The organism is Simplicispira sp., assembly GCF_028687295.1.
In the GTDB taxonomy this organism is placed as follows: domain Bacteria; phylum Pseudomonadota; class Gammaproteobacteria; order Burkholderiales; family Burkholderiaceae_C; genus Simplicispira; species Simplicispira metamorpha.
The window spans coordinates 1-54,052 of record NZ_JAQUAL010000002.1 but is presented as its reverse complement, the minus strand read 5'-3'; the positions used below and the strand labels follow the sequence as shown (position 1 = coordinate 54,052).

The window sequence follows — 54,052 nt, the reverse complement described above, 5'->3', positions numbered from 1 at the left end:
GCTGTCGGGCACGGTGCGGGCTTTTTCCATCAGCGTGGCCAGAACGCGCGCTGCGATGGGGCTCAGGGGGCGGGTGGTGGGGTCAAAGGGCATGGCAGGGATAATTCCGGTCAAATGAAAAATATCGTGATTCTGATTTCAGGCGGCGGCTCGAACATGGCGGCCATTGTGCGGGCAGCGCAGCAACAAGACTGGGCGCAGCGCCTGGGCGTGCGGGTGGCGGCCGTCATCAGCAACAAAGCCGATGCCAAAGGGCTGGAGCTGGCCCGCGCGCAGTGCATTGCCACCGAGGTGCTGGACCACAAGCAGTTTGCCAGCCGCGAGGCTTTTGACACCGCGCTGGCCGCGCTGATCGACCAGTACGACCCCGCGCTGGTGGTGTTGGCAGGCTTCATGCGCATCTTGTCGCCGGGGTTTGTGGCGCACTACGAAGGGCGGCTGACCAACATCCACCCCTCGCTGCTGCCCGCCTTTACCGGCCTGCACACGCACCAGCGCGCCATTGACGCGGGCTGCAAGTTTGCCGGTGCCACCGTGCATCTGGTCACTGCCGAGCTGGACGTGGGCCCCATCCTCGATCAGGCCGTGGTGCCCGTGCTGCCCCAGGACACCGCCGACACGCTGGCCGCGCGCGTGCTCTCGCAAGAGCACCTGATCTACCCGCGCGCCATTGCAAATTTGCTATCTAAATAATAGCTGCTGGCGCTTGCTGGAAGCGAGCTAGAGGCTGTTTTTATATGTAATTATAGGACCGTGGAAAGAGCGTCTGTTGCCACCCGAGTCTGATAGAAAAGCCAACGCACTACCCCAGCGCGTTGGTTTTGGCCATGGCGCAGCTTCAGGCCACCACGCCCACCGTTTTGATGGCTACGGCGTTTTTGAGATCAAAAGATATGCTGCTGAGGCCGTAATCGCTGTTGGGCAGGTCTTCAATAAAGCGGGTGCCCGCTGCGGTACCGTCGCTGTACCACAGCGATTGCGTGTTGGTGGCGGTGTTTGCGGTCTGGATAAACAAGGCGTTTTCTGCCACCACCTTGAACTGCTGGACCTGGCTGACCAGTGGCGCGGTGGGAACGGTGGTGCCCTTGCTGGCAAACAAGTCGCCATTACTCGTGAGAAAGAACGCCTGATCGGCATCGGTTTGCAGTGGGGCTGGGTCGGTGTAGGAGTTGTAGAAAGTGGTGATGCCCACGGTACTCAACTGCACTGCCTTGGGAATTGCCGCCCCAAGGTTGACTGCAAACACCCCTTCGGCGTTGTTGAATACCAAGGTGTCTCCCACCACTTTGAAATCACGGTTTGTCCCGCTATCCGTCGTGGCATTGGCGGTGCCCACATTGACAGTGCCGGCTGTGGTGCCATCACTGACAAACAAGCCCTGCTTGGTGGCGGATGTGTAGGCTTTGAAAATCAGTTTGCCGCCAGCCAGCTGCACGCTATTGGCATTGGTGGTGTCGCCGAAGCCCGCACCGCTGCCCGGCAGAAGGTCTTTGACCAGGCCAAAGGTGTTTTTGCCAAAATCTGCCGCCCACAATTCGGCGCCATGTTGGGCGTCGGATACCTTGAAGAAAGCCTTGGTGGCGTCCCAGCCCAACAAGCTGGCTTCGTTGTTGATGGTGGCCAATTTCGTGAAGGTGGTGCCGTTGGTGGAGTAAATGCCCTTTTGGGTAGCGCCGCTGCTTGGATTACTGATTTCTGCGGTGAAATACAGCCGTCCGTTGGCTTCGCCCAGAATGCTGGGGTAGGAACTGGCCGAACCAGGGTTGATGTCCAGCAGCGTGGTGCCGGCGCTGGTGCCATCGGTGAAGGCCAGTTCAGTACCAGCCTGGGGAATGTCACCGTTCGCTCCCCAGTTGTAAGCTATGGCGACAAATGCCACTTTATTGCCGTAGGGTCTAAAACCACCAACGTCGCCGGTATTCCCTTGGTAATAGTTTTTTAGCATGAAAGTACCCGCCTCGGTGCCGTTGCTGACCCAGGCCTCTTGCCCATTCGTGCCGTCGTCGGCGCTGAATATGAGTTTGCCGTTGGGCAGCACGACAGCCTCATTGATCGATTGCAAACCCCCGCTCGCTCCGGGGTAAATGTCTTTAACCAGGGTGGATGACATTTGGCTGGGGTTGCTGTAATCAAAGCGCGCCAATTCATAGCCATAGGGGGAGGAGTGGGCTCCAAACCACACCGCCTGATGGCTCACATCATGGGCGCCACCAAAAGGTGGGATGGCAAAGTCCATGTCGGTGCTGGTGGACTTTTTTTCCATGCCATTGATGACGTAAGCCTTGCCGGAGTTGCCGCCTTGCGCTGATCCGGCCAAGATCAGTTGGTCATTCACCAGCGTTGAAAAACTGGCGTAGAGAGGTTGATTGATAGCGATCGATTGCGTACCAACCAGGGTGCCATCGCTGTAACCGACCATATCGACCTCCGAGTTGAAACTGAAAAAATAGGCCCCGGTCTTATCTGAGTTGACCATCCATTTCGTGTAGCCGTAAAAGCCACTGTTCGCCTTTACGTCTGTGCCAGCGGCCGTCCCATCACTGATCAATATCTTGGCGCTCTGATCGAAGCCGCCTGTCACCAGCAGCGTCCAAGGTGCCTTCTGGGCGTTGCCTGCGCCGAGGATGGCATCCAGGTTGTCATCCGTCAGATCGGTTCGGACGATGGCGGTGTTGGTCAGCAGGCCATTGGCAATCAGCGGGGCAAATTTGTCGGGCTGCCGGGTGGCAACCCCCATGGTGTTCAGGTACGCGGGCAGCTGGTTGTTGGCCTCGGTCAGGGTGGCAGCATCGCCCGTGACCTGTTTCAGAAACGTGCGCGCAATGGCGGCGGCCGCGTCGCCACCGTAGTTCTGGTCATTGACTTGCGCGGTAAACGTGTTGGCCACCGCCAGGCGGTTGTTGACCAGTGCCGCATCGGTGCTGTTGGGTGGCACACCGTTCAGGATGCTCAGCGCGGCGTTGCCCAGGCTCAGGCGCCCGGCGGCCACTTCACCGGCCCAGTAGGCCAGGCCGTCGGCTTCCGGGGCGCGGCCCAGGATGTTCTGGTACAGCACCGTGATGCGCTCGTTCACGGTGGTGCCGCTGCCGTACAGGGCCTGGGCTTCGGGGGCCGTGGCAAAGGCGTCGATGATGCCGTTGAGCGAGCCGCCCGCGTTGTCCATTTCGGTGGCCCAATAATTTTGACCAGCCGCGTCGGCAGCGCGGCCGTAGTAGGCGATGTAGAGCTTCTGGATGGTGGTGAGGGCGTTGGCTGATGGCATGCTTTTCCTTGCAGGGTGGAACAAAATAAAATTAGGTTTACGTCATCTTACAAACCCTGCGCCTCAAAACCCACCACGCTGCGCTGCTGCTGGCTGAACTCCATGCCGATCAGGTAGATTTGTTTGTCACTTGCAAACGGGCTAAAATTGAATTCCTTACTTCATTACCTTGGAGATTTGCCATGCTGGCCAAACGCACAAGCAAAAACCAAGTCACCTTGCCCAAGGCCATCGTGCAGACGGTGGGCGAGGCCGATTACTACGACGTGACCATGCAAGACGGCAAGATTGTTCTGACACCGGTTCGCCTGCAGCAGGCCGATGCGGTGCGGGCCAAGCTGGAGGAACTGGGCATTACGCCGGACGACGTGGAAGACGCCATCGCCTGGGCCAGAAAGCGCCCATGAACGCCCCGCGCGTTGTTATCGATACCAACTGCCTGGTCTCGGCGCTGATCTTCTCGCGCCGCAGGTTTGCCTGGTTGCGGGAGGCTTGGCAGGCCCAACGGTTTGTCGCCTTGGCCAGTCGCGAGACGGTCAGCGAGCTGTTGCGTGTGCTGGCTTACCCCAAGTTCAAGCTGACCCGCGATGAGCAGGAAGCGCTGCTGGCCGAGTTTTTGCCTTACGTGGAGGCCGTACAGATTGACACCGCGCCCGATGGCCTGCCGGATATCCGCGATCCCGACGACACGATCTTTCTGGTGCTGGCGGCGGTGGGCGAGGCCGATGCACTGGTCAGCGGCGATGGGGATATTCAGGCAGTCAAGGCGCAGTTCCACATTCCCATCCTCACCGTTGCCGAGTTTGCCGACTGGCTACAGGCGCACTGAGACTTTGCCCCACCCCTGCCCACAGTGGGACAATCGCGCCCATGCATCCCAACGCCCTTATTGAAGCCTGCGCCGAACTCGTGCGGCTCACCCTGACTTTTGAACACCCTGCCGACGCTGTGGTGTCGCGTTTTTTTCGCGACCACCGTGGTCTGGGCCAGCGCGAGCGCGCTGCGCTGGCAGAAACCGTTTACACGGTGCTGCGCAAAAAACTGCTGTTTGACCACATGGCGCCTTCGGGCTCCGGCCCCAAGGAGCGGCGCTTGGCCATCCTGGGTTACGCCCACTGGCAAGACGAAGAAGCCCGGCGCAGCAACCCGCAAGCCGTGCACGGTCCGCGCGAGTTTTTGCGCGGCGCCTTGAACGACCGCGAAAAGCAGTGGCTCGACGCCTGCGACGCCGTGCGCCCCGATGAGCTGCTGGAGCGCCACCGCCACAACCTGCCCGAGTGGCTGGCCCAGCCGCTCAAAGCCCAGCTGGGCGACGGCTTCTGGCCGCTGGTGCAGGCGCTGTCGTCCAGCGCACCGCTGGACTTGCGCGTCAACGTTTTGAAAGAAAAACGGCCTGAAGTGCAGAAGGAGCTTGCGCAAGCAGCTATCAAATCAGTAGCGACGCCGTACTCGCCCTGGGGCCTGCGCGTCGAGGGCAAGCCCGCTCTGGCCAAGCTGCCCGCGTTTGTGCGCGGCGCCATCGAAGTGCAGGACGAAGGCTCGCAACTGCTGGCACTGCTGCTGGACGCCAAGCGTGGCGAGATGGTGGTGGACTTTTGCGCAGGCGCCGGTGGCAAGACGCTGGCCGTGGGCGCCACCATGCGCAGCACCGGGCGGCTGTACGCCTTTGACGTGTCGGGCCACCGGCTCGATGCGCTCAAGCCACGGCTGGCGCGCAGCGGGCTGTCCAACGTCCATCCGGCGGCCATCGCCCATGAGCGCGATGAGCGCGTCAAGCGCCTGAGCGGCAAGATCGATCGGGTGTTGGTCGATGCGCCGTGCTCGGGCCTGGGCACGCTGCGGCGCAACCCCGACCTGAAATGGCGCCAGTCGCCCAATGCAGTGCAGGAGCTGCAGGTCAAGCAGGCGGCCATCCTGGCCAGCGCCGCGCGCCTGGTCAAACCCGGCGGGCGCCTGGTGTATGCCACTTGCAGCGTGCTGCCCGAAGAAAACGAGCGCATCGCTGAAGCCTTTGCCGCTGCCCACCCCGACTTTGTGGCGCTGGATGCGGGCGAGACGCTGGCCCAGCTCAAGGTAGAGGGCGCCGCCAGCCTGTGCAGCGGCGGCGACACGGGCAGCCTGTACCTGCGCCTGTGGCCCCATGTCCACCACACGGACGGCTTCTTTGCCGCCGTCTGGACGCGCAAGCCATAAAACCGGCCCGCCACTAGAATCGCCGCTTTGCCCCCGTGCCGGGGGCGTTGTAGCGGCGATGCGCCGGGGGGCTGGTAGGGTATGTTGTTTTTTGAGGGGGCTGCCGCAAGCGCAGCCATCGATTGGTTGGCCCAGGGTGTGCTGCGCCTGTCCTGGTGGCAAACCGTGTTGTGGGCGCTGGGCCTGACGCACATCACCATCGCATCGGTGACGATTTTTCTGCACCGCTCCCAGGCGCACCGCTCGCTGGATTTGCACCCGGTGCCAGCGCACTTCTTCCGTTTCTGGCTGTGGCTCACCACCTCCATCGTCACCCGCGAGTGGGTGGCCATCCACCGCAAGCACCACGCCAAGTGCGAAACCCCCGATGACCCGCACAGCCCGCAAACGCGTGGCCTCCAGGCCGTGCTGTGGCGCGGTGCCGAGCTGTACCGCGCCGAGGCTGAAAGACCCGATACCCTGGCCAAGTTTGGCCGCGGCACACCCGACGATTGGCTGGAGCGCCATGTCTATACGCGCCGCGCCTCCTGGGGCATTGCGCTCATGCTGCTGATCGACGTGGCGTTGTTGGGCGTGGCCGGTCTGGCCGTGTGGGCGGTGCAGATGGCCTGGATTCCGTTCTGGGCGGCGGGCGTGGTCAATGGCCTGGGGCATTTCTGGGGTTACCGCAACTTCGAGGCGCCCGACGCCAGCACCAACCTCTCGCCCTGGGGCATCCTGATCGGTGGCGAAGAGCTGCACAACAACCACCACACCTACCCCACATCGGCCAAGCTCTCGGTCAAGCCGTACGAGTTTGATCTGGGCTGGACTTATATCTGCCTGCTGCAAAAGCTGGGCTGGGCCAGCGTGAAAAAGGTGGCGCCACGCCTGAAGTTGGGCGCCATCAAGCCCGTGGCCGATGAAAAAACCCTGGAGGCGTTGATAGCGCACCGCTACGAGGTCATGGCCGGTTATGCGCGCGGCGTTCGCCAGGCCTGCCAGGACGAGATGGCGGCGTTGCAGGCGCGCCAGGCCGATGTATCGGTGCTGCGGGCGGCAAGGCGCTGGTTGCACCGCGATACCGAGCAGGTGCCGCGTGCGGTACTGCCACACCTGGCCCAGGTGCGTGCGGCCCACCCGGTGCTCGACCAGATGGTCACTATGCGCGAGGAACTGCGCCAGCTGTGGCTCAACACCTCGCATTCGCGCGAGCAGCTCACCGCCGATTTGCAGGCCTGGTGCCAGCGTGCCGAGGCCAGCGGCATTACGGCGCTGCGCGAGTTCTCACTGCGCTTGCGCGCCGCCCAGCCGGTGTGAGGGAGCAGGGCAGGCCCCCTGCGTGCACAAAAAAACCGCCGGGCTTGCGCCGGGCGGTTTTTTTGCGGGCAATGCGCTGAATTACTTCAGCTTCATTTCCTTGTAGTCCACGTGCTTGCGAGCTTTGGGATCAAATTTCTTGATCAGCATCTTCTCGGGCATGGTCTTCTTGTTTTTGGTGGTGGTGTAGAAATGACCCGTGCCTGCAGTCGATTCCAACTTGATCTTGTCGCGTCCGCCTTTGGTTGCCATGGTGGTTCTCCTTAAGCCTGGCCGCGTGCACGCAGGTCTGCGAGCACCGATTCAATACCGTTCTTGTCGATCAAACGCAGGGCAGCGCTCGAAACACGCAGGCGCACCCAGCGGTTTTCGCTCTCAACCCAGAAACGGCGGTATTGCAGGTTCGGCAGGAACCGGCGCTTGGTTTTGTTGTTGGCGTGGGAAACATTGTTCCCGACCATGGGCTTCTTGCCCGTGACTTCACATACGCGTGCCATGAGGACACTCCGATATTTTGAACGGCCCCCAGCAGCGCTGGTGGCCTCACCTCGCCATTGAAGGGTGGCGGTAACCCGAATTTGCCTGTAGCCCCAAGCTGCCCCAGGGCCCTGATTCAAACGCCCCCAAAAGAGCGCAGCCAGTTTTGGCAAAGCCGCAGATTATAGCCTGCGCTCAGGCGCCAGCGCCTTGCTCCAGAAAACGCTGGGCGTCCAACGCGGCCATGCAGCCTGTGCCGGCGCTGGTGATGGCCTGGCGATAAACGTGGTCTTGCACGTCGCCAGCGGCAAAAATGCCGGGCACGCTGGTTTGCGTGGCAAAGCCCTTGAGCCCGCCCTGCGTGACGATGTAGCCGTTTTCCAGCGCCAGCTGGCCCTGGAAGATGTCGGTGTTGGGCGCATGGCCGATGGCGATAAAGCAGCCTTGCAGTGCAATGTCCTGCGTGTTGCCGTCTTGCGTGCTTTGGATGCGGATGCCGGTCACGCCGCTTTGGTCGCCCAGCACTTCTTGCAGTGTGAAGAAGGTTTTGAGCTCAATCTTGCCGGCTGCCACTTTTTCCATCATCTTGTCGATCAGGATGGGCTCGGCCTTGAACTTGTCGCGCCGGTGTACCAGCGTGACCTTGCGCGCGATGTTGGACAGGTACAGGGCTTCTTCTACCGCCGTGTTGCCGCCGCCGACCACGCACACGTCCTGGTCGCGGTAGAAGAAGCCGTCGCAGGTGGCGCAGCCCGAGACACCCCGGCCCATGAACGCCTCTTCAGAGGGCAGGCCCAGGTACTTGGCCGAGGCCCCCGTGGCGATGATGAGCGAATCGCAGGTGTAGGTGCCGCTGTCGCCGGTGAGCGTGAAGGGGCGCTGGCTGAAATCGACCTGGTTGATGTGGTCAAAAATGATTTGCGTCTTGAAGCGTTCGGCGTGCTGCAAAAAGCGCTCCATCAGCGCCGGGCCTTGCACGCCATGCACGTCGGCAGGCCAGTTGTCCACCTCGGTGGTGGTGGTGAGTTGCCCGCCCTGGGCCATGCCGGTGATGAGCACCGGGTTGAGGTTGGCGCGTGCGGCGTAGATGGCGGCGGTGTAGCCGGCAGGGCCGGAGCCGAGGATGAGGACTTTGGCGTGGGTGGTGGTGGACATGGTGCAGACTCGCTGAAAGTGCGCCGGGGCGCGTTCCAAAACCGCAAGTATTAACCAACTGCTGCTGCTGGCCGGTGCTGGCCCCAGGCATGGCCGCCGTGGAAAAGGGCCATGTGAGGCCAAGGCGGCCCCATTTTGCAAGCAGGTGTTGCAAGCGCTGCGCTGGCAGCGGCGGGCAGGGGGCCTGCCGGGTTTTGCAGGGAGTGCTTGGGGTAAGCTTCGCCCGCACGCCCATGACCTACTCTTTCAATACCCTGAACGCTTCTCCCCCTGGCAAGTCTGCACTGCGCATCGGCGTGGCCCGTTTTGGCCACGAGGTGGCCTTGGTGGTGGGCTTGCTGGCCCTGGTTTTCTGGCTGATGGCATTGTTCAGCTACTCTCCCCAAGACATGGCCTGGTCCACCTCCGGCACAGGCGACGCACTGGTGCGCAACCGCGTGGGGCGCCTGGGCGCATGGCTGGCCGATGCCAGCTACTTTGCCCTGGGCTTTTCCGTGTGGTGGTGTGTGGCCGTCAGTGTGTATGTCTGGCTGGGATCGCTGGCGCACTGGATGCGCGGTGGCGCAGCGGGCACTGCTGCGGCGCTGCCAGTGCCCGATGTGCTGGCGCGCCGGGCCTTGTTCTGGGCCGGGCTGGCGCTGCTGTTGTGCGCCAGCTGCGCACTGGAGTGGTCGCGCATGTACCGCTTTGAGACGCTTTTGCCCGGCCACGCGGGCGGTGTGCTGGGCTACACCCTGGGCCCGGCCACCATGAAGTGGCTGGGCTTTACCGGCTCGGGCATCGTCGGCATTGTGCTGGCCGTGGTGGGCGCGGCGCTGGTGTTCCGCTTCTCCTGGGGCCAGGTGGCCGAGGCCCTGGGCGCCCGCCTGGACGCGCTGGTGCAGTTTGGGCGCCTGCGCCGCGAAGTAGCCAAAGACCTGGCCGAAGGCAAGCGCGCAGCACGCCTGCGCGAAGAAGTGGTGCAGGAAGAGCGCACCGAGCTGCAAGAGCACCATCCCCAGCCGCTGCAAATCATTGAACCCCCGCAGGTCGAACCCGCGCGGCCCCAACCTGCACCGGCCCCTGCCAAGGCCGCCCCCGCCAAAGCAGCGCGTGCGGAAACCATCCGCACCGAGCCAGTGTTTACCGACCCCGTGCTGCACGATGCACCCCTGGCCGACCCGGCGCGCCCCGGCGCTGCGGCGCCCGCGCCCGCTCCCGCCAGAGCGCGCGCCGTACCAGAGTCCAGCCGCAGCCTGGGCGGCCTGCCCCAGGTGACGCTGCTGGACAGCCCGCCCCCGCGCCAGGAAAACGTGGCGCCCGAGACGCTGGAGATGACCAGCCGCCTGATCGAGAAAAAACTCAAGGACTTTGGCGTCGAAGTGCGCGTGGTGGCCGCCATGCCCGGCCCGGTGGTCACGCGCTACGAGATCGAGCCTGCCACGGGCGTGAAGGGTTCGCAGATTGTGGGCTTGGCCAAAGACCTGGCGCGCTCGCTCAGTCTGGTGTCCATCCGCGTGGTCGAGACCATTCCCGGCAAAAACTACATGGCGCTGGAGTTGCCCAACGCCAAGCGCCAGACCATCAAGCTCAGCGAGGTGCTGGGCTCGCAGGTGTACCACGATGCCCCCTCCCTGCTCACCATGGGCCTGGGCAAAGACATCGTGGGCAACCCGGTGGTGGCCGATCTGGCCAAGATGCCGCATGTGCTGGTGGCGGGCACCACGGGTTCGGGCAAATCGGTGGGTATCAACGCCATGATTTTGTCGTTGCTCTACAAGGCCGACCCCTGCGATGTGCGCCTTTTGATGATCGATCCCAAGATGCTGGAAATGTCGGTCTATGAGGGCATTCCACACCTGCTGGCGCCGGTGGTCACCGACATGAAACAGGCTGCCCACGGCCTGAACTGGTGCGTGGCCGAGATGGAGCGCCGCTACAAACTCATGAGCAAGCTGGGCGTGCGCAACCTGGCGGGCTACAACCAGAAAATCGACGAGGCCGCCGCGCGCGAGGAGTTCATCTACAACCCCCTGAGCCTCACACCCGAATCGCCCGAGCCGCTGGACAGGCTGCCGCACATCGTGGTCGTCATCGACGAGCTGGCCGACCTGATGATGGTAGTGGGCAAAAAAATCGAAGAACTCATCGCCCGCCTGGCACAAAAAGCGCGCGCTGCGGGCATCCACCTGATTTTGGCCACGCAGCGCCCCAGCGTGGACGTGATCACGGGCCTGATCAAGGCCAACATCCCCACGCGCATTGCCTTCTCGGTGGGCTCCAAAATCGACAGCCGCACCATCCTCGACCAGATGGGCGCCGAAGCGCTGCTGGGCATGGGCGACATGCTCTACATGGCCAGCGGCACCGGCCTGCCGGTGCGCGTCCACGGCGCTTTTGTGTCCGACGATGAAGTCCACCGTGTGGTCAGCTACCTCAAATCCCAGGGTGAGCCCGATTACATCGACGGCGTGCTCGACGGCGGCGTGGTCGATGGCGACAGCGACGCCGCAGGCGAGGGCGGTGGTGAGGGCGGCGAAAAAGACCCTCTGTACGACCAGGCCGTGGAGGTGGTGCTCAAAGACCGCAAGGCCAGCATCTCTTACGTGCAGCGCAAACTGCGCATTGGTTACAACCGCTCGGCGCGTTTGCTCGAAGATATGGAGAACGCGGGTTTGGTCAGCGCCCTGACCAGCAGCGGCCAGCGCGAGGTGCTGGTGCCCGCGCGCAGCGAATAGCCTGCCACCGCAGCGCCGGTTCTGCGGCCCCCTATGGAGCATTGCATGAAAAAGATATTGACTACTGTTTTGATAGCTGCAAGCGCCCAGCTGGCGTGGGCTGATGCCCTGAAAGACCTGGATTCTTTCTTGCAGGGCACACAAACGGGCCGCGCCGATTTCACCCAGGTGGTGACTGCGCCTGCCAAGGACGGTCAGGTCGCGCGCAGCAAAACCAGCAGTGGCACGTTTGAGTTCCAGCGGCCCGGGCGCTTCAAGTTTGTGTACCAAAAACCGTTCGAGCAAACCATCGTGGCCGATGGTCGCACCCTGTGGCTGTACGACGTGGACTTGAACCAGGTCACCCAGCGCCCCCAGGCCCAGGCGCTGGGCAGCACCCCCGCCGCCTTGCTGGCTGCCGCGCCCGACCTCAAAGCCCTGCGCGCCGAGTTCACGCTGGAGACGGCGCCCGAGCAGGACGGTGTGCAGTGGGTGCTGGCCCGCCCCAAGGCCAAAGACGGGCAACTGCACAGCGTGCGCGTGGGTTTTGCCTCCGGTCAACTGGCCGCACTGGATATTCTGGACAGCTTTGGTCAGCGCTCACTCATCCGCTTTGCCAACGTGCAGAACAACCCGGCGCTGCCCGCCACCGCCTTCCAGTTCAAACCGCCCGCCGGGGCCGACGTGCTCAAGCCATGAACGTGCGGGCAGGGTGTGGCGGCGCTGGGCCAGGGCAGGGCGTATGAGCACCGCCGCCCAGCCACCCCTGGCCGAGCGCCTGCGCCCGCGCAGCCTGGCTGAAGTGATCGGCCAGCAGCACATCCTTGGGCCGGGCATGCCGCTGCGCCTCGCGTTCGAGTCGGGCAGGCCGCACAGCTGCATCCTCTGGGGGCCGCCGGGCGTGGGCAAAACCACCATTGCACGGCTGATGGCCGGGGCGTTCGATGCGCAGTTCATCAGCATCAGCGCCGTGCTGGGCGGCGTCAAAGACATCCGCGAGGCCGTGCAACTGGCCGAAAACGCCCGCGATGGCCTCATGCAGCAGCGCACGCTGGTGTTTGTGGATGAAGTCCACCGCTTCAACAAAAGCCAGCAAGATGCGTTTTTGCCGCACGTCGAAAGCGGCCTGTTCACCTTCATTGGCGCCACCACCGAGAACCCGTCGTTCGAGGTCAACTCGGCCTTGCTGTCGCGCGCGGCGGTGTATGTGCTGCAACCGCTGTCGGGCGAAGATTTGAAGCAAATTGTGGCTCTGGCCCAATCGCAGCAAGCGCTACCAGCTATTGAAAGCATAGCAATAGACCGCCTCGTGGCCTACGCCGATGGCGACGCCCGGCGCCTGCTCAACACGCTGGAAACCCTGGGCATGGCAGCAGCGCAGCAGCAGCGCACCGACATCACCGACGCCTGGCTGGTGCAGGTGCTGGGCCAGCAAATGCGCCGCTACGACAAGGGCGGCGAGCAGTTCTACGACACCATCAGCGCCCTGCACAAATCGGTGCGCGGCTCTGACCCTGACGCCGCGCTGTACTGGCTGGTGCGCATGCTCGACGGCGGCGCCGAGCCGCGCTACCTGGCGCGCCGCTTGGTGCGCATGGCCAGCGAAGACATCGGCCTGGCCGACCCGCGCGCCTTGCGCATGGCGCTCGATTGCACCGAGGTTTATGAGCGCCTGGGCAGCCCCGAGGGCGAGCTGGCGCTGGCGCAGTGCGTGGTTTATCTGGCGGTGGCGCCCAAGTCCAATGCCGTTTACAAGGCGTACAACGCCGCGCGCGCTTGGGTGGAGCAAGATGGCACCCGCCCCGTGCCCATGCACCTGCGCAACGCGCCGACGCAGCTGATGAAAACGCTGGACTACGGCAAGGGCTACCGCTACGCCCACGACGAGGAGGGTGGTTTTGCCGCTGGCGAGCGCTACTTGCCCGACGGCATGGCCGACCCTGGCTTTTACCAGCCTGTGCGCCGCGGCCTGGAGATCAAGATCGCCGACAAACTGGAGCAACTGCGCCAGCGCAACGCGGCCGCAGACGCCGCCCCAGATACAGATTGAAGCGCACGGTTAAACTCCCGGCCTTCACGCATTTGACATATTTTTGTCATGGCTGCGTAACCATCTTGTTCTGATTCCTCCCTAGGAGCCCCCATGCTATTTGGCAAACTGTTGCCGCGCGAAGGTAATTTTTTCGAAATGTTCAACCAGCACGCCGACCGCATCGTCGAGGCAGCGCGTGCTTTTGAACAACTGGTGGCCCACTACGGCGATCTGAATTTGCGCGAAAAATACGGCCAGGAGGTGGACGCAGCAGAGGCCGCCGCCGACCGCGTGACCCACGAAGTCAACAAGGCCGTTCACAAAACCTTTATCACCCCGATTGACCGTGAGCAGATCCACTCGCTCATCAACGCCATGGACGATGTGGCCGACCTGATCCAGGACTCGGCGGAAACCATGGCGCTGTATGACATACACCACATGACCGAGGAGATCACGCGCCTGACCGACCTGAGCGTCAAATGCTGCGAGCGCCTGCGCGATGCGGTCAAGCTGCTGGACAAGCTGGCCGACCCCGCCACGGCAGAAGCCGCGCTCAAGACCTGTGAAGAAATCGATCGCCTGGAAAACGATGCCGACCGCGTGCTGCGCAGTGCCATGAGCAAACTGTTCCGTGAAGAACCCGATGTGCGCGAGCTGATCAAGCACAAGGCCATTTACGAGCTGCTGGAAACCATCACCGACAAGTGTGAAGACGTGGCCAACCTGATCGAGGGCATCGTCCTCGAAAACTCCTGATTTTGACGGGACGGTTCACTGATGGAAACCGTACAGACAGCCCTGTGGGTCGTGGTATTGCTGGTGGCGCTGGCAGTGCTGTTCGACTTCATGAACGGGTTTCACGACGCGGCCAATTCGATTGCCACGGTGGTCTCTACCGGGGTGCTCAAGCCGGGTCAGGCCGTGGTGTTTGCTGCCTTTTTCAACTTCATTGCGATTTTTGTGTTCCACCTCAGCGTGGCGGCCACCATCGGTAAAGGCATTGTCCAGCCTGGGGTGGTGGATACGCACGTGGTGTTTGGTGCGCTGGTGGGCGCCATCACCTGGAATGTGATTACCTGGTACTACGGTATCCCCAGCAGCTCATCGCACGCACTGATTGGCGGCATCGTGGGTGCCGTGATTGCCAAAACGGGCGCTGGTGCGCTGGTGGCGTCGGGCATTTTCAAAACCGTGGCCTTCATCTTTATCTCGCCGCTGCTGGGCTTCACGCTGGGCTCGTTGATGATGGTGGCGGTGGCCTGGATTTTTCGCCGGGCACGCCCCAGCGGGGTGGACAAATGGTTCCGGCGCCTGCAACTGCTTTCGGCTGGCGCCTACAGCCTGGGCCACGGCGGCAATGACGCACAAAAGACCATCGGCATCATCTGGCTGCTGTTGATTGCCACGGGCTACACCTCGGCCAGCGATACCTCGCCACCGACCTGGACGATTGTGATTTGCTATGCGGCCATCGGCCTGGGCACCATGTTTGGTGGCTGGCGCATCGTCAAGACCATGGGCCAGAAGATCACCAAGCTCAAGCCGGTAGGTGGTTTCTGCGCTGAAACGGGTGGTGCCATGACGCTGTTCCTGGCCACCATGCTGGGCATTCCGGTATCGACCACGCACACCATCACGGGCGCCATTGTGGGTGTGGGTTCTACGCAGCGCGCCAGCGCCGTGCGTTGGGGCGTGGCGGGCAATATCGTCTGGGCCTGGATTCTGACCATTCCAGCCAGCGCGTTTGTGGCCGCTATTGCTTACTGGGTCAGTTTGCAGTTGTTCTGATAGTAACCCTGGCGTGCTATTAAATAAATAGCTTCTGGCGCTTGCTGCACAAGCGCTGGAGGCTATTTTTATATGTAATCGGCTCGGTGGCGTTATTCGGGTGCCGTGCTGTCGCCAGCGCCCAGGGGTTTTTCCATCAGCACGATGTCGCGCCAGGCGCCGTGCTTCCAGCCCACCGAGCGCATCACGCCCACTTCGGTAAAGCCCAGCGCGCGGTGCAGCCCGATGGAGCCAGCGTTGGCGCTGTCGCCAATCACGGCCAGCAGCTTGCGTACACCGGCGGCCTCGGCCTGGCACGCCAGGGCGTGCAGCAGCTGGCGCCCCACACCCTGGCCGCGTGCGCTGTCGGCCACGTAGATCGAATCCTCGGCAGAAAAACGGTACGCCGGGCGCGGCTTGAACCAGTTGCAGTAAGCAAAACCGACCACTTGCCCTGCTTGTTCCGCCACCAGGTAGGGCAACCCTTTGCCGAGCACGTCGGCGCGGCGCATGGCCATGTCGGCGCTGCCGGGCGGGTCGATCTCGAAGGTGCCGGTGCCGTGCAGCACATGGTGGGCGTAAATGGCGGTGATGGCCGTGATATCGGCCTCCTGGCTTGCGCGGACGGTGGTGGTCATAACAGGGGAAGTGGCTATAATCGGCGGCTTTGCAGCGTGTCGCTGGCCGGGTGGTCATGTCGCGTGTCTCAACGCTGCGAACTCATGGGCACAGTGCGCGTCGCTGGCCTACCACCCGAAGGATAAATCATGGTCGTCATTCGACTCTCCCGCGGCGGCTCCAAAAGCCGTCCTTTCTTCAACATCGTCGTTGCTGACAAGCGCGTGCGCCGCGATGGCCGCTTCATCGAGCGTCTGGGCTTCTACAACCCCACCGCCAAGGGTGGCGAAGAAGGCCTGCGCATTGCGCAAGACCGTCTGACTTACTGGACTGGCGTGGGCGCACAAACCTCCCCCACCGTCGAGCGCCTGATCAAGCAAGCTGCCAAAAAGGCTGCCTGATTCTGGTTGTCTGACCAAGGCGGGTTTCGTCGGTGTCCACTGACGAAGCCCGCTTTTTCTTTTGCCTGACGTCTTTATTTTTTCCACCATGTCCACTGAACTGAAGCTGGAGCCTGCCCAGCTGCCCGCAGATGCGATTGAAGTCGGTCGCATTGCCGATGCCTGGGGTGTCAAAGGCTGGTTCAAGGTGCTGTCGCACAACGCCGCCCCCGAAGCTTTGTTTGCTGCCAAGCGCTGGTATGTGCAGCCGAGCGAAAAAGGTGCCCGTACCTTCAGCGGCACCGCGTTGCTGGAGATTCGCCAGGTGCGCCCGCACTCCGACACCATCGTTGCCTGGGCGCAGGGCATTGACGATCGCAATGCGGCCGAAGCGCTGCGCGGCGCGCGCATTTTTGTGCCGCGCGCTGACTTTCCGAAAGCCGAGGCCGATGAGTATTACTGGGTCGATCTGATCGGTCTGGAGGTGGTCAACCGCGAAGGTGTGGTGCTGGGCCAGGTGCGTGATCTGATGTCCACTGGCCCGCAAACTGTGCTGGTGCTGGCACACGAGCAAGACGGAAAACCCGTAGAGCGCATGATTCCCTTCGTTTCGGCTTTCGTGGACAAGGTGGAGCTGTCCGAGCGGCGCATCACCGTGGACTGGCAGCCCGACTACTGATCGTTGCTGTTCCTTTCCCCGCTGCACTATGCGCTTTGACGTCATTACCCTGTTTCCGGAGCTGTTTGCGCCGTTTCTGGCCAGCGGCGTGACCCGCCGTGCCTACGCGCAGGGGCTGGTGGATGTGCGCTTGTGGAACCCGCGCGACTACGCCGAGGGCAACTACCGCCGCGTGGACGATCGCCCCTTTGGCGGTGGCCCCGGCATGGTGATGATGGCGCCACCCCTGGAGCGTTGCCTGGCCGCCATTCGCGCCGACCGCGCAGAATCCCCTGATACGCAGGCACCACTGGTGCTTTTTTCGCCCATCGGCACTCCCATCCAGCACGGTGTGGTGGCGCACTGGGCTGCCAGTGCAGGCGCGGTGCTGCTGTGCGGGCGCTATGAGGGCATTGACCAGCGTTTCATCGATGCGCACGTGGACGTGCAGCTCAGTCTGGGCGATTTTGTGCTCTCCGGCGGCGAAATTGCCGCGCTGGCGCTGCTGGACGCGGTGGCTCGGCTACAGCCCGGCGTTCTGAATGACGAAGGCAGCCACCAGCTCGATAGCTTCAACCCAGCGCTCGATGGTCTGCTGGATTGTCCGCACTACACCCGCCCGGAAGAATGGAATGGCCGCACCGTGCCGCCCGAGCTGCTGTCGGGCCACCACGCCCACATTGAGCGCTGGCGGCGTGACCAGCGCCTGGCTACCACGGCCAAGCACCGCCCCGACCTGATTGCCGCCGCGCGCGCAGCCGGGCATCTGGCGCCCTTGGATGAGGCTGCGCTGGCCCGCCTTGCCTGAAAAGCTATAATCGCGGGCTTTTCGATCCTCTGGCCGGCCGCCTTGTTTTGCACAAGGCCCAAACGTCAATCCCGACAATGCCAATGATGGCGCGGACATGATCGGTGGATGCAAAAATGAACCTGATCCAGACCCTGGAAGCGGAAGAAATCGCCCGCCTCAACAAAACTGTTCCCGAATTTGGCCCTGGCGACACGGTCATCGTGAGCGTGAACGTGGTGGAAGGCACGCGCAAGCGCGTGCAGGCTTACGAAGGCGTGGTGATTGCCAAGCGCAACCGCGGCATCAACAGCGGCTTCACCGTGCGCAAGATTTCCAACGGCGAAGGCGTGGAGCGCACGTTCCAGACCTACAGCCCCCTGATCGCCAAGATCGAAGTCAAGCGCCGTGGTGATGTGCGCCGTGCCAAGCTGTACTACCTGCGTGACCGCAGCGGCAAGTCGGCACGTATCAAGGAAAAGCTGCCACAGCGCGTCAACAAGGCGGCCGCTGCCGCTGCCGTGGCCGCATAAAGCGCCACTGCCTTGAGCGCCCCAGCCGCTACAGCATTTGCCTGTAGCGGCTTTTTCTTTTTTTCAGAGCATCGCCGTGACTTCTGCGCCAGCCCCTTCTTCATTGGCATCGCTGTCCTCGTTGCCCGATTTTGACCCGCGCCATGTTCCCGTGGTGGGGGTGGACAGGCATTTGCCCCGCGTGGCACCGTCGCAGACCACGCCGCAGGCCCTGCGCCAGCGCTTTGCTGCGCCGCCCGCCTGGGAGCCCGAGGTGGTGCAGGAGAAGAGCTTTTCCAGCCGATCACCGGCACATGCTGCGGTGCTGGTGCCCATCGTGCTGCGCGAGCAGCCCACCGTACTGCTCACCGAACGCACTGCGCACTTGTCCACCCATTCCGGGCAAGTGGCCTTTCCGGGGGGGCGCGCTGACCCCGAAGATGCCAGCCCCGCCGACACCGCCTTGCGCGAGGCCTATGAAGAGGTCGGTCTGGAGCCGCATTTTGTCGAGGTACTGGGCTCGCTGCCTACCTACGTGACAGGCTCGTCGTTCATCATTTCGCCGGTGGTAGCGCTGGTACAGCCGCATTGCGTGCTGCGTCCCAATCCGCACGAAGTAGCCGATATTTTTGAGGTGCCACTGGCCTTTTTGCTTAACCCGGCACACCACCAGCGCCATGTTTTTGAATGGCAAGGGGTGCGGCGCGAGTGGTTTTCCATGCCCTACCAAAGCGGCCCCAAGAACCATTACATCTGGGGCGCCACTGCGGGCATGCTGCGCAACTTTTACCGCTTTTTGCGCGCCTGATCCCGTCCAGGGCGCACACGCAGCCAGCGCCCGGGCGGTGGGGTGTAGGGGGTCGGTATCATTCGTCTCCATGAGTTTCTTTGCCATCCTGTTTGCCTTGCTGATCGAGCAGGCGCGCCCGTTGGCACGCAGCAATCCGGTGCATGCGGGTTTGCGCGCGTGGTCGCTGTCGGTGAGCCGCAATTTCGATGCGGGCAAGCCGCACCACGCCTGGGTGGCCTGGGGCCTGGCCGTGGTGCTGCCAGCGCTGCTGGCGTTGGCAGTGCACTGGCTGCTGCTGTGGGGCCTGGGTTGGCCTTTTGCCGTGCTGTGGAACGTGGCCGTGCTGTACCTCACGCTGGGGTTTCGCCAGTTCAGCCACCATTTCACCGGCCTGCGCGATGCCTTGGAAGAGGGCGACGAAGACCGTGCCCGTGAGCTGCTGGCGCGCTGGCAGCAGGTGGATGTGGGTGATCTGCCGCGCAGCGAGATCGTGCGCCATGTGATCGAGTACTCGGTGCTTGCTGCACATCGCCATGTTTTTGGCGTACTGGCCTGGTTTTCAGTGCTGGCTGCGTTTGGCATGGGGCCCATGGGGGCGGTGCTCTACCGCATGGCCGAGTTCATGGCGCGCTACTGCAAGCGCCAGCGTGGCATTGCCACGCAAACGGCCAGTGTCGCTTTGCAGCGGGCTTCTGCGACGGCATGGACGGCGGTGGACTGGCTGCCTGCGCGCCTTACGGCCTTGTGCTTTGCCGTCGTGGGCAGCTTTGAAGAAGCGATTGAGGGCTGGCGTTTTCATGCCCAGCGTTTTCCCAACGACAACGATGGTGTGGTGCTGGCTGCTACAGCCGGGGCCATCAACGTGCGCCTGGGCGGCGAGGCGCTCAGGGCGCGGGTGGAGTGGCTGGCTTCCCAGGGCTTTGAGGATGATGCCGAGAGCGGCGATGGCGGCAGTACCCCGGGCCGTGAGCCCGAGGTGGGGCACCTGCGCAGCGTGGTCGGCCTGGTGTGGCGCTCGGTGGTGGTGTGGTTGCTGCTGCTGGCGCTGCTGACGCTGGCCCGCTTGCTGGGGTAGGGCGGTGGCGTTGGCTGCGTCAGTAGCGGGTGTGGCCCAGTTCGGCAAATAAATCGCTATATATTTTATAGCGGTTAGCGCTGATTCCGTGGGCCTCAGGGGCGTTTTTGACTGCATCCAGAACGCCGCAGCCCGGTTCATGCAGATGGGTGCAGTTATAGAACTTGCACTGCGTGGCGTGGGCTGCAATGTCGGGCATGCAGCCGGCCAGCTGCATGGGGGCGATATGTTGCAGACCAAACTCCTGAAACCCCGGCGAATCGATCAGTGCCGTGGTGCGTTCTGCATCCACCCAGTACAGCGCGGTGCTGGTGGTGGTGTGCTTGCCCGAGTTCAGCGCCTGCGATATTTCGCCCGTCAGCACGGTGGCGCCCGGCACCAGCAGGTTGATCAACGTGCTTTTGCCCGAGCCTGAAGGGCCCAGCACCAGGGTGGTTTTGCCCTGCAAATGCTCCAGCAGCAAGTGGCGATCGGCATCGCCCGAGGCGGTCAGCGACAGCGGCAACACGCCATAGTGGGGGCTACCGTCTGCATCCCGGATGTGCCGGTAGGGCAGCAGGCGCTCCCAGGCACGGGCAAACGGCTCCACCAGATCGGTTTTGTTCAGGGCGATCAGGGGCCGGATGTGGGCCGCTTCGGCAGCAATCAGCGCGCGCGCCAGCTGGCTTTCGGAAAACACCGGCTCTGCGGCAATCAGGATCAGCACCTGATCCAGGTTGGCCGCAAACGACTTGGTGCGGATCTCGTCCTGGCGGTAGAACAGATTGCGCCGCTCCAGCACTTTTTCGATCGTGCCCTCGTGGCCTTGGCCTGCGGGGGCCGCCTGCCACAGCACGCGGTCGCCCACGACCGCCTGGCTTTTTTTACCACGCGGGTGGCAGATGCGACGCTGGCCGTCGGGGGTTTCGACCACACAGTGGCGTCCGTGGCTGGCCACCACCAGGCCCTCTGTGGGCGTGCTGCGCTCTGTCATTTCAGGTCAGCAGTGCGTCAAAGCGGGCTGCGCAATCAAAGTCGGTGGCAGAGATGCCGCCCACGTCGTGCGTATTCAGGCGCACCACGCAGCGGTCGTAATGCACCGACAGGTCAGGGTGGTGGTCTTGTATGTGGGCCACCAAAGCCAGCGCATTCACGAAGGCGATGGTTTCGTAGTAATTGGCGAAGCGGTAGGTCTTTTCGAGGGTCGCTGGTGCGCTGTGGGTGTCCAGTGTCCAGCCTTTGAGCAGGGCCAGATTTGCTTCTATTTCTGTAGCTGTCAGCGCACGCCGGGTCTGGCTTGACCAGTCTTTTTGCTTAAAAATTGTCATGGTGTAGTGGCGGAAAAAGGGATGCGTTCCAGCCGTTCGCTGGCCGGTGGATGGGAATAGTAAAACTTCACATACACCGGGTCGGGGGTGAGTGTGGAGGCGTTGTCCTGGTAGAGCTTGAGCAAGGCCGTGGCCAGATCGGCGCTGTGCGTCTGGGCCATGGCGTAGGCGTCGGCCTGGAATTCGTCGCGGCGGGAGAGCTGCGTGAACAAAGGCGTCAAAAACACCGTGAACACCGGAACGGCCAGCAAGAACAACAGCAGCGCCAGCGCATCGTTGGGCCCGCCGGGGGCATCGGGCAGCAGCAGCGTCAGGCTGGGGCGCACACCCAGGCCGGTATAAAACCAGGCCTGCGTGGACAGCCAGCCCAGCAGGGCAAAGCCGGCCAGGCTCAGGGCGAACAGGCCGACCATGCGCTTGAGGATGTGGCGGTGGTGAAAATGCCCCAGCTCGTGGGCCAGCACGGCTTCCACCTCGCCGGGGGTGAGCTGGTTCAGCAGGGTGTCGTAAAAAACCACCCGTTTGGCGGCACCAAAGCCGGTGAAATAGGCATTGGCGTGGGCGCTGCGCCGACTGCCATCCATCACAAACAGGCCCTTGGCGGCAAAACCGCAGCGCTGCATCAGCGCCGTGACGCGCGCTTTGAGCGCGGCGTCTTCCAGTGGCTTGAACTGGTTGAACAGCGGTGCAATGAAGGTGGGGTAAATCACCATCAGCAGCACATTGAAGCCCATCCACAGGCCCCAGGCCCACAGCCACCACAGCGTGCCCGCACTGCCCATGAGCCACAAAATCAGCGCGACCAGTGGCAGGCCGATCAGGGCCGAGAGCAGGGTGGACTTGAGCAGATCAGCCAGCCACAGGCGCGGTGTGGTCTGGTTGAACCCAAAGCGCTGCTCCAGCACAAAGGTTTGGTACAGCGTGCTGGGCAGATCAATGAGGCCGCTGATCAGCGCAAAGCTGGCCAGCAGCGCCACTTGCTGGGGCATGCCGGGGCCGATGGCCTCCAGCAGCAGCTGGTTGAGCCAGTCCAGCCCGCCAAGAACCGTCCAGCCCAGCAAGACGGCAGCGCCCAGCGCCATCTCCAGCAGGCCAAAGCGGTTTTTGGCGATGGTGTAGTCGGCCGCTTTCTGGTGTGCAGTCAGTGCAATGTGGGGGGCAAAGCGGGCAGGCACCTGCTGGCGGTGCTGTGCCACATGCCGTATCTGGCGCGTGGCCAGCCAGAATTTGAGCACCAGACCGAGCACCAGCGTGGCGACAAAAACAAGGGTCAGGAGCAGCGAGGGCGAGAAAAAATCGGGCGTAGGAGCAGGCATGTCGGGCGAGTGTAGGGCATCAGCGACAATGCCGCCCATGCCAGAAATCCCCCCAATCCCCCCCGTATTGCTTGCCAAATCCGACCAGAACCTGGTCTGGCTGGATTGTGAAATGACCGGTTTGAACCCGGAGACAGAGCGCATCATTGAAATTGCCGTGGTGATCACGGGCCCGCAACTGGAGCCGCGCGTGGAGGGGCCCGTGTTGGTCATCCACCAGTCCGACGAGCTGCTGGGCAAGATGGATGCCTGGAACAAAGGCACGCACGGGCGCAGCGGCCTGATCGACAAAGTGAAGGCTTCCACCACCACAGAAGCGCAAGCCGAAGAAGAGCTGCTCCAGTTTTTGAAAAAGTATGTGCCCAAGGGCAAGGTGCCGCTGTGCGGCAACAGCATTGGCCAGGATCGCCGTTTCCTCGCCCGCTACATGCCCAGGCTGGAGGCGTTTTTGCATTACCGCAACGTGGATGTCAGCACCCTCAAGGAGCTGGCCAAGCGCTGGAAACCCGAGGCCTATTCCAGCTTCAAGAAAGCACAAAAGCACACGGCGCTGGCCGATGTGTACGAGTCGATTGACGAACTGGCGCATTACCGCGCACGGCTGCTTGCAGTGTAGGGTCTTGCGGGAAAACCCGCATTAGTGTCATAATCTCGTGCTGCATTGCATACGCCATGCAGTTTGCGCATCTCCCTTCACACACCGGGTCTGCAATATTTCAGGGCTTGCCACGGCAACCGCCCTGTTATTGCAACAAATACCCAGCCGCACCGGCCCCATGCCCGTGCAGGTTTCGTTTGATGGTTGATGTTTTTTAACCATTGACGAAGCCATCGCAGGCTGCGCCTGCGACCGTTTTCGTGTGAGAAAAATATGACCGACACTTTCCAAGTGCAGGGCGACTTCGCGCCTGCTGAATCTTTTGCTGCTGATATTTCCGTGATCGACACCGTCGAATCCACCGAGGCCGTCACCGTCGAGCCCAATGGCTTTATCGAACTGGGCCTGGCCCCTGAGCTGGTGCAAGCCGTGGCCGATCTGGGCTACACCCAACCTACCACCGTACAGCTGAAGGCCATTCCTTTGGCCATGGGTGCTGGTGGCGAAAACGGCCGCTACATCGACTTGATGGTTTCCAGCCAAACCGGCAGCGGCAAAACCGCCGCCTTCTTGCTGCCAGTGCTGCACACGCTGATTGGCCAAATGGCCGAAGCCGAAGCCGCATCCCGCGCCGAGTACGAGCAAGCCGCCGCCGAAGCACTTGCCCGTGGCGAAGCCCCGCCCAAGCGTGCCAAGCGCAAAGACCCCACCAACGCGCGCAACTTCAAGGCAGCCACCCCCGGTGCCCTGATTCTGTGCCCCACGCGTGAGTTGGCGCAGCAAGTGGCCCACGACGCCATTGATCTGGTCAAGCACACCCGTGGTTTGCGCGTGGCCAACGTGGTGGGCGGCATGCCTTACCAATTGCAAATTGCCAAGCTGCAAAACGCTGACCTGGTGGTAGCCACCCCGGGCCGTCTGCTGGACTTGCAGCGCTCCATGCAGATCAAGCTGGACAAGGTTCAGTTTCTGGTGGTGGACGAAGCCGACCGCATGTTGGATCTGGGCTTTTCCGATGATCTGGCCGAAGTCAACCAACTGACCAGCCAGCGCAAGCAAACCATGATGTTCAGTGCCACCTTTGCGCCGCGCATCCAGCAATTGGCCATGCGCGTCATGCACGACAACGGCTCGTCGGTCAAGAAGATCCAGAACGACGCTCCCCACGAGAAGCACGTCAACATCAAGCAAGTTTTGTATTGGGCCGACAACGCACAGCACAAGCGCAAGATGCTGGATCACTGGTTGCGCGATACCTCCATTAACCAAGCCATTGTTTTTGCCAGCACCCAGGTTGAGTGCGACGGATTGGCGGCTGATCTACAGCAAGAAGGTTTTAGCGCAGTGGCGCTGCACGGTGCCCTGAGCCAAGGCTTGCGCAACCGCCGCCTGATGGCACTGCGCCAGGGCCAAGTGCAAATTTTGGTGGCTACTGATGTGGCCGCGCGCGGCATTGATGTGCCCACCATCACCCACGTTTTCAACTATGGCCTGCCCATGAAGGCCGAAGACTACACCCACCGCATTGGCCGCACGGGCCGTGCTGGTCGTGACGGTCTGGCCATCACATTTGCCGAGTTCCGCGACCGTCGCAAGATTTTCGATATCGAAGGCCATACCCATCAGCAGTTCAAGTCCGAAGTGATTCCGGGCCTGGAGCCGGTGCAGCGTTTCCCGCAGCCTGGTAGCCGCCCACAAGGCGACTTTGGTGGTGGTGGCCGTGGTGGCCGCAAATTTGGTGGCGGTGGCTCTGGTGCCCGTGGCGGTTTTGGCGGTGGCTTTGGTGGCGACCGCGAGCGCAACTTTGGTGGCGCCAGTGGTTTCAACGACCGCCAGCGTGTGCAAGGCCGTCCCGGCGATGATCGTCCGAACGGCGGTGGTGGTTTCGGTGGTGCGCCGCGTGAAGACCGTGGTTTTGCGCCCCGCCGTGATGGTGAAGGCTATGGCCGCAAGCCTGGTTTTGGCGACAGTGCCCGCCCAGGGTTTGGTGCTCGCCACGAAGGTGGCGCCCGTGGTGACTTTGCCCACCGTGGTGAGGCGGCCCCCCGTGGCGACTTCGCACCCCGCAAGCCCGCTTTCTCCAAGCCAGGCGCTGGTGCAGGCAAGCCTTTCGTGCCGCACGATGCACGCAAACGTCCCGCACGTCCTGCGCGCTAATCGCGCTGTGGCGTAAGAAAAACCGGCCCAAGTGGCCGGTTTTTTTATGCTTGCTCCGGTTTGTTGGTTGCCCAACCCGCAGAGCGGTGTTCTGGATCTCAATGCAATGTGTTGGTCCGGCCAATCTCGGGCCAACGCTGGTGCAGATAAAACCAGGCGACAAGGCCGATGCCCAGCATGCACAGCGACGCTGTCGCCAGCAGCAGGGTGGAGTGCATGACCAGCGGTACGACAACACCAGCCACCAACCCGTTGGCAGTGGAGCCGATAAAGGCTTGCATGGAGGATGCCATCCCGCGCCGCTCTGGGTACAAGTCCAGTACCAGCAGTGTGACGACTGGCACCATCAAGGCCCAGCCAAAAGAAAAAATCGCAATCGGCAACAGAGCCCAGGCGACATGGGCTGGAAACAAGGCGTTGGCGATCAGGTTCAGCGCCGATGTTGTCAGCATGATCACGAAACCGTGGCGTATTTGGTGTTTGGGTGCGACTTTCCCGGCCAGACGGCCGCTCAGCCACGCGCCGCCCATGATCCCCGAGATCGTCATCACAAAAAACCAGAAAAACTGCCCCGGCTCCAGTCCCAGGTGGTCGCCTAAAAATGCCGGTGCCGCCAGCACGTACAGGAACATGCCGTTGAAAGGGATGCCGCTGGCCAGTGCCAGTAGCACAAAACGTGCGCTGGAGCCCAATTGCCAATAGCCCCGCATCAGGTGTCGGGTGTTGAAGGGCTGGCGTTGCTGTACATGCAGTGTCTCGGGCAGCAGCCGGTAGTTGGCCAGCCACAGCGCTGCGCCCACCAGCGTCAGAAACCAGAAAATGCTGTGCCAGCCGGTATGCACATACAGCCATCCGCCCACCATTGGAGCGATGGCCGGGGCAATGCCAAAATAAATCGTGACTTGGCTCATCACCCTCTGCGCCTGCGCTGGCGGAAACATGTCACGAATCACCGCGCGGGATACGACGATGCCTGCACCGGTGGACAGGCCTTGCAGTGCGCGAAACATGACCAGTTGGCCAATGCTCTGGGACAACGCACAGCCCGCTGATGCCAGGGTGAAAATGGCGATGCCCCAGAGCACCACCGGCCTGCGGCCAAAACTGTCGGCCAGCGCACCATGGAACAAGTTCATGAAAGCAAAGCCAAACAGGTATGCAGACAGCGTTTGCTGCATTTGCACTGGCGTGGCCCCCAGGGCCTGTGCCATGCCGGCAAATGCGGGCAGGTAGGTGTCGATGGAGAAGGGGCCCAGCATGCCCAGCAAGGCCAGCAAAAAGGCCAGTGCCCAACGGGGAGCCTTCCATAAGAGGTGGGCGTCAGGGTTCATAGTGTGTGCTTTGCCGTAGGGGGCAGACTTTTCAGGGGGGCAACGAAAAAAGGACTTGGCTGAAAGCCAAGTCCTTTGAAGTGGTGGTGGGTCCTGAGTGACTCGAACACTCGACCTACGGATTAAGAGTCCGAGGCACATTCAAGCATTATCGCGGCTTACAAGCCCATCCGTGGGAATTTCTGAGTTTTTTCAGCCACTCTCCTGCGCGGCTTTGCCGGGGCATCTTCCCACCAAAAAAAGGGGCTATCCAAGCCCTTTGCGCACAGAAATTCGGGAGCGGTCATACACCTTGGCTGTCGTCTTGGCGTCAGAATGCAGCTCTGGCAATGCCCCGTACTGGGCCTTGTGTTGGGTGGTGTAGTAGGCCCGCAGGTCGTGGAAGGTAAAGCGGCGATTGATCACTTTTTCTTCCAGCGCTTGGGCCATTGCTCGTCGCCAAGTCGAAGTAAATCCGCTGTCTGTGTAGGGGTTGCCGTCGCGGGTTGTGAAGACGTGAAGGCACTCATCGGGCCGGGGCAGGGCGCGCAGTCTGCGCACCAGATCTGCCATGGCCGGCGAGATCGTCACGTTCTCTGCTCGCTTGGTGCCACCGTGCTGCTTGGCGCGCATCAACCGGATCACGCTGCCTTCGCTGTCGATTTGCGGCAGGGTCAGGTGCAGGAACTCAACTCGACGCGAACCCGCCAGAGCGGCGAACTCGGCCATCAGGGCGATCACCAGGCGTTGCTGCCCCTGATTTCCAAGCCACGAGACGAATCGCATGAAATCGACTGGCTCTGGTGCTTCGGTGCGGGGGCGCTCCTGATTGCGTTTCACCTGTTTGCAGGGGTTCACGTCGATGTCGCCGCGCTCGACGGCTACGTTCATGAGGTTCGACAGCAGGGCGATTTCCCGATTGCCGCGCACCGGTGCATCGGCACGCTCCACCCGCAGGTAGCGTGCGATGTCGGTGGGCCGGATCAGCCGGGCAGAGACTTTGCCCATGACCTCCAGCAGTTTCACGCTGTAGGCGGCGTAGTCGCTCTTGGTACGCTCACTTAGGCGCGTCCACTGTGGCATCTCCTGGTAGGCCCGCCACAGCTCGTTCAGCGTACCGGTGTCACTGCTGGAGCTGTTCATGTCCAGCACCTTCTGGATGGCAGCACGTTTGTCTTGGCCCAGGTTTATGGGCTTGCCGCCCACCGGGTGGTAGCGGTAGGTCACTTTGTCGCCACCTGCGTGGGGGCGTGCCTCCATGCGCGGCAGTAGGCCGAAGCCCGAGGCCCGATCTCGCTTGCGTCCCATCACTTGCTCCAGTTGAAACCGGTCGGTGCGTGATAGTCACCGGTTTTGTTCAGGCGCTCTTCGATCAGCTTGCGGCCCACCAGTGGCAGGCCGTCAGGGCGACGAGGCAGAGACGCCACGCCTAGCAGGATGCAGAGGCTCCGGTTTTGGGCGTGGCGCTGTGTCAGTGGGGCACACAGCTCATCGACCTCGGCTGCCGTCAGAAACGGGGTTGCAATGGCATCGGTGGTCATCGTTGTTTGCCCCTGCGCAGCAGTTCTCCAAACTGATTGGCTCTGTGCAGCACGAGCTCTGCGCGCAGCTCAGCGTTCTCGGCCAGCAGCACCTGCACCTTGGCCTGGGCTTCCGTCAAGCGCTCATAGGGAATCGTTTGGACTCCGTCTTTGGCCACCAAGAGAGGGCGTGGTTTGTTCGTGATCAGGCGAGCATGATCTATCAACTGCCCCAGAACCTGATCAGCGGTAGCGCTGGTAACGTGGGTGTTCCCCTGTTGCCTTGTGCTCTTCACGGTGATGTGCATGAGCCGGTAGGCCAGGGCCTGGTGCTCATCAATCCAAAGGTCGAAGTCGATAAGGCGCGGTGCCGTGCCCAGCGCCGTGCGAGCGTCCTGGACTGCGGGCTGGCGGATCAAGCCCAGCGCATGGGCCACCAGGCTGCCGGGCTTTGGTATGGTGGGGAGGCGGTCAGGCATGGTGACCCGCCTTATCGTGGTGCCCTTGCTCCAAGCGCTTCGCCTTGGCAGCCTCACGCCCCTTGCGCAGACGCTCGATGAGCTCACGCTTTTCTTTCTCGCGTTGCTCAGTCAATTGAAGATGGGCTTGCTCGGCTGCCTGGATGCGATGCTCTACCCAATTCAAGTTGCTGACATGGCGGCTGGCAAACTTCACCAGTTCTGTGATGATTTCAAGAAATCCAATGGTGATATTGCTGGTGCTTGCATTGTCATAGTCACCAAAGATGGACGCTCCAGCCAGCGCATCACGCAGGATGAAATTTAGGCCGGGATTTTCAATTGCGTGGTTTTGGTAAAACTGAACCAGCTCAACGGCAGCTCGCATGCCTGCGGCCCGGCCCTCGTGGTAGTGCAGGGCTGGAACACCAAAATGGGTTTTCTCGAAAACCTTTTTTCCGCTGCCCGCCTTGCGTCTGGTCGTGTATACAAAGGACAGTTCTGTGGTGTCTCGCAATTCACCCCCGGGCATCTCGATCCGCTTGGCATCAAAGTCCATACTGAGCCGCCGCTGAATGGCGGCATTGATGTGCTCGGCAACCGCTGTACGAGCTTCGCTTGAAAGGCACTTTCCCATGCCATCACAGAGGCTTGCATTGATCAGGATGCAGTATTTTTCGAGCATCTCCATGAGCATGGAGCCAGCCCTGTACCAAACAGCGCATCCCTCTGGATCGACGTGGAGCTGCATTTCCTTGAGTTGGCCATGCATCTCGGCTTCTCTGTCGACTACAAAGCGCGCGATCTCTTGACCTGTGTCGGGGCAGGCGCAGCCCATGGGGTTGGACGGTTTTCCACTCAGGCGCTTGAAGCCTGCTTCTTCGGCGCGCTCAACACGGTTTCCGTTGAATTTCTCGCCGACGGGGCGCAGTGCCAAGACAATCAACGTAGCGCTGGTGCTCGTTGTGTCGCTCGGCTGAACTGCCACTGGTGCAGGGGAGGGCGTTGCCTTGGTGCGTGCTGGGGCCTTTGTTGCGCCAGCATGTGGGCGCGTGCTAACCTCGGTCATGTGAATTTCCTTTGCTTTGTGAAGATTGCGGGGGGTTCATAGAAGCCGGTTTGCGGGTCCAAGCGCATGCCGGCTTCGCCTTTTGTGGGGTCACTTTGCCTTTGTCAGGTGGTAGCGGCTCAATGGAGCGCTCCACTTTTTTCACGCCAGCGCTCCTTTGGTATCGGGTACACGAGCCTTTTCCTCTATCGGGGGCAATCCTGCGAACTGGATCAGGAGCTTGACTGCGCCGTAGATGTTGGCCGCCTGGGTCAGGGCGCCTTCGGTGGTGGCTGTCGCCATCAGTTCGGCAGTGAGATTCTTGGCGGCCTCATCGACCGTCTTCCCGTCGGATTGGCTCAGCCAGCTGTCCAGCGCGAGGTCGTGCCCTGCGATTACCTCGTCTTTGTCGAGGCAAAGGATGGCTGTCATGTTGATGGTTTCGATCACTGCTGCTGTCCTTTCTGCGCGATTGCGCGCTCTACGGCTCGAACGATGAAGCTGTTGAGGCTGATGTGCTCGGTTTGGGATTTCGCTTTGGCCTTGTCCTGAATTGGCTGCGGAATGCGCAAGGTAATTCGGGTGTGCTGTACTTTTGGTTGGTTCATCAGATCACTCATTTAGACACTGTTTTAGTGTCGTTTTTTGAATTATGGATTTGACACTGATTCTGTGTCAATAGTCAATGACACTGTTTTGGTGGAAAATTGACGCATGAACGAAGAAGACCGATACACCCGCATCACACTGCGAATTCCCAAAGATTTGCATCAGGTTTTGACTGCAGCTGCCGAGAGAACATCGAAGAGTCTGAACGCTGAAATCATTGGGCGTCTTCAGGCTTCTGTGCCCGATGACACGGAGTCGAAGGCGCTTGCTGTGCTGCCTGAACGCAGTTCGATTCGGGATGACCTTGTGAGCGCAATTGCTCATCTGAACGCTCTCCGCAATGAGAAGGCGATTCTTGAGTTGCGGGTTGACTTGGCTGTAACTGCACGCAGTCCAATGCCAGATATTCGGGTCATCTCTGCCCGGCTTGATATGCTGAATTTTGAAATTACTCGATGTGAGAAGCAGATCGAACAATTCAAGGCTGAAGCGCTGGAGGCCTACGCAACTCCTCCTGATCAAGTTCTTGTGTCGGAGAAACCAAAGCGCGCCCGAAAGTCTAAGCCCTGACCCCACGTCTATCGCACCATGTCCGAACTGTCGTCTCTTGGGCCAATAGCATTGGGCGTCATCGTGATCGGTATGGCGCTCCTGCTTGTGTTTGGTGTTTTTCAGGTAATCCTTGTCTTGCCTGCTCGATTCATCAATCACCTTGCTGATAAGAGCCCCATGGATGACTTCGGCGGAAAAGTTATTGCGCTTTCGTTCGCCCTTGGCCCGGTTTGTGCCGGTGTTGCGTTGATGTTTCTGGAAAAGCAAGATTTCCTGTTGGCGATGGTTATAGGCTGGGTGGCAGCAATTGCTATCTTGATGCGCTTGGTGGACGCAAAGCCCAAGCCCTGACTCCACCTGCTCACCCTTGTGGGGGATCAGGTCTGATCTGACCCCTTGCCGAAGCTCGTCCTGCAAGGCGAGCTTTCGCGCAGGATTGAGCCAAAGCCCTGACTCCGCCGCAATGGGGTGGTGAAACGCCGCCCGACTCATGCCCAACCCCCGCTGATCAGGTTGCGCAGGATGTCGTCGGTTTCGGTGCGATCCATCCTGCTGTCCTCTTCCATGAAAGCGAAGATGGCCAAAGCCTCTTCTTTTGACCGTGGAGCAATGCGAGCCATCGAGCGAAAACAGTAATCGTCGTGGGCCTGGAAGGCTGGCCAGTGGTCTCCGGCGTTGTCAGCGCAGGCGTGGCGAAGCCAGTACAAAGTGCTGCTGAATTCCATCGCGTGCATGCAATCGGCCAGGGTGTGTGGCATCAATTCAGCGTGCTTGGCGAAACGCGCATCAGCCTTTTCGGAGTCGTACTCACGCCAGCCATATTCGGTTTCCGGTCGCTTCAAACCGCGTAGCGCCTTCTTGCAGGCAGCCTCGGCAGGCGTGTCTTTGAACACGTTGTCGATGCTGCCAAAGCGGGCCACGGCATCGTTGCGCTTGGCAAGCTTCTCGCTGGAGCTTGAAGCCAGGCTCTCCAGATTGGCGAACCCCATGCCACCAAAGATCACCGCGAATGGGTTACCGCCGCTTGCGATGCGCAGGTGTTCGCAATAGCGATCCTCCAACTCCTTGGCCGGGGTCTTGATCTTCTTGAAAGCTTCCAAGGCCTGCGCGATCAAGGCAGCATGGCCAGTCTTGATGCAGTCGCGCAGCCACAGCACGGCGTCAAGTTCACGGTCTCCTGTGACCGTCTTTGGCGCTGGCGTTTCAGGCACCGTCAGCGCGGTGCTGGAGCTGGTCTGGATTGGTGGCAGAGAGAAGAGGGCGCGTAGCGCTAGGTTGTTTTGCATTGCTGCCTCACTGAATTGGGAAAACCGGGCCGCTGTAGAGGTCATCAAGATCAGCATGGGCAATAAAGCGCTCCACCTCCTCGACGCTGATGCCGTGCTTTTCGGCAATTTGCTGTGAGGTGAATACGACTTGACCGTCTTCACCCACATGGGTGGCTTTGGGCAGCAAGTCCATTTCCCTGGCTTTGGCAGCCATTTCCTGCTTGAACGACTCAGGTGCGAACTTGTGCAACTGCGCAAACAGGTGGGCGTGCTCTGGCTTGCGGATGGCGTTCTTGCCTTCTTTTTCCACGATGGCGCGCAGTGCCCGGCCTGCCTCCCAGAAACGCGGGTCAATGCCGTCTGGCCCAGGGCGCGTGAAATGAGGATTGGTCTCGGGTTCGTGTCGGCCTGGGTGCTTCGTGGCCGTAACGAGAGGGGCGCTTGGGTTGTCAGTGCGGGCCGTGTTCAGAACGTCCTGCATGATCTGGCCCTGCACGTCGTTCGGAATCATGCCCACAGCCTCTTGCACTAGGTTCTTGAGCCGAGGGTTGACGTCGTTGCGATGCATCAGGGCCCACACGGTGCTCGACTGCAAGAAGCCTTTCTTTTCTGCTTCATGAAGCGTGCGTTCCACCAAGCGCATTGCGTTGGTGCGGCCTTGTGGAGTCGTCTCATTGGGATCGCCGAAGATCGCGTCGGCGGACAGCAGCACCGCTCCGGCGAGATTCACGAGGTATGAGTCGCTGCCGTCGGGGTTCGGCATGAACATGCGATTTTTTGCCATTTGGATTTCCAATCTGATTGGGTTACAGCAGGTGGCGCGCGGCGCGCGCCACTTCGGAGCGGCGCTCAACGCTGCGGCGGCGTTGCGTGGTGCGGTGATTGCGCCAGAGCAGGCCACCGGCCCAGGTCAGGGCCTCGAGGTGACTGGCCCCGGCAGTGCGACGCATGCGCGCCAAGCGCAAGAGGGTGGCGACCGTGCTCATGCCGGTTCGCCTTGTTCAATGCTTTCTGCATCCAGGTGTGCGCCGATCAGTGCCGCTTCGGTGGGAATGGGGGCGCGGCGGGGCGACTCGTTTACAGGTGCTGCGGTGCGCAGGCCTTGGGCGGTCATGACGCCATTGATGGCGCGGCGTGCCCGGATGGCGCACTCTCGGCTGATGGAGTTGGCGATTACCAGCAGACCGGCTTCCAGGGCCTCAGCTGTCAGTGGCGCAGCGAACGCGATGCTGAAAGCATCTTCTTGCTCGTCTTGAGGTGCAGGTGTGGCACTTGCCTGCAAGGCGGTTGTTTCTGCCTCGTAATGGGCAGCAAGAGCACAGACACGGTCTGCCCAGGCGCGTGCTTCAGCGGCTGCATGGCGCAGTCCACAGACCGCTTGAGGCCAGCGGCCAGACTCGATGGCGTTGTGCGCCAGGGCGCAGCGCTTTTGGTGATCAACGGGGGCCGCTTCCAGTAGGACGGCAATTTCGGCAACTTGCATCTTCACTCCTTGCACCTGTTGTGGTGTGTGGAATGAAATATGCCATAAAGAATAATTAAAGTAAATCTTTTAAGAATATTTTTTTGCTCTGACCTACATGTATCAGCGCCACGATGTGAGTTCGTTTAGGCCAGCCGCACCTCGAAGTAGCAGCCCTCTGCATCACCTATCCCCTGAAAGCCTGCCTCGTTCGCGGCAGCTGATGCCTTGCCCCATTGCTTGAACACTGCCTTGGCGTGCGCAGTGATCTCTTCTGGTGGCGTGTCTTCCAGGCTTTGCACGATGGCCAGCGCATCGGCGACTTGTGCCGGGCCACCGAACTGGCGCTCAAGCACGCGGGCGTAGCGCGCCTCGGCTTTGGCGCGGTCGGCATCTGGCATGGCGGGGCAGTCGCACAGGGCGACCGAGTAGCTTTTTTCCATCACTTCCATGAGGCATCTCCAGTAGTTTTACTGGATAAATATACAGTTTTGCTGTGTCGTGTGAAAGCGCCAAAAGCTGCGCCGCCGGAGAAGGATTGCTTGTTGGGTTCTCAGTGACATTGCCATCGGCTTACGTGTGGTGGGTACAATAACCACCATGAACAGCAAGCAAGTGATTAAAAAGCTGGAGGCCGATGGCTGGTATCTGGCGCGGGTGAAGGGCTCGCACCACCAGTTCAAGAACGCCAGCCGGCCCGGCCTGGTCACTGTCAAGCACCCGGACGGGGACATCCCAAAGGCCACGATGTACAGCATTGAGCGCCAAGCGGGCTGGCGCTAAACGTTGAAGGAGAGAACGCGATGAAATTTATTGTGGTACTGCATACGGACGACGGCCAACGCTACGGCGTGACCGTGCCCGACCTGCCTGGCTGCTTTTCAGCCGGTGATGGCTTGGATGATGCGCTGGAGAGCGTGCGCGAGGCGATTGATCTGCACGTTGAGACGCTGATTGAAGACGGGGCAGATATTCCACGCACCGGCACGCTGACAGCTCACCAGGCCAACCCTGACTATGCGGGCGGGGTGTGGGCGGTGGTGGATGTGCCGGTGGAGAAATACCTGGGGCCTGCCGACAAGATCAACATCACGGTGCCACGCATGGTGCTCAACCGCATTGACGAATACGCCAAGAAGCACGGCCAAAGCCGCAGTGGCTTTATGGTGGAGGCGGCCAGGGCAGCTATGCACGCTTGAGGCGCAAAAAAACCGCCTCGGTGGGCGGCTTTGGGTGAAAAGCCCGCGTGGGGCGGGCAACCCTGTCGGTGGCGATGTCCTCTTATGCGGCTTCGCCACTCCCATATCCGGGGGAGTTCAGTCGTTCTTCGACGTCATATGTGAAATCCATATCGAGTTCAATCTGCTGCTCATCAGGATGCTTGCTGTTCCAGATCATCTCGTCAATCTTCAAATGCACGGCGTCACCAACCATCTGTTGCCGACGATCCGACAGCGAATACAGCATCTGCGGTCGAGTTGCATCCTCAATGTCGAACCAGAGTACCAACTGGCGGCCATCGCGCGTCCGTTGACGCATCGCATGGTTTGCTCTATACGACAACCCAGTTTTGGAATCGACCCTGTATTCAGCCCGCGCAGCGTCCGCGAGCTGGGCTGCGAATAATTCACGGGCGGATTTTGGCTTTGGCATCGTCGCTCCGAGCTTGATCGCCCAATCAGCGACCCTTTCTAAGTCGACAGATTTTTCACCCGTTTCGGTCTTGTAGCGCTGGATCAAGGCTTGCAATTGCTCGTTTTTAGTCACGGAGGCCCCCTAGTGAATACCCACCGGGGCGACATCGCCCCAGCCATCTACGATTGCGCTCGGAAGAACGCGGCTTCGAATTTTTACCATGTGAGACCTGAACAGGTCATACCTACCAGTTTTGAACTGAATCTGACCTGCTACAAGCGCAGGATGAACACCCAACACCTTAGCTAGTCCCAAAAAGTCCCGCTCCGGAAAAATGGGCGCCTTCCGCTTGATGAAGCTGTCTATCCGTGCTCTCGGGGCGCAAAACTCAGACGCCGCGGAATTGGCCAATTTTTCTTCTTCGTCAATGGCAACTCCTCCAAGATCCACGTCCAGGGAGGGGTCGTGCATTCCGTGCTTCTGGAGCACATGTTCTAACTCATGTCGAAGAACAAACCAGAAGTTATCCATGCGATCAAATCGCATGGTCATTCCAATCACCGGCGAATGCTCATTCAACCAAAGGCAAACTCCGTCAATTTTTGAAGACTTCAAGCTTTCCACGATGACCAACCGTATTCCGCACTCCTGAAGAATGCGCGGTGCGTGGCGTGCTTCTTCTGGAGCGCTAAGCAACGCCTTCAATCTCGGAATCGCTGCTCGTAGCGCAGATTCGTCATAGCGGGGGACTAGCAGCTCTTTGGAAATCTGGCGAACGCGATACAGCCAAGCCAGTTGAGCTGCAGTAGGTTCAGAGCCCGCGGATGTTTTTTTGGCCGCATGAGGGGTCGCAGAAATCTGTGCAGGGTTTTGACCATCAAAAAAACGAAAAAGCTCTTTATCGACCGCATCGAGATCTCGGATGCTCTCCACATTGATCCATCGGCGTTGGATCATCTCGGAAACCGGCAGATTCGCGAATACTTGAGCCCGCATGGCGCGGACGGGGTTCGGCCTACTGACAATACGCGCCCGGGCGAGGTCAAAAACGTGCTGCAGAGCGAGAAATCTCGACGCGTCCACATTAAAGACTTCTTCGAAGGAGATCGCTATCTCTGCTGTAACAGCTTGGCTACCAGAGATGAGTTTGTTGAGCGTGGATTCGCTCATCGAGAGAACGGCGGCCAGAACTCTTTGATTCCAGCCTCTATCCTGAAGGAGGGCTTCGATCAGCTGGCCTGGGGTTTTGAATTCTTCTTGCACACCAGTTATTTTGCCACCAAAGAGTTGCGAAATTTCGAAATTTCGAAATTTTTATGTGAATTGGGTGGCTTGCAGCATCGGGCGATTCTCTCTTGCGCACCACCCCCAAAGCGCCATCGCCCCAAGCATTACCGCACCTCAACCCCCGGCAGCAATTCCATCCCCACCCGCTGCTCCCCGTAGCTGATCGGCCGCCCCGCTCGCGCATCGTCTGCAGCCGTCCGCTCACCCGCGCTTCATGAGCACAGCCAGCAGGCTGCTCCTGAGCTTCTTGCTGTCCGGTGCCAGCGTCAGTGCCTGGAGCAACGGTGCTGCTTCCAAGCGGGCGGCCTCGGGCAAGGTCTCCAGGGTGTTTGCAAGTACATCCAGCATCTGCTCCAGTGTGGGCTCTCTTAGTGCTGGCGTGGAGACTGCCACGGCGGGCGCGCCGCTGAGTAGCATTTCTCCGCACCCCGTGTCCAGCCAATCTGGGTTCACACCATAGGCTCTGGCGAGAGCCAACAAACCGACGGAGCGCAACGTCTCGCCCCTCTCGATTTTCGATATGTCGGATTGTTTCACCCCGGATACCTCCGAGGCTTGAACTTGTGTGAGTTCGGCGTGTTTGCGTGCGCGACGCGCGCGAGCGGCGAGAGTATCCATGTTCTTATTTAATCTCACTTGAATATTCCTTTGGGACATGTCAGAATAGTCCGAAAGGAATATTTTTATGAACTTGAGTCCCCGCGAATTAGTCCTTGCTTTGAGGGGCTTTGGACTTACCCAGAAGCAGATCGAAGAGGAAACCGGAATTCCTCAGCCAGCGGTTAGCAAGATTGAGCGCAGCGAGTCCAAGGATGTGATGTCCAAAAACTACCGAGCCCTGGTTGCATTGCACGCCAAAAAATGCCAGGCAGCTGCGATCGAGACCGCTTCTTCTTCGGACTAACCCATGCCTCGCATCATCGAACTCCACCCCGGCGAGAGCGTGACTCTTGCGGATGGCACTGTGGTCAAGGCCGTGTCGTCGCCTGCTGCCGATTTGCAATCCAGCCTCTTGGTATCTGGCGCGACCATGACAAGCCGGGACGCACTCAAGAACAACCTCAAGTCGATACGTGAGCGCCTCTGCGTCTCGCAGCAAGCACTCGCAGCCGGGATTGGCTGCACCCAAGGAAACGTCGGCCACTACGAGCGCGGGCAAACGTTGCCGCCTGAAATGGCACGCAAGGTCATCAATTTCGCTCGATTGCATGGACTTGAACTGTCGTTCGACCACATCTACGGCAGCGCGTCTTTGCCCATCATCACCGCCGCGCAGAAAGCGGGCGCCTGACCCGTGGCCCCGTATTACAGCGCCCCCCGCGCGCGCCACACAGGCCGCTGCGCTCTGTTCGCATCCATCACCACCCTGCTCACCCTGCAGTCGATACGCAGCTCACCGGCGATCCAGCACAGCTCTAACCGCGAGGTGTTCAGCACCTGCACACGCTGGCCTGTAACCGCGTCGGTGTTCAGCGACAGCGCCGTGCGTGTGCTGCGGTGGAAGGGGGCCAGGCGGTGGGCCTGCAAGTCGGTGGAGGTGTTTGGTGTGTTCATGGCTGCATTGCCTATTTTTTCACTGGGACAAGGTAGTCAAGTGGCGTCAAAACACTTGAGCCGCTGTGGCGCGCGCAATTCATCGACCTTCAATTTTTTCCCCTCGGCGCTTCGTGTGCTGGCGGGGCCTTTTGACACCACCAGGACAACCGCATGAATCATCACGATGACGGCGTGCCCATGTTCGCCCGAGGGCGAAACGACGATCGCCAAACCACTGAACTGCGCGCTGAAATCCCCAAGGACGTCATGAACGTGATTGATGCGACGTGGCAGCACCGTACCCGCCATGACGCGAAGGCCAGCCGCAACAGCGTGGTCAACGAAATCTTGGGCGCATGGGCAAGAGAGAAATGGCATGAGGCAAGTATGGTGATGAACCTCGCGCCCAGCAATCCGATGGCACCGGAATCGCAGGATGGGCGCTCATGAACGCCTTCACCCACCGCGTCTCGCCCATCAGCCCATTCAAGCTGCCCCAGCAGCCCCGCGTGCTGCGCTCTATCGCCCAGCAGCCACCCCAGTGCGACCACAGCTGGATTGCTACCCCTGGCACTGCCGCAGCTGGCAGTGACCGTCATGCCGCCCAGCGGGCACTTCAAGAAATCAATGCACCGACACAGGCGCGCCAGGGCGCGCGCTTTGCCGTGTGCGCCGGGACAGCCCGGTAATGAGGTTTGACGCCACGGCTAGCGAGCGGCTGATCCCCGCAAGCGAAAAGCAGGAAATGCCCGCCTGCCTGCCGGTGGTTTCTTTTTTTACGGGCGTTGAGAGGGCAGCTATGACAGCACAAGAACAACAAAGCGTAGGGGCGACCTGATGGCCCGTGCACGCAACATCAAGCCAGCGTTCTTCAAGAACGAGCTGCTGGCCGAGCTGGAGCCGCTGGACAGGCTGCTGTTCATTGGCCTGTGGTGCCTTGCAGACCGCGAGGGACGCCTGGAAGACCGGCACAAGCGCATCAAGATGGAACTGTTCCCATGTGACAGCTATGACGTGAACGGAGGGCTTGCTGCGCTGGAGGCGGCAGGGTTTGTGACCAGGTACAGCGTTGCAGGCAAGTCGGTGGTGTCCATTGTAAATTTTCACAAGCACCAGACCCCGCACGGAACAGAAAAAGACAGTGAATTACCAGACGAAAACGGTGAATTAACAGCGCATGAACGTACTGACAGCGGTTACACCACTGGTAAAAAGCGCGCAAATAACGTTAAAAAAGGCGCTGATAACGTAGACCCACCGTTAGGCACTGGTGAAGAACCAGTGAACCCACCGGGTCATAACGCCCTGAATCCTGAATCCCGAATCCTGAATCCTGATTCCCTGAAGAAAGACGCGGGCGAGCCCGCTGCCGAGCCGGACAAGCCGACTCGCCTCTCTCGCGGCGAAAAAACCCTGAAAACCTACCTGGCCGAGTGCAAGGAGGCCGGTGCCAAACCGGTTCCTGACGACCACTACGTCCGCCGCTACTGCCGCGATGCCGGAATCACCGATGACATGGCGGCGATTGCGTGGCTGCGGTTCCGCGAAGACCACACGGTCGGAACCCGCAATGCCAAGCGCTACAGCGACTGGCCAGCCGCTTTTGCCAACTCGGTCAAAGACCGCTGGTACAGGCTGTGGCTGGTCAATCCCGAGGGCGAGGCGAACTGGACGAACGAGGGATTGCAGGCGCTGCGGGTGGTCGAGGCCCGCCAGCGCGAGGCGGAGGTGGAAGCGTGATCCCGTTTGACGTTCCTGACGAGTTTGTCCACTGGTCGCCCGAGGCCGAGGGGGGCGTGATCGGCGGCCTGCTGGTGGGCGGCGCAGAGGCGTTTGACGCGGTGGCCGACCTGCTTGCCCCCGATGACTTCCACGGTACGCTGCACGCTGCCGCCTTCGCTGCGGTGCAGTCGCTGGTGCTGGCTGGCCAAGCCGTTGACCTGGTGGCGGTGTACGAGGAGCTGCGCCGCACCGGCACCGAGGCCGACTTGCAGCGCCTGCACGAGTTCACCCACCATTTCGTGGGCACACGGGTGCTGCGCCAGCATGCCCAGCTGGTGGCCGACCGGGCCGTTTCGCGCTCCTTGCAGCGTGCCGCAGACGATGTGCGCGGCATTGCCGCCGACGTGGCCACGCCAGTGGCTGACCGCATCAGCCAGTCACAGGCCAGGCTGGAGCGGGTGCAGCAGGTCAAGGGCAAGGCCGAGCCGCAGAAAGTGGAGACGTTCGTGGTCGGGTTCCTCGACCGATTGCAGCAAATCGCAGACGGCAAGGTGCAGCCCGGCATCCCGACGCAAATCCCGGCGCTGGATGCGATGTTCGGCGGTGGCATCAAGCCTGGCAAGCAGGTGATCATTGCCGCACGCCCGTCGATCGGCAAATCGTCGCTTGCCCAGCAAATCTGCCTGAACGTGGCCCGCCAAGGCCATGCCGCAGCGCTGTTCAGCATGGAAATGGGCTGTGCCGAGTTGACCGACCGCGCCGTTGCCAACTTGGGCCGTGTGGCGCTGGATGGCATTGCCACCGGGAAGCTTGACCCTGACCAGTGGAGCCGCGTGACCGACGCCGTGGAGAACGTGCGCGACCTGCCGCTGTTTTTTGACGAGCAGCCCGCCATGAGCCTGGGGGACATCGTGGCCAAGGCCCGCGCTCTCAAGCGCAAGCACGGCCTGAAGCTGCTGGCGATTGACTACCTGCAACTGTGCAGCAGCGGCAAATCTGGTGACAGCCGCCACCACCAGATTGAGGAGATCAGTCGTGGATTGAAGTCGTTGGCGAAGCAACTGGACATCACCATCGTCACGCTTTCCCAGCTGAACCGTGAAGTGGAAAAGCGCACCAGCGGGCGCCCGGTGCTATCCGACTTGAAGGAGTCTGGCGCCATCGAGGAGGACGCTGACGCAGTGCTGATGCTGTGGCGCCATCAGGTGCTTCAAGGCGGCAATGTCATTGGCTGCGCTGTGCCCAAGAACCGTCAGGGCCGCGTGGGTGAATTCGCGCTGCACTTTGAAGGCGCGTACCAGCGCTGGACGGAATCGACCGAATCGCTGGCCGCGCCAGCGCGAAACAACGGTGGCAGCAGCCGCTTTACAAAGGGGGAGTTCTGATGGCATCCAAGCAGTGGATCAACAACTGGGACGCCGTGAGTGCCGACCTGACCAACCACTTTTGGGAGGCGTACTGATGCCTTCACATCCTGGTTATGGAACACGTTTTGACAAAACCACGGCGAATGCGATTGACCTTGCCAGACAGCAGGCACCAGGGGTTGGCGTGCGCTTGGACTACGCGACGGCCTGGTGTGCGAAATGTCAGAAAGACAAGAGTACCAAGGGCGGGAAGAAGTGCGTTGGGATGTTTTTTTGTGCTGAGTGCACCACCCCAAAGCAGGCATGAACTGGAAAAGGAAAAGCCCACCGAAGTGGGCCTTTCTGGTTTTATCTGACCTGAGCAATCAGATTCTACCGGGAGATCAAACACAATGAGCACCAACACCGCCGATCCGAAGACCAACCGCGACCGTGCCTATGAGGCTATCTGCGAACTGCATGAAGCTGGGCAGCCTGTCACGCGCGACACCATCGCAGTGCTCACTGGGCTCAAGCGCGGAGTTGTGGATGAGCAGATCAGTGTCTTGAAGGAACGAGAGCTGATTTACGCCCCCGTTCGCGGTTCGTACCGCCCCATCAAACAGCTTCCACCCGCGCGCCCAATCAGCAAAACGGTTCTTCCGGATGGCTGGGTGCTGTGGGAGATTGGCGATCAGCTTTTGCGTCTCACGCCACACGAGGATCGCGTGCTGGGCTCAATGGCGGCCATGTCGGGAATGCAGTTGTCACAGATCGAATTGGGCCAACACACCGGAGTTCTGGTGAACACGGTGCGGGAGGAACTGAGACGGCTCAAGCAGGATCTGGGAGGGGCATGAGGCTATGGGCAAGCACCACTACTGGACCGTGGAGATGGTTGAGATGCTTGGCACCATGACGGATGCCGCACTGGGGGCGAAGCTTGGTATACCGAAAAACACGGTGGCTGGGGTACGCACTCGAAGGGGAATTGCTCCATTCTGTATCGCTGTAAGCATGCAACGGAAATGGACTGCCGAAGAAGTGGCATTGCTGGGCACCTTGACTGACCGCGAAGTCGGAAAACTGACTGGGCGTACTCAGAAAGCAGTCCTTTTCGCAAGAAAGTCGCGCGGGATCGCTGGAGTTGAGCATTTGGGCGGCGCTCACCGGCGGGATGGATTAACCAGGAACGTGGCCCCCGTGTAGGGTTCGCGTGCTTTCCACATTTCAGGAACCATCCGGGGTGTGGATACCAACTCAAACTCTTCTGACAACCATTCGCCCGACAGCGCGAATCTGCTGCCACGTTCCATCGACTGGGCAGCGATCCATCTTGCCTACACCACCAGCAGCAGTTCCACCCGCGATATAGGCCGGGCCCATGGGGTGACCCATGCCGCCATTGGTAAGCGGGCCCGCCGTGAAGGCTGGGAGCGCCCTGAGAAGGAAGAGCCGGTGTCCGCCAAGCTGGCCAAGCTGGAGCCGCGACAGCAGCGCTTTGTCGAGGAATACATGGTGGACATGAACGCCACCCAAGCCGCGATTCGGGCTGGATACAGCACCGAGACGGCAGAACAAATCGGATACCAGCTACTTCAGAAAACTTCAGTTGTCGAAGCAATTTCAAAAGCCCGCCAGGCTCAACAGGAGCGGACGGCCATCACTGCCGACACTGTGCTGATGGAGATTGCCAACGTTGCCCTGGCAGACGCCCGCGAGCTGGTGGAGGTCAAAACCGGCTGCTGCCGCTGCTGCTATGGCGAGGGGCACAAGTTCCAGCGCACGCTGCTGGAGATGAATAGTGACCGCGAGCGCTGGCTGGACAAAGGCAAAGACCCATCAGAGTTTGATGAGCAGGGCGGCATCGGCTTCAACCCACTTCTGCTGCCAAACTCCGATTGTCCGAACTGTGGTGGCGACGGCCAGGCGCGTACCGTGCTCAAGGACACGCGCCACCTGAGCCCGCGCGCCGTGGCGCTGTATGCCGGCGCCAAGCAGACGAAGGAGGGCATCGAGATCAAGATGCACTCCAAGCTGGACGCGCTGGAGAAGTTGGCCAAGCACGTCGGGCTGTACGAGAAGGACAACACCCAGAAGAACGATCCGCTGGCTCTGCGCAACATGACCGACGCAGAGCGGGCGGTGCGCATGTCCTCGCTGCTACAGGCGAACCCCGCATTGGTGGCCACGCTGGCCCAGCTGATGGCCACAGGTGCACAGCAATGAAGCTGGCCGTGCCCACCACCGAGGATCTGCTGAAAGCATTCAAGGACTTGACGCCCGAGATGCGCGCGGCGGTGGACTCGTTCCTGATGACAGCGAACCCCGCTATCTGGATTCCCCAGGCGGGGCCCCAATCAGAGGCGTACCACTCGCTTGCCGACATCGTGTTCTATGGCGGTTCGGCTGGCGGGGGAAAAACCGACCTGTTGCTGGGCCTGAGCCTGACGGAGCAGGAAAACAGCATCGTCTTTCGGCGTGAGGCCGTGCAGCTGATCGGCCTGGAAGAGCGCATGACCAAGATATTGGGCTCGCGCGATGGCTACAACGGCCAGGATCACCTCTGGCGCCTGCCCCACAAGAAGGTGCTGGAACTGGGCAGCGTGCAAAGGCCCGAGGATTGGGTGAAGTACCAGGGCCGTCCGCACGACTTCAAGGGCTTCGACGAGATCACGCACTTCACAGAGTTGCAGTTCCGTACCCTGATCGGCTGGATGCGCACGGACAACCCCAATATCCGCCAGCGCGTGGTGGCAGCAGGCAACCCGCCCACCACCGCAGAAGGAGAGTGGGTGAAGCGCTACTGGGCCGCCTGGCTGGATCCGCAGCACCCGAACCCCGCCAAGCCAGGGGAGCTGCGCTGGTACGTGACCAACGAGCGCGGCGAAGACCAGGAAGTGCCCGACAGCACCCCCGTGATGGTGGGCGGTGAGCTGATGCAGCCCAAGAGCCGCACGTTCATCCCCAGCTCGGTGGATGACAACCTGTTCCTGACCACCACCGGTTACAAGGCCACGTTGCAGGCGCTGCCTGAGCCGCTGCGCAGCCAGATGCTGCGGGGCGACTTCAATGCCGGCAGTGCTGATCCGGTATGGCAGCTGATCCCCACCGACTGGGTGAAGGCCGCCCAGGCTCGCTGGAAGGAGCGCGATGCCAAGGGTCTGATGACCGCTCTGGGCTTCGACCCTTCGCGCGGTGGCCAGGACAAGTCTTCGGTGGCCCGCAGGCATGGCCAGTGGTTCGACAAGATGGTGACGGCCCCGGGCGTGGTCACGAAGGACGGGCCCGCAGCAGCCGGGTTCGTGGCGCCGTTGATCCGCGACGGCGCAGTGATTTGCATCGACAGCATCGGCATCGGCTCCAGCGCTCTGGACTTCATCCGTGGCCTGGGCCTGCATGTGCACCCGGTGGTGGGCTCCGAGGGCAGTGCGCTGATGGACAAGTCCGGCCAGCTGCACTTTCGCAACAAGCGCGCCGAGATGTACTGGCTGCTGCGCGAGGCGCTAGACCCGACGAACCCCGATCCGATTGCGCTGCCCCCTGATTCTGAACTGCTGGGCGACCTGACGGCACCCCGATACAAGGTGGTGACCATGGGGCGCGGCGCTGCCATCCAGATCAGCAGCAAAGACGATATCCGCCTCGTGCTGGGCCGCAGCCCGGACAAGGGCGACTCCGTGGCCATGACGTTCGTGGCCGACATTCCCCAGCCTGAACCCAAGCCGCGCCCCAAGAGCTGGCGCGACCGCCTTCGGGAATCAGGCAGCAACAACGGCAGCTCATGGCTGACCGCATGACTATGACCACCATCACCACTCCTGGCGACACTGCCGCGCGCGAGAACTGGCAGCGCTACCTGTACGGCAAGGATCGGGGGCACCTGGACTACCTGCCGCATGCCGCGCGCTGCGAGGACATGTACATGGGCGGGGGCCGGCAGTGGCCTGCCGCAGTGCGCGCGCAGTTGGAGCGAGAGGGCCGCCCCGCCATCGAGTTCAACGAGATCAAGCCGTCGATCAACAGTGCCATCGGCTACCAGATACAGAACCGCATGGACATTGCTTTCAAACCGCGTGGTGGCGAGGCGGATCTGGACAAGGCCACGATCCTGTCCAAGGTGGCCATGCAGGTGGCTGATCTGTCCAATCTGCACTGGCACGAGACGCAGGTGTTCAGCGACGGCGTGATCCAGCAGCGCGGCTACTTCGACCTGCGCATGTGCTTTGACAACAACATCAAGGGCGAGATCGTGGTGGGCACGCTTGACCCCCTGGACGTAATTCCAGACCCGGACGCCAAGAGCTACGACCCCGACAAATGGGGTGACGTCATCATCACCCGGTGGCTGACGCTGGACGAGATCGAACAGATATTCGGCAAGGCCGCGCGCAAGAAGGCCGAGGACAGCAACGACGGCGGCCAGGACTTCGGCGACATGGACGACGAGGTGCGGCGCAACAAGTTCGCCAGCCGCGACGGTGCTGCGGTGTTCGATGCGCTGGCCAAGAAGGAGGATGGGCTGGAGCGGTACCGGGTGATTGATCGCCAGCGCTTCGTCCATGAGCTGACCATGTGCCTGGTCTGGCCAGGAGCAGGGGACATCGTGGCGGAAGACAATATGGCCGCCGACTCCATCGCCGATGCACTGGCCAACGGCGCGGTGCGGGCCAAGCGCATGCGCCGACGCGTGAAGTGGACGGTGACAACCTTCACTGCCACGCTGCACGACACCTACAGCCCCTATGAGCATTTCACGGTGGTGCCGTACTTTGCCTACTTCCGGCGCGGCAAGACTGGCGGCATGGTGGACGATGCCATCGGCCCCCAGGAGGCACTGAACAAGGCGGTGAGCCAATTCGTGCATGTGGTCAACACGGCGGCCAACAGCGGCTGGGTGGTGGAGGAAAACTCCCTGACCAATATGACGCTGTCCGAGTTGCAGCGCGAGGGGGCCAAGACGGGCCTGGTGGTCGAGTACAAGAAGGGCACCAAGGCACCCCATAAGATCCAGCCCAACCAGATTCCTACGGGCGTGGATCGCATCATCGACCGCGCGGACAAAGCGCCCAAAGACGTGACGGTGCCCGAGGCCATGCGCGGGCAGCAGGGGCCTGAAACGTCGGGCGTGGCCATCCAGTCCAAGCAGTTTGCCAGCCAGCAGCAGTTGGCTGTGCCGCTGGACAACCTGGCCTACACGCGCCAGCTGCTGGCCACTCGGATTCTCAAGCTGATCCAGCGCTATTACGACACGCATCGCATTTTCCGGATCACCGAGACCGACCCGATGACGGGCAAGCCGACCGAGCAGGTGCTGGAGATCAACCGTTTTGACCCGGGCACTGGCACCTATCTCAACGACGTGACCATTGGCACCTACGACGTGGTGATCACCGAGCAGCCCATGCAGGTGACGTTTGAGAACAGCCAGTTCCAGCAGGCGCTGGAGATGCGCAAGGCGGGCGTTGTCATCCCCGATGCGACGGTCGTCCGCTATTCCAACTTGGCCGACAAGCACGAAATTCTGGCCAACATGCAGGGCAACCAGCCACCCGCCGATCCAACGCTGGAGGCGCGCGTTCGCCTCATCGATGCTCAGGCGCGAAAGACCGACGCACAGGCCACCGACGTGAAGGTGAAGACCCAGTACAGCGGCGTGCAGACGGCGCAGGTGATCGCTTCCACGCCAGCGACTGCAGGCCTTGCCGATGGTCTGCTGAAGTCTGCGGGCTACGTGGACCAGGACGCAGCACCCATCGTGCCCGAGGCGCCAGCCGGTTTACCCAGCGTTGACCTGCCCCAGAACACCGATCCGCTCACCCCGGCCAGCCCAGGCGTGGGTGCGAGCGAAGGAATTGAAACCCTGGCCGCAGACGGCCTGCAATCTTGAAGGAGAACCACACCATGACGACAGCCACCGAAGGTACTGAACTGCAATCTGCCGACACCCAGGACGAGGTCGGCAAAGGCAAGGAGCCACTCGATCTCGGCCACGAAGTGATGCCAAAGCAGCCGGTCACCGCTGCCACAGCCACCGAACCTGACGAAGGTGAAGACACCGGCAAGGTCAGCAATGGCATTCCGCGTGCGCGCATGAATGAAGTCATTCGCCAGCGTGAAGCGGCCCAGGCGGAAGCCGAAGAGCTGCGCCGTGAGATTGAGCGCCTGCGTGCGGGCCAGGGAGGCGCGGCACCAGCACCTGCATCACCTGCATCACCTGCATCACCTGCGGCACAGACCTTCGACGTTCGGGCCGCCGAGGAGCAGTACGCACAGGCTATGCTGGACGGAGACGTGAAAGTGGCGGCAGCTCTGCGCATGCAAATCAACGCCCACATTGAGGAGGCAGCTTTCACACGCTTTTCGGAAGCGACTTCCAGCCAGCAGGCCGCTGTAAAGGCCCAGGCCACGGTGGAGGAACTGCTACAGGCATATCCCTGGCTGGATGCCCCCGAGGGGGGGGAGGCGTTGGAACTGATCGAGGCGTCGGTGATGCTGAAGATGAGCCGTGGCACATCGCGCCACCAGGCCTTGGCCGAGGCTACCAATGCCATTGCACCGCGCTTCGCTCCAGACGGTACCCCCCGTAGGGTATTGCCAGCGAACCAGGGGGCTGTTGATACTCGCTCCGAGCGCGCGGATCGGCGTGGTTCAGCAGATTCCCTGCTCCAGCCCGCTGCCGTTCAAGCGGGGATGGGCAATCGCGCCACTCCATCGCAGGTGGATGCCAATCGACTGACTGACGATGAGTACATGGCGCTGCCAGAGGCTGAGCGCAAGCGCTTGCGCGGCGACTGAGCCTGCACTGGCCGGCAAGGCTTCACCCACCTTGCCGGTGTCACTTTCCGGGTTGTCGCCCCATGGCTGGCGTTAAACGGCCTGGCGCTCTTGGCCGCCCGTAGCCATGTTTTCCGCAGCAGGGCAGCGTTATGTCCCGACAAGTGAATTTACTTTTTGGAGCATGACATGCAAACGAATTTTGCTGAACTGACCCCAGTGCAGAAGTTGAACTGGTCTCGTGAGACCTGGAGCGCAGCGCGCGACCAGATGTTTATCAGCCGCTTCACGGGCAAGGGTGACAACAACGTCATCCACCGTGTCACCGAGCTGACCAAGACGGAAAAGGGCGATCAGTGCCTGTTCCAACTGGTGGCCGACCTGGTGGGTGACGGCGTGATTGGCGACAACGAACGCGAGGGCAACGAAGAGTCCATGAAGTCGTACAGCCAGATCATCACCCTTGATCAGCTGAGCCACGGGGTGAAGAACAAGGGCAAGATGGCCGATCAGCGCACGGTGATCAACTTCCGCGAGAAGGGCAAGGACAACCTGTCGTACTGGTTGGCCAACCGCTGCGACCAATTGGCGTTCCTGACCCTCTCTGGTGTCAGCTATGCGTTCAACAACGATGGTTCGCCGCGTGTGGGCTCGCCTTTCCCCGATCTGGCCTTCGCTGCCGATGTGTCCGCGCCTTCGGCGAAGCGTTCGCTGATGTGGGATGGCACGTCGCTGCAACAGTCGGCCACGGGCAGCATCACCTCCAGCTTCGTGCCCAAGTACACGATGATCGTGGATCTCATCGCCTATGCGAAGGAGCACCGCATCAAACCGCTGATGGCTGGTGGCAAGCCGTACTACGTGCTTTTCCTTGCGCCAGGCTCCCTGGCTGCATTGAAGAAGGATCCCGACTACCAGCGTGCGGTCGTTGCCGTGGCTACCAAGGGTGGTATGGATTCGCCCTGGTTCAGCGGTGCCACGGTGACCGTGGACGGCGCAGTGCTGCACGAGCATCCCCTGGTGTACACGACCAAGGGCGCTGCTGCTGGTGCCAAGTGGGGAGCTGGCGGCAACGTCAATGGCACGCGCTCGCTGCTGTGTGGCGCACAGGCGCTTGGCATGGCTGACCTGGGCCCTGGCGACTGGGTGGAAAAGCTCTTCGAGTACGACTCCCAGGTGGGCCTGAACATCGCCAAGATTCTGGGCTTCCTGCGGCCCAAGTTCATGTCGATCTACGACAAGTCCGTCGAAGACTTCAGTGTCATCGCTGTCGACCACTACCTGCAATAAGCCGCCACCGGGGGCGGGGCCTGCGTGGCTCCGTCCTTCCCATTTCCCTTGTCGAAGGAACCACCATGCCTATCAAGAAACTCTCTGGCCGCCAGCAAGTCATCGCGGCCACCGCTGACTTCAAGTTCTCCGATCTCGCCAGCGGCGTCTATGCGCCCGCCGTGGATGTGCCCGGCGGCGCCATCGTTGTGGGCGGCCACCTGGCCATCACCGAAGTTTTCAACTCGGCGACCGATGACAAGTTCTCCGTCGGCGACCAAGAGGGCAGCGACGCGGCTGTCAAGACCACCTATGCAGCGCTGTCAGCCGACATTGCCGCGCCTGGCGCCGTGGCCCTGGTGCCCACTGGCAAGAAGTACGCCAAGTCGGGCACCGTGGGCGTGGCCTGGACTGGCACCGGCGCTGCGCCAACGGCGGGTGCAGGGCGCCTGACGGTGCTCTACATCGTGGACGGCCGCGCGGCGTTCAGCCAGGGCTGACCTGGATTCATTCGGTGGCCTATGGCTGCTTTCGCCCGGTGGCTTCAGGGCCGCTGGGTCTTTTTTCAAGGATTCCTTCATGAAATTCCGTTCCCCCACCCATGAGCCGCTGCACGTCGCGCTGACCACTGGCCACACCGCTGTCGTGTCTGCCGAAGGCACCGAGCTTGATCCCATGTTCCACCGCGAGGCCGTCGCGCGTGGCGCGGTGCCCGTCGATTCGTCCGGTGCTGGTGGCGACATGCAGGCGCAGCTTCTGGGCCGCCACCTGGCGATCAAGGACGCGCTGAACACCATGCTCAACGGCAGCGACAAGGACGACTTCACCGCCGATGGCAAGCCCAACCTGATCCGTTTGAAGTCCAAGGCGGGCTTCGCTGTGACGCGCGAGGAGGCCGATGCCATCTTTGCCGAGCTGGCCAAGGTGGAGTAAGCGGCCATGAACGTCGCCGACTTCATTGCCGTGTTCAGGAGCGAGCTGGCCGACAACGAAGTGCCGCACTTCTGGAGCGACGAAGAAATCGTTGCCTACCTGAACGAGGCGGTGCAGGAGGCGTGCGAGCGGGCGTATTTGATCGAGGATCGTGCCACGCCAGCCGTGTGTGCGGTCTCGCTGGAGCCTGGTGTGGACACCTACAGCCTGCACCCATCGGTTTTCCAGATCAAGCGCCTCACTTTCCGAGGCAGGCCGCTGGATGAAACCAGTGTGGATGCGCTGGACGATGAGTGCCCAGGCTGGGAGATGCGCAGTGGTCAGCCCAGGTCGTTCATTTTTGAGCAGGCCAGCGGCGCCATGCCAGCGCGCGTGCGCCTGGTGCCCACGCCGACCCAGGCTGAGCCCATCGCCTTGACCGTGTACCGCGGTGCGCTGAAAAAGCTCAGTGCAGACTTGGATCAAGGCAAGCCTGAGATTCACGAGCGCTTCCACGCGCGCCTCAAGGACTGGGTGTACCGCTGCGCCTACCTCAAGCAGGACACCGAGACCTTCGACAAGATGAAGGCGGGCGAGTATGGGGCCCTGTTTACAGCGTCTTTCGGCGAGCGGCCCGACGCCAATGTGCAGCGCAAGCAGCGTGACCGCCAACCACCAATCGTGCGCAGTGCTTGGTAGTCAGGTCTACCGTTTGGCGGGTGGGTTGTTTCCTCGTCCGCCGCCAGAGGGATTGCCTGGATTGCGGCTTGGCCAGTTGGGGTTGGGTGGGCTGCTTGCGTGCATAGAACCTCCTCAAGACTGAGGGGGGGCAGTTTACAGGTTCCCCCCTCTGGGGTTTCCATTTTTCCCCGCGCGTGGAGAGACTGCTTCAAGCATCCTTGAAAGGTCTTTCCATGGCACATCCCCAGTCCCATGCCGCGCGCCGGCTGATGGGTATTCAATCTCTACATCGTCAGTACCAAGACGGCGGACAAGTTCGCGGCCCTGGCACCGGAACCTCTGATTCCATTCCAGCCCGTCTGTCCGATGGCGAGTTTGTGTTGCCTGCCGACACGGTGCGAAAGGTGGGGGTAAAAAGCTTGCGCGATCTGGTGCACGCTACGCACGCCCCAGTGAAGGCGAAGTCCGGGCGGCACAACTATGCCAACGGCGATTTGGTAACCACGGATGATCAAAAGCGCCCCAACAGCCTTGACGTTGGTTCTTGGGCCCAACAGCAGGAGCAGGAGCGCAACAGGCAAACCCAGACGGCTCTGGCCCAAGGACAGGCCACGATGGATGCGGCACAGGCCAATGCTGACGCCTTGGCGGCTGCGTCTAAACCCACGTCAGCCGCAGCGCAGTCTGCTGGAGCACAAATGACCGCGCTGCCTGGTGCAGAACCTGCATCGCTGGAAAGTCGGGTTAGCCAAATCCCAACCGGTGGCCTGAATGCGCCAGCGCCGGATGGCTCGCATGGCAGTTGGTCGAACACGGAGGTGGGGCGCAACGTAACCAACTCGCTCGCGGCGCTTCCTGGCGTGGCTGGCGCGCTGCCGACGATCGCCAAGACAGGTGGTGCAGTCAGCTCTGGAATCAATGCGGCCTCACGACTGCTCAATGCAGGTGCTGTCGTTGCAGCTGCCGGGCCTGCTCCTGCGCAAGCTCCAGCGCCTGCCAGCACCACAGCGCCCGGTGCGCAAGCGGGCGCAGGCGCTGGGCGGGGCTTGATCAACCCGTCCATGGCCGATCCATCAAAGCCTTTGCCGCAGCCCGGGCCATCTTCTGCTCTACAGCCCGATCACGGCCCTCTTGGTGACCGCACCACCTTGACCAACGAGCAGACAGCCATCATGAATCCGGCTGGGCGCATCACAGCAACGCGCGGTGCCAACGGCACGATGGAGTTCAGCGGCGGCAACGTGAGTGGCCAGGTGTCGTACAACGACGCCAACGGCAAGGCGCTGCCAGGCGGTGGGCTGAATGGGAAAGGTTTTTCTGCATTTGACGTCGCCCCAGCGGGGGCGAATATCGCAACAGGGCCCAATGGCTCCTATGCCTTTGCCACCAGCGGTTCAGGGCTGCAAGGCCAAGGGAACGAAGGCAACCAAGGTGGCCAGGGCAGCCAGCGCGGTGGATATACCTCAGACGGTATCGACGTGCGGGGCCTCAACGGCCCGCAGGCTGACAAGTACGCCGCCGAGGTGCGCCAGGCCCAGGCCATCAACCAGGGCCAGGCAGAGCAGCGCAAATCCTGGGAGAACCGTGTTGCCCAGTGGAACGATCCGTTCAGTGGGGTCGGCAAGGCCCGGCGCGACATGGAGGTCTCACTCAGCGGCATGACTCCTTATCACCACCGGGGCAAAGGCGGGGCGGGGGAGGCTCTCACGGCCGCTCGCCTAGCGGCCTACGGCGACCTGTCGAAGCAGCACTTCGGTATGGCTGCGGGTGATCGCGATGACGCCACCAGGCGCCACACGAGCGACAACACATTGCGTGGCACGGAGATGCAGGAGCAAGGCGGGACAGCCCGGGCACGTCTTATGGAAGCAGGCCGCAACGATCGGTTCGGCCAAGAGCAAGGCCTGGCGCGCGACAAGTTCGGCTTGGAGCAGACAGCGGCGGGGTATCAAAACCGGGGCGCCCAGCGCATTGAAAAGGCTCAGCAGGATTTGGAGGCGGCTGGAGACGATCCAGCGAAGCAGCGCAGTGCCCGCCAGCGCCTTCTCGGACTGATGGGAAAGCAGGACGACGACGCATGGCAAGGCATTGCGTTGCAGGGGGCGACCGATGCGCACGGCAACAAGACGGAAGGTGTCCTGGCTGCGCTCAACAAGCGCACTGGGGATGTGCGTCGACTGGACCAAGGGGCACAGCCCCCGTCAGCAGCCCCCGCTGAGGGCACTCGCGTGCGTGGAAAGGACGGAAAGATGTATGTGGTGAAGGACGGTAAGCCAGTTTTGGTGGGAGGGTAAGTCATGACTGCTGTGAATTGGAGCGATTTCACGCCTGTGGGCAATGAGCCTGCTACAGGCGCTGGCCCCGTCGATTGGTCGCAGTTTGAAGAGGTCAAACCGGCTGAACCTGGCTTCATCCCTACCATCAAGCGCACGGGCGGGCAGATGCTCACGACTGCGGCCACGGCCACCGAGGACGTGACCGGGCCGAATGCTGTCACGAATGCAGTTCGAGAGACAGGGCAGGGGATCATCGACCGCAACCCGGCGGGCATCAAGAGCCTTCGCGATCTGGTGGACAGTCCCTGGCTGGCTGTGAAGGAGTCGGTGGGGCAGTTCGCGCCGCAGATTGGCGCGGCAGCGGCGGGTGGCTTTGCAGGCGCGCGAGCCGGTGGCGCGATTGCTGGGCCGGCTGGTGCCGTGGTCGGCGGTGCCGTCGGCAGTCTGCTGCCCATCTTCACCCAAGAGTACGGCGGCATTCGCCAGGAGCAGAAGGAATCCGGCCAAGAGGACAAGGCTCGCGCACTGGCGGCGGCCATACCTGCGACTGCCCTGGAGCGCGTGGGTATGGGCAAGGCGCTCAGTGTGCTCAAGGGTGGCCCGGTTGGCGCTGGCTCCATTCTGAAAGAGGTCGGCAAGGGCGTCCTCAAGGAAGGTGCAACTGAGGGCGCGCAGAACGTGATCGAGCAGTGGGGTGCGTTCAAAGACCCAACGGCTGGTCAAAATCTGGAAGACACGGCGCTGGCTGCGGCGATGGGGGGTATTGGCGGGGGTGTGATGGGCGGTGCTACTGGCGCAGTCAGTTCATATCGCCAGCGTGTCCAGCAGCAGGCTGACACCCAGCCCCAGCAGAGCGCCGAGCTGGCCGCCACCAATGCAGGGAGCGCGAGCACCGCCGCACCGCCGCTGGCTCTGGGCAACACGCCCGACCCGCTGATCAGCTTCCCCGATGGCTCGGTGGGCCGACAGTCGGAGGTTGACAAATACATCAACGATTTGCCGGAAGACCAGCGCGTTGCTGCACGCGCCAAGCTGATGGGCTACGCGCCCCAGCCCGTGCAGCGCCCCTCCGAGGCCATGGGCATTGACCCCGCTGCCGGGCCGCTGTCCAGAAGCGCCGCCCTGGCGGTGGACTCTGGAGCCTACATGCCGCCCGCAGGCCAGGCCCCGGCGACTGCCCCCGAGCCCGACCCCGTGGTGCTGCAAAACCGCGACCGCACCAGCGCGGCCAGCATTGCCCAGATGCAGGAGATTGCCGCCAACCCGGACTACCTGCGCGTGGGGCCGTCCCGCGACATGACC

The 54,052-nt window shown here is 61.6% G+C and carries 64 protein-coding genes (1 of these 64 cut by a window edge); 39 read left to right on the top strand and 25 right to left on the bottom strand.

Annotated elements, in window-relative coordinates; translation table 11 throughout:
* Window positions 1–93, bottom strand: partial view of a YceH family protein gene (locus PHX69_RS00620; protein ID WP_288041855.1) — the beginning only. It extends 600 nt beyond the left edge of the window; only the first 93 of its 693 coding nucleotides appear in the window; the start codon lies at window positions 91–93; its stop codon lies beyond the left edge, outside the window.
* Between the two features lie 21 nt (window positions 94–114).
* Here PHX69_RS00620 and purN point away from each other — a divergent pair, with 21 nt between their 5' ends.
* On the top strand, window positions 115–693 hold the full coding sequence (purN, locus tag PHX69_RS00615; protein WP_119011962.1) for a phosphoribosylglycinamide formyltransferase: 579 nt from the start codon (window positions 115–117) through the stop codon (window positions 691–693).
* Window positions 694–838: 145 nt separating this feature from the next.
* On the opposite strand, the gene PHX69_RS00610 is transcribed toward purN, so the two are convergent.
* Entirely contained in the window at window positions 839–3,262 is a 2,424-nt protein-coding gene (locus PHX69_RS00610) for a DUF4214 domain-containing protein (protein ID WP_288041854.1), read from the bottom strand.
* A 182-nt stretch (window positions 3,263–3,444) separates the two neighbouring features.
* Between PHX69_RS00610 and PHX69_RS00605 the strand changes: the two genes are divergently transcribed.
* The 4 genes from PHX69_RS00605 (at window position 3,445) to PHX69_RS00590 (ending at window position 6,754) form a co-directional block, all read left to right on the top strand.
* Complete coding sequence (locus PHX69_RS00605) at window positions 3,445–3,669, top strand: AbrB/MazE/SpoVT family DNA-binding domain-containing protein (protein ID WP_288041853.1); 225 nt, start codon at window positions 3,445–3,447, stop codon at window positions 3,667–3,669.
* Entirely contained in the window at window positions 3,666–4,091 is a 426-nt protein-coding gene (locus PHX69_RS00600; protein ID WP_288041852.1) for a putative toxin-antitoxin system toxin component, PIN family, read from the top strand. Before PHX69_RS00605 ends, PHX69_RS00600 begins: the two co-directional genes overlap by 4 nt.
* 41 nt (window positions 4,092–4,132) lie before the next feature.
* Window positions 4,133–5,455, top strand: a complete 1,323-nt coding sequence (locus PHX69_RS00595) for an RsmB/NOP family class I SAM-dependent RNA methyltransferase (RefSeq protein WP_288041851.1) — start codon at window positions 4,133–4,135, stop codon at window positions 5,453–5,455.
* Window positions 5,456–5,536: 81 nt separating this feature from the next.
* Complete coding sequence (locus PHX69_RS00590; RefSeq protein ID WP_288041850.1) at window positions 5,537–6,754, top strand: DesA family fatty acid desaturase; 1,218 nt, start codon at window positions 5,537–5,539, stop codon at window positions 6,752–6,754.
* Between the two features lie 81 nt (window positions 6,755–6,835).
* Here PHX69_RS00590 and rpmG read toward each other — a convergent pair whose 3' ends face one another.
* The 3 genes from rpmG to trxB form a co-directional block, all read right to left on the bottom strand.
* Window positions 6,836–7,006 carry a 50S ribosomal protein L33 gene (rpmG, locus tag PHX69_RS00585; protein ID WP_119011958.1) on the bottom strand — a complete coding sequence of 57 codons (171 nt, stop codon included), beginning with the start codon at window positions 7,004–7,006 and terminating at the stop codon, window positions 6,836–6,838.
* A gap of 11 nt (window positions 7,007–7,017) precedes the next feature.
* Entirely contained in the window at window positions 7,018–7,251 is a 234-nt protein-coding gene (rpmB, locus tag PHX69_RS00580; protein WP_119011957.1) for a 50S ribosomal protein L28, read from the bottom strand.
* 175 nt (window positions 7,252–7,426) lie between these two features.
* Complete coding sequence (gene trxB / locus PHX69_RS00575; protein ID WP_288041848.1) at window positions 7,427–8,386, bottom strand: thioredoxin-disulfide reductase; 960 nt, start codon at window positions 8,384–8,386, stop codon at window positions 7,427–7,429.
* A 233-nt stretch (window positions 8,387–8,619) separates the two neighbouring features.
* On the opposite strand from trxB, the gene PHX69_RS00570 reads away from it, so the two are divergent.
* The 5 genes from PHX69_RS00570 to PHX69_RS00550 all read left to right on the top strand — a co-directional run bounded on the left by PHX69_RS00570 (window position 8,620) and on the right by PHX69_RS00550 (window position 14,905).
* Complete coding sequence (locus tag PHX69_RS00570; RefSeq protein WP_288041846.1) at window positions 8,620–11,103, top strand: DNA translocase FtsK; 2,484 nt, start codon at window positions 8,620–8,622, stop codon at window positions 11,101–11,103.
* A 45-nt stretch (window positions 11,104–11,148) separates the two neighbouring features.
* Window positions 11,149–11,781, top strand: coding sequence for an outer membrane lipoprotein periplasmic chaperone LolA (gene lolA, locus PHX69_RS00565; protein WP_288041844.1), 633 nt, complete (start codon window positions 11,149–11,151; stop codon window positions 11,779–11,781).
* 43 nt (window positions 11,782–11,824) lie between these two features.
* The gene (locus PHX69_RS00560; protein WP_288041843.1) at window positions 11,825–13,132 is read left to right on the top strand and encodes a replication-associated recombination protein A; all 1,308 of its coding nucleotides are present in this window, start codon (window positions 11,825–11,827) and stop codon (window positions 13,130–13,132) included.
* Between the two features lie 93 nt (window positions 13,133–13,225).
* Complete coding sequence (locus PHX69_RS00555; RefSeq protein WP_288041841.1) at window positions 13,226–13,873, top strand: DUF47 domain-containing protein; 648 nt, start codon at window positions 13,226–13,228, stop codon at window positions 13,871–13,873.
* 21 nt (window positions 13,874–13,894) lie between these two features.
* Entirely contained in the window at window positions 13,895–14,905 is a 1,011-nt protein-coding gene (locus PHX69_RS00550; protein WP_119011952.1) for an inorganic phosphate transporter, read from the top strand.
* A gap of 92 nt (window positions 14,906–14,997) precedes the next feature.
* Here the strand turns inward: PHX69_RS00550 and PHX69_RS00545 are convergent, their stop codons facing one another.
* Window positions 14,998–15,522 (bottom strand): GNAT family N-acetyltransferase, encoded by a 525-nt coding sequence (locus PHX69_RS00545; protein WP_119011951.1) that lies wholly within the window; start codon window positions 15,520–15,522, stop codon window positions 14,998–15,000.
* Window positions 15,523–15,651: 129 nt separating this feature from the next.
* Between PHX69_RS00545 and rpsP the strand changes: the two genes are divergently transcribed.
* The 6 genes from rpsP (at window position 15,652) to PHX69_RS00515 (ending at window position 19,704) form a co-directional block, all read left to right on the top strand.
* A complete protein-coding gene (gene rpsP, locus PHX69_RS00540; protein WP_119011950.1) occupies window positions 15,652–15,903 on the top strand; it encodes a 30S ribosomal protein S16 in 252 nt (83 codons plus the stop codon).
* An 88-nt stretch (window positions 15,904–15,991) separates the two neighbouring features.
* A complete protein-coding gene (gene rimM / locus PHX69_RS00535; protein WP_288041838.1) occupies window positions 15,992–16,561 on the top strand; it encodes a ribosome maturation factor RimM in 570 nt (189 codons plus the stop codon).
* A gap of 28 nt (window positions 16,562–16,589) precedes the next feature.
* Entirely contained in the window at window positions 16,590–17,348 is a 759-nt protein-coding gene (gene trmD / locus PHX69_RS00530; protein WP_119011949.1) for a tRNA (guanosine(37)-N1)-methyltransferase TrmD, read from the top strand.
* 116 nt (window positions 17,349–17,464) lie between these two features.
* Entirely contained in the window at window positions 17,465–17,860 is a 396-nt protein-coding gene (gene rplS, locus PHX69_RS00525) for a 50S ribosomal protein L19 (RefSeq protein ID WP_119011948.1), read from the top strand.
* Window positions 17,861–17,936: 76 nt separating this feature from the next.
* Window positions 17,937–18,647 (top strand): CoA pyrophosphatase, encoded by a 711-nt coding sequence (locus tag PHX69_RS00520; RefSeq protein ID WP_374761657.1) that lies wholly within the window; start codon window positions 17,937–17,939, stop codon window positions 18,645–18,647.
* Between the two features lie 70 nt (window positions 18,648–18,717).
* Window positions 18,718–19,704 carry a CobD/CbiB family protein gene (locus tag PHX69_RS00515; protein ID WP_288041837.1) on the top strand — a complete coding sequence of 329 codons (987 nt, stop codon included), beginning with the start codon at window positions 18,718–18,720 and terminating at the stop codon, window positions 19,702–19,704.
* A gap of 19 nt (window positions 19,705–19,723) precedes the next feature.
* Here the strand turns inward: PHX69_RS00515 and rsgA are convergent, their stop codons facing one another.
* The 3 genes from rsgA to PHX69_RS00500 are packed head-to-tail and all read right to left on the bottom strand — an operon-like array spanning window position 19,724 to window position 22,327.
* The gene (gene rsgA, locus PHX69_RS00510) at window positions 19,724–20,677 is read right to left on the bottom strand and encodes a ribosome small subunit-dependent GTPase A (RefSeq protein WP_288041836.1); all 954 of its coding nucleotides are present in this window, start codon (window positions 20,675–20,677) and stop codon (window positions 19,724–19,726) included.
* Between the two features lies 1 nt (window position 20,678).
* Complete coding sequence (locus tag PHX69_RS00505) at window positions 20,679–21,011, bottom strand: 4a-hydroxytetrahydrobiopterin dehydratase (RefSeq protein ID WP_288041835.1); 333 nt, start codon at window positions 21,009–21,011, stop codon at window positions 20,679–20,681.
* A complete protein-coding gene (locus PHX69_RS00500) occupies window positions 21,008–22,327 on the bottom strand; it encodes a M48 family metallopeptidase (RefSeq protein WP_241524857.1) in 1,320 nt (439 codons plus the stop codon). Before PHX69_RS00500 ends, PHX69_RS00505 begins: the two co-directional genes overlap by 4 nt.
* A 37-nt stretch (window positions 22,328–22,364) precedes the next feature.
* Between PHX69_RS00500 and orn the strand changes: the two genes are divergently transcribed.
* Window positions 22,365–22,943, top strand: a complete 579-nt coding sequence (gene orn / locus PHX69_RS00495) for an oligoribonuclease (RefSeq protein ID WP_119011942.1) — start codon at window positions 22,365–22,367, stop codon at window positions 22,941–22,943.
* Window positions 22,944–23,198: 255 nt separating this feature from the next.
* On the top strand, window positions 23,199–25,082 hold the full coding sequence (locus PHX69_RS00490) for a DEAD/DEAH box helicase (protein WP_288041834.1): 1,884 nt from the start codon (window positions 23,199–23,201) through the stop codon (window positions 25,080–25,082).
* A 98-nt stretch (window positions 25,083–25,180) separates the two neighbouring features.
* On the opposite strand, the gene PHX69_RS00485 is transcribed toward PHX69_RS00490, so the two are convergent.
* The 7 genes from PHX69_RS00485 to PHX69_RS00455 all read right to left on the bottom strand — a co-directional run bounded on the left by PHX69_RS00485 (window position 25,181) and on the right by PHX69_RS00455 (window position 30,026).
* On the bottom strand, window positions 25,181–26,413 hold the full coding sequence (locus PHX69_RS00485) for a multidrug effflux MFS transporter (RefSeq protein WP_288041833.1): 1,233 nt from the start codon (window positions 26,411–26,413) through the stop codon (window positions 25,181–25,183).
* 246 nt (window positions 26,414–26,659) lie between these two features.
* The gene (locus PHX69_RS00480) at window positions 26,660–27,700 is read right to left on the bottom strand and encodes a tyrosine-type recombinase/integrase (RefSeq protein WP_288041832.1); all 1,041 of its coding nucleotides are present in this window, start codon (window positions 27,698–27,700) and stop codon (window positions 26,660–26,662) included.
* Window positions 27,700–27,933, bottom strand: a complete 234-nt coding sequence (locus PHX69_RS00475; RefSeq protein ID WP_288041831.1) for a hypothetical protein — start codon at window positions 27,931–27,933, stop codon at window positions 27,700–27,702. Before PHX69_RS00475 ends, PHX69_RS00480 begins: the two co-directional genes overlap by 1 nt.
* Window positions 27,930–28,391 (bottom strand): hypothetical protein, encoded by a 462-nt coding sequence (locus PHX69_RS00470; protein ID WP_288041830.1) that lies wholly within the window; start codon window positions 28,389–28,391, stop codon window positions 27,930–27,932. The genes PHX69_RS00475 and PHX69_RS00470 overlap by 4 nt, the downstream gene beginning before the upstream one ends.
* Complete coding sequence (locus PHX69_RS00465; protein ID WP_288041829.1) at window positions 28,384–29,439, bottom strand: hypothetical protein; 1,056 nt, start codon at window positions 29,437–29,439, stop codon at window positions 28,384–28,386. The genes PHX69_RS00470 and PHX69_RS00465 overlap by 8 nt, the downstream gene beginning before the upstream one ends.
* Before the next feature lie 141 nt (window positions 29,440–29,580).
* Window positions 29,581–29,868, bottom strand: coding sequence for a hypothetical protein (locus PHX69_RS00460; RefSeq protein ID WP_288041828.1), 288 nt, complete (start codon window positions 29,866–29,868; stop codon window positions 29,581–29,583).
* Window positions 29,865–30,026 (bottom strand): YlcI/YnfO family protein, encoded by a 162-nt coding sequence (locus PHX69_RS00455; RefSeq protein WP_288041827.1) that lies wholly within the window; start codon window positions 30,024–30,026, stop codon window positions 29,865–29,867. The genes PHX69_RS00460 and PHX69_RS00455 overlap by 4 nt, the downstream gene beginning before the upstream one ends.
* Window positions 30,027–30,132: 106 nt before the next feature.
* On the opposite strand from PHX69_RS00455, the gene PHX69_RS00450 reads away from it, so the two are divergent.
* Both PHX69_RS00450 and PHX69_RS00445 read left to right on the top strand, forming a co-directional pair.
* The gene (locus PHX69_RS00450) at window positions 30,133–30,597 is read left to right on the top strand and encodes a toxin-antitoxin system HicB family antitoxin (RefSeq protein ID WP_288041826.1); all 465 of its coding nucleotides are present in this window, start codon (window positions 30,133–30,135) and stop codon (window positions 30,595–30,597) included.
* Window positions 30,598–30,615: 18 nt separating this feature from the next.
* The gene (locus tag PHX69_RS00445; RefSeq protein WP_288041825.1) at window positions 30,616–30,930 is read left to right on the top strand and encodes a hypothetical protein; all 315 of its coding nucleotides are present in this window, start codon (window positions 30,616–30,618) and stop codon (window positions 30,928–30,930) included.
* A gap of 137 nt (window positions 30,931–31,067) precedes the next feature.
* Here the strand turns inward: PHX69_RS00445 and PHX69_RS00440 are convergent, their stop codons facing one another.
* From PHX69_RS00440 to PHX69_RS00420, 5 genes are all read right to left on the bottom strand, one after another.
* Entirely contained in the window at window positions 31,068–31,922 is an 855-nt protein-coding gene (locus tag PHX69_RS00440; RefSeq protein WP_288041824.1) for a hypothetical protein, read from the bottom strand.
* Window positions 31,873–32,631, bottom strand: a complete 759-nt coding sequence (locus PHX69_RS00435) for a hypothetical protein (RefSeq protein ID WP_288041822.1) — start codon at window positions 32,629–32,631, stop codon at window positions 31,873–31,875. The genes PHX69_RS00440 and PHX69_RS00435 overlap by 50 nt, the downstream gene beginning before the upstream one ends.
* Window positions 32,632–32,653: 22 nt before the next feature.
* On the bottom strand, window positions 32,654–32,833 hold the full coding sequence (locus PHX69_RS00430) for a hypothetical protein (RefSeq protein WP_288041821.1): 180 nt from the start codon (window positions 32,831–32,833) through the stop codon (window positions 32,654–32,656).
* Window positions 32,830–33,330 carry a hypothetical protein gene (locus PHX69_RS00425; RefSeq protein ID WP_288041820.1) on the bottom strand — a complete coding sequence of 167 codons (501 nt, stop codon included), beginning with the start codon at window positions 33,328–33,330 and terminating at the stop codon, window positions 32,830–32,832. Before PHX69_RS00425 ends, PHX69_RS00430 begins: the two co-directional genes overlap by 4 nt.
* A gap of 125 nt (window positions 33,331–33,455) precedes the next feature.
* Window positions 33,456–33,761, bottom strand: a complete 306-nt coding sequence (locus tag PHX69_RS00420; protein ID WP_288041819.1) for a hypothetical protein — start codon at window positions 33,759–33,761, stop codon at window positions 33,456–33,458.
* A 148-nt stretch (window positions 33,762–33,909) separates the two neighbouring features.
* Between PHX69_RS00420 and PHX69_RS00415 the strand changes: the two genes are divergently transcribed.
* The gene (locus PHX69_RS00415; RefSeq protein WP_288041818.1) at window positions 33,910–34,092 is read left to right on the top strand and encodes a type II toxin-antitoxin system HicA family toxin; all 183 of its coding nucleotides are present in this window, start codon (window positions 33,910–33,912) and stop codon (window positions 34,090–34,092) included.
* A gap of 20 nt (window positions 34,093–34,112) precedes the next feature.
* On the top strand, window positions 34,113–34,508 hold the full coding sequence (locus PHX69_RS00410) for a type II toxin-antitoxin system HicB family antitoxin (protein WP_288041817.1): 396 nt from the start codon (window positions 34,113–34,115) through the stop codon (window positions 34,506–34,508).
* Window positions 34,509–34,590: 82 nt separating this feature from the next.
* Here the strand turns inward: PHX69_RS00410 and PHX69_RS00405 are convergent, their stop codons facing one another.
* The 3 genes from PHX69_RS00405 to PHX69_RS00395 form a co-directional block, all read right to left on the bottom strand.
* Window positions 34,591–35,076, bottom strand: coding sequence for a hypothetical protein (locus PHX69_RS00405; RefSeq protein ID WP_288041816.1), 486 nt, complete (start codon window positions 35,074–35,076; stop codon window positions 34,591–34,593).
* A 9-nt stretch (window positions 35,077–35,085) separates the two neighbouring features.
* Complete coding sequence (locus PHX69_RS00400; protein WP_288041815.1) at window positions 35,086–36,207, bottom strand: helix-turn-helix domain-containing protein; 1,122 nt, start codon at window positions 36,205–36,207, stop codon at window positions 35,086–35,088.
* Between the two features lie 225 nt (window positions 36,208–36,432).
* The gene (locus tag PHX69_RS00395; RefSeq protein ID WP_288041814.1) at window positions 36,433–36,849 is read right to left on the bottom strand and encodes a helix-turn-helix domain-containing protein; all 417 of its coding nucleotides are present in this window, start codon (window positions 36,847–36,849) and stop codon (window positions 36,433–36,435) included.
* A 67-nt stretch (window positions 36,850–36,916) separates the two neighbouring features.
* On the opposite strand from PHX69_RS00395, the gene PHX69_RS00390 reads away from it, so the two are divergent.
* Entirely contained in the window at window positions 36,917–37,135 is a 219-nt protein-coding gene (locus tag PHX69_RS00390; RefSeq protein ID WP_288041812.1) for a helix-turn-helix domain-containing protein, read from the top strand.
* A gap of 3 nt (window positions 37,136–37,138) precedes the next feature.
* Window positions 37,139–37,522 carry a helix-turn-helix transcriptional regulator gene (locus PHX69_RS00385; RefSeq protein WP_288041811.1) on the top strand — a complete coding sequence of 128 codons (384 nt, stop codon included), beginning with the start codon at window positions 37,139–37,141 and terminating at the stop codon, window positions 37,520–37,522.
* A 14-nt stretch (window positions 37,523–37,536) separates the two neighbouring features.
* Here the strand turns inward: PHX69_RS00385 and PHX69_RS00380 are convergent, their stop codons facing one another.
* On the bottom strand, window positions 37,537–37,785 hold the full coding sequence (locus PHX69_RS00380; protein WP_288041810.1) for a hypothetical protein: 249 nt from the start codon (window positions 37,783–37,785) through the stop codon (window positions 37,537–37,539).
* Window positions 37,786–37,938: 153 nt separating this feature from the next.
* On the opposite strand from PHX69_RS00380, the gene PHX69_RS00375 reads away from it, so the two are divergent.
* From PHX69_RS00375 to PHX69_RS00305, 15 genes are all read left to right on the top strand, one after another.
* Entirely contained in the window at window positions 37,939–38,217 is a 279-nt protein-coding gene (locus PHX69_RS00375) for a hypothetical protein (RefSeq protein WP_288041809.1), read from the top strand.
* Window positions 38,214–38,456, top strand: coding sequence for a hypothetical protein (locus PHX69_RS00370; protein WP_288041808.1), 243 nt, complete (start codon window positions 38,214–38,216; stop codon window positions 38,454–38,456). Before PHX69_RS00375 ends, PHX69_RS00370 begins: the two co-directional genes overlap by 4 nt.
* A gap of 148 nt (window positions 38,457–38,604) precedes the next feature.
* Window positions 38,605–39,507 carry a hypothetical protein gene (locus PHX69_RS00365; RefSeq protein WP_288041807.1) on the top strand — a complete coding sequence of 301 codons (903 nt, stop codon included), beginning with the start codon at window positions 38,605–38,607 and terminating at the stop codon, window positions 39,505–39,507.
* On the top strand, window positions 39,504–40,874 hold the full coding sequence (locus PHX69_RS00360) for a replicative DNA helicase (RefSeq protein WP_288041806.1): 1,371 nt from the start codon (window positions 39,504–39,506) through the stop codon (window positions 40,872–40,874). The genes PHX69_RS00365 and PHX69_RS00360 overlap by 4 nt, the downstream gene beginning before the upstream one ends.
* Window positions 40,875–41,248: 374 nt before the next feature.
* Window positions 41,249–41,695, top strand: a complete 447-nt coding sequence (locus PHX69_RS00355; protein WP_288041805.1) for a hypothetical protein — start codon at window positions 41,249–41,251, stop codon at window positions 41,693–41,695.
* Window positions 41,696–42,083: 388 nt separating this feature from the next.
* Window positions 42,084–43,064: a terminase small subunit gene (locus PHX69_RS00350; RefSeq protein WP_288041804.1), complete on the top strand. Its 981-nt coding sequence runs from the start codon at window positions 42,084–42,086 to the stop codon at window positions 43,062–43,064.
* Window positions 43,061–44,635 carry a terminase gene (locus PHX69_RS00345; RefSeq protein ID WP_288041803.1) on the top strand — a complete coding sequence of 525 codons (1,575 nt, stop codon included), beginning with the start codon at window positions 43,061–43,063 and terminating at the stop codon, window positions 44,633–44,635. Before PHX69_RS00350 ends, PHX69_RS00345 begins: the two co-directional genes overlap by 4 nt.
* A gap of 2 nt (window positions 44,636–44,637) precedes the next feature.
* Window positions 44,638–46,725 carry a portal protein gene (locus tag PHX69_RS00340; RefSeq protein WP_288041802.1) on the top strand — a complete coding sequence of 696 codons (2,088 nt, stop codon included), beginning with the start codon at window positions 44,638–44,640 and terminating at the stop codon, window positions 46,723–46,725.
* 14 nt (window positions 46,726–46,739) lie between these two features.
* Window positions 46,740–47,633 carry a hypothetical protein gene (locus PHX69_RS00335; protein WP_288041801.1) on the top strand — a complete coding sequence of 298 codons (894 nt, stop codon included), beginning with the start codon at window positions 46,740–46,742 and terminating at the stop codon, window positions 47,631–47,633.
* 168 nt (window positions 47,634–47,801) lie between these two features.
* A complete protein-coding gene (locus tag PHX69_RS00330) occupies window positions 47,802–48,902 on the top strand; it encodes a N4-gp56 family major capsid protein (RefSeq protein ID WP_288041800.1) in 1,101 nt (366 codons plus the stop codon).
* A 65-nt stretch (window positions 48,903–48,967) separates the two neighbouring features.
* Complete coding sequence (locus tag PHX69_RS00325) at window positions 48,968–49,381, top strand: hypothetical protein (RefSeq protein ID WP_288041799.1); 414 nt, start codon at window positions 48,968–48,970, stop codon at window positions 49,379–49,381.
* A gap of 79 nt (window positions 49,382–49,460) precedes the next feature.
* Complete coding sequence (locus PHX69_RS00320) at window positions 49,461–49,814, top strand: hypothetical protein (protein ID WP_288041798.1); 354 nt, start codon at window positions 49,461–49,463, stop codon at window positions 49,812–49,814.
* A gap of 6 nt (window positions 49,815–49,820) precedes the next feature.
* On the top strand, window positions 49,821–50,492 hold the full coding sequence (locus tag PHX69_RS00315; protein ID WP_288041796.1) for a phage adaptor protein: 672 nt from the start codon (window positions 49,821–49,823) through the stop codon (window positions 50,490–50,492).
* A gap of 215 nt (window positions 50,493–50,707) precedes the next feature.
* Window positions 50,708–52,768: a hypothetical protein gene (locus PHX69_RS00310; RefSeq protein WP_288041795.1), complete on the top strand. Its 2,061-nt coding sequence runs from the start codon at window positions 50,708–50,710 to the stop codon at window positions 52,766–52,768.
* A 3-nt stretch (window positions 52,769–52,771) separates the two neighbouring features.
* On the top strand, window positions 52,772–54,052 hold a 1,281-nt coding region (locus PHX69_RS00305), incomplete at its 3' end, for a hypothetical protein (RefSeq protein WP_288041793.1).

Coding starts and splice junctions, on each gene's coding strand:
- PHX69_RS00445 (WP_288041825.1), top strand. CDS start 30,616: ATGTCCGAACTGTCGTCTCTTGGGCCAATAGCATTGGGCGTCATCGTG.
- PHX69_RS00450 (WP_288041826.1), top strand. CDS start 30,133: ATGAACGAAGAAGACCGATACACCCGCATCACACTGCGAATTCCCAAA.
- rpmG (WP_119011958.1), bottom strand. CDS start 7,006: ATGGCAACCAAAGGCGGACGCGACAAGATCAAGTTGGAATCGACTGCA.
- PHX69_RS00590 (WP_288041850.1), top strand. CDS start 5,537: ATGTTGTTTTTTGAGGGGGCTGCCGCAAGCGCAGCCATCGATTGGTTG.
- PHX69_RS00340 (WP_288041802.1), top strand. CDS start 44,638: ATGACCACCATCACCACTCCTGGCGACACTGCCGCGCGCGAGAACTGG.
- PHX69_RS00325 (WP_288041799.1), top strand. CDS start 48,968: ATGCCTATCAAGAAACTCTCTGGCCGCCAGCAAGTCATCGCGGCCACC.
- PHX69_RS00410 (WP_288041817.1), top strand. CDS start 34,113: ATGAAATTTATTGTGGTACTGCATACGGACGACGGCCAACGCTACGGC.
- trmD (WP_119011949.1), top strand. CDS start 16,590: ATGCGCTTTGACGTCATTACCCTGTTTCCGGAGCTGTTTGCGCCGTTT.
- PHX69_RS00385 (WP_288041811.1), top strand. CDS start 37,139: ATGCCTCGCATCATCGAACTCCACCCCGGCGAGAGCGTGACTCTTGCG.
- PHX69_RS00370 (WP_288041808.1), top strand. CDS start 38,214: ATGAACGCCTTCACCCACCGCGTCTCGCCCATCAGCCCATTCAAGCTG.
- PHX69_RS00345 (WP_288041803.1), top strand. CDS start 43,061: ATGAAGCTGGCCGTGCCCACCACCGAGGATCTGCTGAAAGCATTCAAG.
- PHX69_RS00315 (WP_288041796.1), top strand. CDS start 49,821: ATGAACGTCGCCGACTTCATTGCCGTGTTCAGGAGCGAGCTGGCCGAC.
- purN (WP_119011962.1), top strand. CDS start 115: ATGAAAAATATCGTGATTCTGATTTCAGGCGGCGGCTCGAACATGGCG.
- PHX69_RS00330 (WP_288041800.1), top strand. CDS start 47,802: ATGCAAACGAATTTTGCTGAACTGACCCCAGTGCAGAAGTTGAACTGG.
- PHX69_RS00560 (WP_288041843.1), top strand. CDS start 11,825: ATGAGCACCGCCGCCCAGCCACCCCTGGCCGAGCGCCTGCGCCCGCGC.
- PHX69_RS00570 (WP_288041846.1), top strand. CDS start 8,620: ATGACCTACTCTTTCAATACCCTGAACGCTTCTCCCCCTGGCAAGTCT.
- PHX69_RS00415 (WP_288041818.1), top strand. CDS start 33,910: ATGAACAGCAAGCAAGTGATTAAAAAGCTGGAGGCCGATGGCTGGTAT.
- PHX69_RS00545 (WP_119011951.1), bottom strand. CDS start 15,522: ATGACCACCACCGTCCGCGCAAGCCAGGAGGCCGATATCACGGCCATC.
- PHX69_RS00550 (WP_119011952.1), top strand. CDS start 13,895: ATGGAAACCGTACAGACAGCCCTGTGGGTCGTGGTATTGCTGGTGGCG.
- PHX69_RS00500 (WP_241524857.1), bottom strand. CDS start 22,327: ATGCCTGCTCCTACGCCCGATTTTTTCTCGCCCTCGCTGCTCCTGACC.
- PHX69_RS00435 (WP_288041822.1), bottom strand. CDS start 32,631: ATGGCAAAAAATCGCATGTTCATGCCGAACCCCGACGGCAGCGACTCA.
- rpsP (WP_119011950.1), top strand. CDS start 15,652: ATGGTCGTCATTCGACTCTCCCGCGGCGGCTCCAAAAGCCGTCCTTTC.
- lolA (WP_288041844.1), top strand. CDS start 11,149: ATGAAAAAGATATTGACTACTGTTTTGATAGCTGCAAGCGCCCAGCTG.
- PHX69_RS00595 (WP_288041851.1), top strand. CDS start 4,133: ATGCATCCCAACGCCCTTATTGAAGCCTGCGCCGAACTCGTGCGGCTC.
- rpmB (WP_119011957.1), bottom strand. CDS start 7,251: ATGGCACGCGTATGTGAAGTCACGGGCAAGAAGCCCATGGTCGGGAAC.
- PHX69_RS00475 (WP_288041831.1), bottom strand. CDS start 27,933: ATGACCACCGATGCCATTGCAACCCCGTTTCTGACGGCAGCCGAGGTC.
- PHX69_RS00440 (WP_288041824.1), bottom strand. CDS start 31,922: ATGCTGATCTTGATGACCTCTACAGCGGCCCGGTTTTCCCAATTCAGT.
- PHX69_RS00505 (WP_288041835.1), bottom strand. CDS start 21,011: ATGACAATTTTTAAGCAAAAAGACTGGTCAAGCCAGACCCGGCGTGCG.
- PHX69_RS00605 (WP_288041853.1), top strand. CDS start 3,445: ATGCTGGCCAAACGCACAAGCAAAAACCAAGTCACCTTGCCCAAGGCC.
- PHX69_RS00395 (WP_288041814.1), bottom strand. CDS start 36,849: ATGGATACTCTCGCCGCTCGCGCGCGTCGCGCACGCAAACACGCCGAA.
- PHX69_RS00555 (WP_288041841.1), top strand. CDS start 13,226: ATGCTATTTGGCAAACTGTTGCCGCGCGAAGGTAATTTTTTCGAAATG.
- PHX69_RS00515 (WP_288041837.1), top strand. CDS start 18,718: ATGAGTTTCTTTGCCATCCTGTTTGCCTTGCTGATCGAGCAGGCGCGC.
- PHX69_RS00365 (WP_288041807.1), top strand. CDS start 38,605: ATGGCCCGTGCACGCAACATCAAGCCAGCGTTCTTCAAGAACGAGCTG.
- rplS (WP_119011948.1), top strand. CDS start 17,465: ATGAACCTGATCCAGACCCTGGAAGCGGAAGAAATCGCCCGCCTCAAC.
- PHX69_RS00600 (WP_288041852.1), top strand. CDS start 3,666: ATGAACGCCCCGCGCGTTGTTATCGATACCAACTGCCTGGTCTCGGCG.
- rimM (WP_288041838.1), top strand. CDS start 15,992: ATGTCCACTGAACTGAAGCTGGAGCCTGCCCAGCTGCCCGCAGATGCG.
- PHX69_RS00355 (WP_288041805.1), top strand. CDS start 41,249: ATGAGCACCAACACCGCCGATCCGAAGACCAACCGCGACCGTGCCTAT.
- PHX69_RS00470 (WP_288041830.1), bottom strand. CDS start 28,391: ATGCCTGACCGCCTCCCCACCATACCAAAGCCCGGCAGCCTGGTGGCC.
- PHX69_RS00455 (WP_288041827.1), bottom strand. CDS start 30,026: ATGAACCAACCAAAAGTACAGCACACCCGAATTACCTTGCGCATTCCG.
- orn (WP_119011942.1), top strand. CDS start 22,365: ATGCCAGAAATCCCCCCAATCCCCCCCGTATTGCTTGCCAAATCCGAC.
- PHX69_RS00380 (WP_288041810.1), bottom strand. CDS start 37,785: ATGAACACACCAAACACCTCCACCGACTTGCAGGCCCACCGCCTGGCC.
- PHX69_RS00310 (WP_288041795.1), top strand. CDS start 50,708: ATGGCACATCCCCAGTCCCATGCCGCGCGCCGGCTGATGGGTATTCAA.
- PHX69_RS00430 (WP_288041821.1), bottom strand. CDS start 32,833: ATGAGCACGGTCGCCACCCTCTTGCGCTTGGCGCGCATGCGTCGCACT.
- PHX69_RS00480 (WP_288041832.1), bottom strand. CDS start 27,700: ATGGGACGCAAGCGAGATCGGGCCTCGGGCTTCGGCCTACTGCCGCGC.
- PHX69_RS00320 (WP_288041798.1), top strand. CDS start 49,461: ATGAAATTCCGTTCCCCCACCCATGAGCCGCTGCACGTCGCGCTGACC.
- trxB (WP_288041848.1), bottom strand. CDS start 8,386: ATGTCCACCACCACCCACGCCAAAGTCCTCATCCTCGGCTCCGGCCCT.
- PHX69_RS00485 (WP_288041833.1), bottom strand. CDS start 26,413: ATGAACCCTGACGCCCACCTCTTATGGAAGGCTCCCCGTTGGGCACTG.
- PHX69_RS00610 (WP_288041854.1), bottom strand. CDS start 3,262: ATGCCATCAGCCAACGCCCTCACCACCATCCAGAAGCTCTACATCGCC.
- PHX69_RS00465 (WP_288041829.1), bottom strand. CDS start 29,439: ATGACCGAGGTTAGCACGCGCCCACATGCTGGCGCAACAAAGGCCCCA.
- PHX69_RS00390 (WP_288041812.1), top strand. CDS start 36,917: ATGAACTTGAGTCCCCGCGAATTAGTCCTTGCTTTGAGGGGCTTTGGA.
- rsgA (WP_288041836.1), bottom strand. CDS start 20,677: ATGACAGAGCGCAGCACGCCCACAGAGGGCCTGGTGGTGGCCAGCCAC.
- PHX69_RS00425 (WP_288041820.1), bottom strand. CDS start 33,330: ATGCAAGTTGCCGAAATTGCCGTCCTACTGGAAGCGGCCCCCGTTGAT.
- PHX69_RS00490 (WP_288041834.1), top strand. CDS start 23,199: ATGACCGACACTTTCCAAGTGCAGGGCGACTTCGCGCCTGCTGAATCT.
- PHX69_RS00375 (WP_288041809.1), top strand. CDS start 37,939: ATGAATCATCACGATGACGGCGTGCCCATGTTCGCCCGAGGGCGAAAC.
- PHX69_RS00420 (WP_288041819.1), bottom strand. CDS start 33,761: ATGGAAGTGATGGAAAAAAGCTACTCGGTCGCCCTGTGCGACTGCCCC.
- PHX69_RS00335 (WP_288041801.1), top strand. CDS start 46,740: ATGACGACAGCCACCGAAGGTACTGAACTGCAATCTGCCGACACCCAG.